The organism is Phyllobacterium sp. NPDC097923, assembly GCF_044760925.1.
Classification (GTDB): Bacteria; Pseudomonadota; Alphaproteobacteria; order Rhizobiales; family Rhizobiaceae; genus Phyllobacterium; species Phyllobacterium calauticae.
In genome coordinates, this window is record NZ_JBIWBL010000001.1 from 1,232,891 (window position 1) to 1,287,958 (window position 55,068).

Sequence of the window (55,068 nt, forward strand, 5' to 3'; positions counted from 1 at the left end):
AGTGCTCGATGGCCTGAAGGTCGCCAATTCCGACGAGGGCAATGCAGCGGTGGAAAAGGCCGTGCAGACCAAGGTGGTCGAGCTGACCGGGCGTTTCCCGCTTTACCCCTACCTCGGACAGTAATTCCGGGAGAAATATTGGAAATGGCGGTGCTTGAGCGCCGCCATTTTTGTTTGCGGGTGCGGGAGGAAGTGCGTGGTTCGACAAGCTCACCATGAGGGAGGCGAGTTGGCTTCAAGCTACTCGCAAAGGTTGTAGGGTATGGCTCTCTGCAATCCTCACTCTCCCTCATGGTGAGCTTGTCGAACCACGCAATGTGACTCTGCCATCCGCCAGCCACAAACAGTCACACCAACCGTTTCTTTGACACATCGTTGCGGCCAGGGTGCTTTTATATCGTACCGAAAGCCACTATCTTCCCCTAGTGGAACGAATTTGACATCCGCACCCCGTTTGACATCACCCGCAACATGCGGATGTCAAATTCAAAGTTCCACTAGTATCATAGACTTGCTAGTGGTCCTTTGATTCTGACATTTGCCTGAATGGCCTGTATCAAAGGGACGCAAATGTCAGAATCGGACCACTACCGATTTCAGAATCATCTCCGGAAAGCCAAACGATGCGTTGTCCCTACTGCCAGTCTGAGGATACTCAGGTGAAAGATTCCCGCCCCGCCGAAGATGGGGCGGTGATCCGCAGACGGCGCATCTGTACCGTGTGCGGCGGGCGCTTCACCACCTTCGAGCGCGTGCAGTTGCGCGATCTCAGCGTGATCAAGAAAAGTGGCCGCAAGGTGGCTTTCGACCGCGACAAGCTGATGCGTTCAGTGGAAGTGGCGCTGCGCAAGCGGCAGGTCGATCCGGAACGGGTGGAGCGCGCGGTGTCGGGCATTGTCCGCCAGCTCGAAAGCTCCGGCGAACCGGAGGTCAGCTCCGACGAAATCGGCCGGCTGGTCATGGATGCGCTGAAAGGCATCGATGACATCGCCTACATCCGCTTCGCCTCGGTCTACCGCAATTTCCGCGAGGCCAAGGATTTCCACAATGTGATCGACGAAATCACCGCTGGCGATGTTGCGTCCGATCCGGTCGAGGATGAGTGAACCACATGAACCCATCGGAGCAGAGTGCGCTTGACCGGCGCTACATGGCTGCGGCCATTCGTCTGTCGCGCAGCCATCAGGGGCTGACGGGCACAAACCCGTCCGTCGCCACGCTGATTGTCGACAAGGATGGTGTCATTGCCGGGCGTGGCGTGACCGCCATCGGCGGGCGGCCGCATGCGGAAACACAAGCCCTGGCCGAGGCTGGCGAGCGGGCGAGGGGCGCCACGGCCTATGTCACGCTCGAACCCTGCGCCCATCACGGCAAGACGCCGCCCTGTGCCGATGCACTGGTCACGGCGGGTGTCAGCCGCGTCGTTGCCGCCGCCAATGACCCGGATGACCGGGTGGCGGGCAGGGGCTATGCCATCCTGCGCAATGGCGGCATCGAGGTGGTGACCGGCGTTCTGGCAGCGGAAGCCGCCGATTATCTCGCCGGCTACCTGATTCGATCATCGAAAAAACGCCCGGAAGTGACTCTGAAACTTGCACTTTCCGCCGATGGCTATATCGGCAGGCACGGGACGGGCCAGATTGCCATCACCGGCCCGATTGCGCGGGCGCAGGTACACCTGATGCGGGCTGAATCCGATGCCATTCTCGTGGGAATCGGCACGGCGCTGGCCGATGACCCCGTCTTGACCTGCCGTCTGCCGGGGCTGGAAAACCGCTCGCCGGTGCGCATCGTGCTCGACAGCCGGCTGCGTCTGCCGCTGGACAGCAAGCTGGTGCAATCGGCGGGTAGCGTTCCCCTTTGGATTGCCGCCAGCGCCCAGGCCGATCCGGCCAAGCGCCAGGCGCTGGTCGCGGCGGGCTGCCGTATGCTCGCGACCGAAACCGATTGCGGCGCGACCGCGCTGCCGGAACTGCTCGACGATCTGGCGGCGCAGGGCATCGCCACGCTGATGGTGGAGGGTGGTGCTGCCGTCGCGTCCGCGCTTCTGCAGGACGATCTCGTTGACCGCATTGCGCTTTTTGAAGGCCCGCTGGCAATCGGATCGGACGGCGGTCTTGCAGTACCGGAACTTTCTTCCCATATCGCTCGTGACTTCACGATGTCGCGGGATGACCGCTTCGGTGACGATCACTATCGCGAATACGTAAGACCCATCTGAGGAACCATGCATGTTTACGGGAATTGTAACGGATATCGGCAAGATAGGTCAGGTCAAGCCGCTCAATGAAGGCGTGCTTCTGCGCGTGGAGACCAATTACGATCCGCAGACGATCGAGATCGGCGCCTCCATCTCCTGTTCAGGCGTGTGCCTGACCGTCGTGACGCTGCCGGAAAAGGGTTCGAATGCCCGCTGGTTCGAGGTGGAAGCCTGGGAAGAGGCTTTGCGCCTGACCAGCATCGCCAACTGGAAGAACGGCACGCGCATCAATCTGGAACGCTCGCTGAAGCTGGGCGACGAGATGGGCGGGCACCTTGTCTCCGGCCATATCGATGCCATGGCCGAGATCGTCAAGCGCGAGGATGAGGGCGATGCCGTCCGCTTCACGCTGCGGGTGCCGGAAGAACTGGCGCGGTTTATCGCGCCGAAAGGCTCCGTGGCGCTCGACGGCACGTCGCTGACGGTCAATGCCGTCAATGGCAATGAATTCGATGTCCTGCTGATCCGCCATTCGCTTGAAGTCACCACCTGGGGTGACCGCAAGGCCGGTGACAAGGTGAATATCGAGATCGATCAGATGGCGAGATACGCTGCACGGCTTGCAGAATATCCGAAATCAGCCTAGGACCACACGCAGAGGCGGAGCATCTTCGCCACCCCCATTGAGTTCTGGAGTTTTCCATGTCCAAAAAAAAGGCGCATGCGCCCCATCTGTTGATCGTGGAAGCGCGATTCTACGACGACCTGTCGGATGCCCTGCTGAACGGTGCCAAGCTGGCGCTCGATGAAGGCAAGGCAACCTATGATGTCGTGACCGTTCCCGGCGCGCTTGAAGTGCCTGCCGCCATTTCCTTTGCCCTCGATGCAGCGGAAGACGGCGGAACGGAGTATGATGGCTTCGTGGCGCTTGGTACGGTCATTCGCGGCGAAACCTATCATTTCGATATCGTTGCCAATGAATCCTGCCGTGCTCTGATGGAGCTTGCGGTGGAAGAAAGCATTGCCATCGGCAATGGCATTCTCACCGTCGAGGACGAAGAGCAGGCCTGGGCCCGTGCCCGCCGCGAGGACAAGGACAAGGGTGGCTTTGCAGCGCGCGCTGCCTTGACCATGATTGCCCTCAAGGAAAAACTCGGAGCCTGACCGGATGCCTGCTTCCAAAGATGGGGAAAGTCCCGCTGTAAAGCCCGCCAACAAGCGCGGCGTTGCCCGCCTGGCGGCGGTGCAGGCCCTGTACCAGATGGATGTTGCCGGAACCGGCGTGATCGAGGTGGTGGCGGAATATGAAGCGCACCGTCTCGGCAAGGAAGTCGATGGTACGCAGTATCTGGATGCCGATCCGCAATGGTTCCGTGCCATTGTCGCTGGTGTGGTTGCCGAGCAGACATCCCTCGACCCGATGATCCGTCAGGCCCTGACCGAAGACTGGCCGCTGTCGCGGCTCGATTCCACGCTGCGGGCGATCCTGCGCGCCGGTATCTGGGAACTGAAGAACCGTCCCGATGTGCCGACGGCGGTTATCGTTTCGGAATATATCGACATCGCCAAGGCCTTCTACACGGAAGACGAACCCAAACTGGTGAATGCAGTGCTCGACCGTCTGGCCTTCGAATTGCGCGGTGAAAGCCGCGGCGCGAAGAACCCGCGCGGCTGACGTCCATTCATTGAAAGTGGCGGACACCCCCCCTCTGTGCGTGGTTCGACAAGCTCACCATGAGGGGCGGCGCAGGCTGCAGGGAGCCATATCCTGCACCGCACCTATGGTTGTGTAGCCAACCACATCCTTCATGGTGAGCTTGTCGAACCACGCACCAGCCGGAACACAATGCGCCAAACCTGCTGAATCAGATCGGTTTATCCCAACCCTGAGCCGCCTCAGCGAAAGGCCTTGACCTTTTCGCATCCGCTTCGTTACTCCTAGTACATACGGTCGCGTTTCTGCCGGCCTGGCAGATTTTGCGTGCCGTACCGAACCTGACCTGGGGAGGGGTATTTTTCGGGTCAAAATCTGAGGGAGTGGCATGACTATACTGTTTCTCGTCATCGCCTGCGGTCTGCTGTCTGTCGTTTACGCTTTCTGGGCTACCCAATCGGTGCTCGCAGCGGACCAGGGCAATGCGCGCATGCAAGAAATCGCCGGTGCAATTCGCGAAGGTGCACAGGCCTATCTCACACGTCAGTATACCACGATCGCCATGGTTGGCGTCGTTGTCTTTCTAGCAGTCTGGTACCTCTTGTCTTCCACCGCGGCAGTCGGCTTCATGATCGGTGCTGTCTTGTCGGGGCTTGCCGGTTTCATCGGCATGCATGTTTCCGTCCGTGCCAATGTGCGCACGGCGCAGGCATCGTCCCGCAGTCTCGCCGCCGGTCTCGAGATCGCCTTCAAATCCGGTGCGATCACCGGCATGCTGGTGGCCGGTCTCGCGCTTTTGGGCGTCTCGGTCTATTATTATATCCTGACAGGCCCGATGGGCCATCTGCCTGCGGACCGTGTTGTCATTGACGCGCTTGTCTCCCTCGGGTTCGGTGCGTCGCTTATTTCCATCTTCGCCCGTCTTGGCGGCGGCATCTTCACCAAGGGTGCCGATGTCGGCGGCGATCTCGTCGGCAAGGTCGAAGCCGGAATTCCCGAAGATGACCCGCGCAACCCGGCAACCATCGCCGACAATGTGGGCGACAATGTCGGCGACTGCGCCGGCATGGCCGCCGACCTTTTCGAAACCTATGCGGTGACCATTGTTGCCACCATGGTTCTGGGTGCCATCTTCTTTGCCGCAACGCCCGTCCTGAGCACGGTCATGCTCTATCCGCTCGCCATCTGCGGCGCCTGCATCATCACCTCGATTGCCGGGACGTTCTTCGTCAAGCTCGGTGCGAACAACTCGATCATGGGTGCGCTCTACAAGGGCCTCATCGTGACGGGTCTTCTGTCGATTGCCGGTCTTGCCCTTGCCACGTCGATGACTGTCGGCTGGGGTGAGGTGGGAACGGTCGCAGGCAAGTCGATCACCGGCATCAACCTCTTCTATTGCGGCCTTGTCGGGCTCGTGGTGACGGGATTGATCGTGGTGATCACCGAATATTATACCGGGACCAACAAGCGTCCGGTCAATTCGATTGCCCAAGCGTCGGTGACCGGCCACGGCACCAACGTCATCCAGGGTCTGGCCGTGTCGCTTGAATCGACGGCGCTGCCCGCCCTGGTCATCGTCGGCGGCATCATCTCGACCTACCAGCTTGCCGGGCTGTTCGGCACCGGCATCGCCGTTACCGCCATGCTCGGCATTGCCGGCATGATCGTTGCGCTCGATGCCTTCGGTCCGGTGACGGACAATGCCGGCGGTATCGCGGAAATGGCCGGGCTTGATCCGGACGTGCGCAAATCCACCGACGCGCTGGATGCCGTTGGCAACACGACGAAAGCCGTGACCAAGGGCTATGCCATCGGTTCGGCCGGTTTGGGCGCGCTGGTGCTGTTTGCCGCCTATTCCAACGACCTGCAGTTCTTCATCAGCGAAGCGAACAAGGATGGTTCGACGGCCTTCTCCTATTTCAAGGGCATAGGCGCCGTATCGTTCGAGCTTTCCAATCCCTACGTTGTCGCCGGTCTGATCTTCGGCGGTCTCATCCCCTACCTCTTCGGCGGTATCGCGATGACGGCCGTTGGCCGTGCGGCGGGTTCCGTGGTGGAAGAAGTGCGCAGGCAGTTCCGTGAAAAGCCGGGCATCATGGCCGGTACGGAGCGTCCGGACTATGCGCGGGCGGTGGATATTCTCACCCGCGCCGCCATCAAAGAAATGGTCGTGCCATCGCTGCTGCCGGTATTGGCGCCGCTCGTCGTCTATTTCGGCGTGCTGCTGATTTCCGGTTCAAAAGCCTCGGCCTTCGCCGCGCTCGGTGCTTCGCTTCTCGGCGTGATCATCAATGGCATTTTCGTTGCCATTTCGATGACATCCGGCGGCGGTGCCTGGGACAATGCCAAAAAGTCCTTCGAAGACGGCTTTGTCGACAAGGATGGAACGCGGCACCTGAAGGGCTCCGAAGCCCACAAGGCTTCCGTGACCGGCGATACGGTTGGCGATCCCTACAAGGACACGGCTGGCCCTGCGGTCAATCCGGCGATCAAGATCACCAACATCGTGGCCTTGCTGCTGCTGGCGGTGCTTGCGCACGGATAAGCGTCCATCACGTCAAAGAAAAACCCGCGAAATCAGGTTTCGCGGGTTTTTTGTTTTCAGCGCAGGGATTACTGACCGGGAGGTCCGCCCGCGCCAATGGAACCGGGTGCCTTGCCAACGCCCGCAAGCAGCTGGCCGAGGAACGACAGGTCCTTGCCGCCGGTCGGCGTGGTGCGGGAGATGAAGTCGAAAACCTTGCCGTCCTGCAATCCGTAATTGGAAATGCTGGCGACCTTGCTTTTCTGGTCGAAATAAACCGCAAGAATGCGACGGTCGGTCACCTTCGGCTGCATGAAGGCGACGCTGCGTTTGCGCTTCTGGGAAATGTAATAGAAGACTTCGTTGTCGAACGTTGCCGTCGAGGACGGGCTGCCAAGCGACAGGATGACCTGCTCGCGGCTGGACCCGACCGGAACGAACGCCAGCGCCTTCTCGTCGAGGATATAACCTTCCGACAATGTTTCGGATGGATTGAGGTTGGCGGTATTACAGCCGGCAAGCCCTACGACAAAAAACAGAGTTCCGGCGAGAAGATATTCCCGGGAACGATCGGCCTTGAAAATCCGCTGCAACAACGACATCTCCATTTCAATAGTGGGGCCACGTCTTTCGCTGCCCGCAGAACTTCGGTAAACCACCTTGAAGTCCGATGCAACCGGCGACTCGTGTTGCGGCCCGACCCAAGTGAAAGCACATATATGATTCTCAATTTATTCAGCCGTAAGGCCAAAGCAAATGAGGCGATTACCACAGCCCTCTACGATGTGATCGTGGCGGCGGCGCGGCAGCCATACCTCTATTCTGACATTGATGTGCCGGATTCGCCGCTCGGACGCTATGAAATGGTATCTTTGCACGTTTTTCTTTTCATGCGCCGGATAAAGGGCAGGACGCCCGCCCTCAAGATGATCGGACAGGAAGTGACGGATGAATTCTTCCGGGACGTGGATCACTCGCTGCGGGAGCTTGGGATCGGCGACTCCGGTATCCCGAAGCGGATGAAGAAACTGGCGCGCATGTTCTATGGCCGGGTGGAGTCCTATGACAAGGCGCTCCAGACCAACGATCATCCGGCCCTGGCGGCCGCACTGGCCCGCAATGTCCGCCCTGACACCAGCGAATGGACAGGCGCCTCCGCGCTGGCCGGATACACCATCCAAGCGGCGTTGTTCCTGGAAAACCAGTCGGATGAAGATATAGCCCGCGGGCAGCTGGCCTTTCCGGACGCCAGCGCCGGTGCAGAAACCCTGCAGAATTAGGAAGGGGAGCAAAATGACAAGAAATATCGATGGCGCACTCAGTTTCCCGATCTCGGTCAAACGGCTTCCGCAGAAGGGACTGACCGTCAAGATCGAAGCGGACGAGCGCGAGCGCATAGCACTGCGGGACTTTCACGAATTGCAGGATGTGACGTCGTTCAAGGCCGATCTGCAGATTGTTCCCTGGAAGAAGGACGGCATACGCGTGCGCGGCGTGGTGAAGGCCCGGATCGTCCAGTCCTGCGTTGTCACGTCGGATCCCGTCGATGCGGTCGTCAATGCGGAAGTGGATACGCTGTTCGTGCCGGAGAACTCCAAGCTGGCGCGCTTGCCGCTCGATGAGAACGGCGAGCTGATCATCAGCGCCGACGGTCCCGATATACCCGAGACATTTTCCGGCGATACGCTGGATGCCGGTGCCATAGCCGAGGAGTTTTTCGAGCTGGCCATTGACCCATACCCCCGCAAGGAGGGCGTATCGGATGCGCCCATCGAGGTTGTCTTCGGTGATGACGAAACAGCGGAGAAGCCTGTCAGTCCGTTTGCCGGCCTCAAGGACTGGAAACAGAAGCCTTGATTGTGACGATTTCCTGAGGCTGACTATCGAAATACTGCCCTGATGGGCTATAACAACGGAAAATACCCAAAAAGGGGCAGTGTTTTTCACAATGATTCCAGTCTATGTGCCGGAGGTCCGGCAGATTCCGGTTGTACAGCGACGGAAATTGACTATTTTCGCCGAGTCTTTGAGCAATTGATAAACCCAGCAAGCATACTCACTGAACAGGACAATCGAGAGTGATCAGAATTTCCATTGATGCCATGGGCGGTGATTTCGGTCCTGAGATCGTCATTCCCGGTCTGGCAACGGCGCTGGAGCGCCATCCTGATATCCGGTTTGTGATCTTCGGTCGTGAGGAAGAGGTAAGGCCGGTTCTCGACCGTTATCCCACGCTTGCGAGCTCGACATTCCACCACTGCGACGTGTCGGTGCGTATGGACGAAAAACCCAGTCAGGCCTTGCGCAACGGCCGCTGGAAGTCATCCATGTGGCGCTCCATCGAGGCGGTGAAAACAGGCGAGGCGGATGTCTGCGTATCGGCGGGCAATACCGGCGCGCTGATGGCCATGTCGAAATTCTGCCTGCGCACCATGGCCAATGTGGAACGCCCGGCCATTGCCGGCATCTGGCCGACATTGCGCGGTGAGAGTATCGTGCTCGATATCGGCGCGACCATCGGTGCCGACGCGCAGCAGCTGGTCGACTATGCCGTCATGGGCGCCGCCATGGCCCGCTCACTATTCGAGATCGAACGCCCGACGATCGGCCTGCTCAATGTCGGGGTGGAAGAAATCAAGGGACAGGACGACGTCAAGGATGCGGCACGCATTTTGCGTGAGATTCCCTTGCCAAGCCTTGAATATTACGGCTTCGTCGAAGGCGACGACATCGGCAAGGGCGCTGTCGACGTGGTGGTCACCGAAGGGTTTACCGGAAACATCGCGCTGAAGACGGCGGAGGGGACGGCCAAGCAGTTCGCGCAGTATCTGCGCGATGCGATGGGCCGCACATGGATGGCCAAGATCGGCTATCTCTTCGCCAAGGGGGCATTTGATCGCCTGCGCGAGAAAATGGACCCGCGCAAGACCAATGGCGGCGTGTTTCTCGGGCTGAACGGCGTTGTCATCAAGAGCCATGGCGGAACCGATGCGCTGGGCTTCGCTTCGGCGGTCGATGTCGGCTATGACATGGCCCGAAACAAGCTTTTGGAAAAGATTGCCTCGGATCTGAGCCATTTTCACAAAAGCCCGGTCGGGGTCGCTTTTCAGGGCGAGGCCGAAAATGATTCAGAAGCTGAAATAGAACCACAGGCGTAGGAAAAATAAATGATCCGGTCCGTTGTTAGAGGTGTAGGGGCGGCCAAACCGGCGCGCCTGGTCAAGAACGCCGATCTGGAAGGCATTGTCGAAACCAGCGACGAGTGGATCGTGCAGCGGACGGGCATCCGTCAGCGCTATATCGCAGGCGAGGGCGAAACAACCGCATCGCTGGGCGAGGCGGCTGCGCGTGCAGCGCTCGACAATGCCGGCATGACACCGGACGACATCGACCTGATCATTCTGGCGACCTCGACGCCCGACAATACGTTCCCGGCCTCCGCCGTCGACATCCAGGCACGCCTCGGCATGACCCATGGCTTTGCCTTCGACATGCAGGCGGTCTGCTCCGGCTTCGTCTATGCCATCAGCACTGCCGACCTCTACATTCGCGGCGGCATGGCCAAGCGCGTTCTGGTCATCGGTTCAGAGACGTTCTCGCGGCTTCTCGACTGGAATGACCGCACGACCTGCGTCCTGTTCGGCGATGGTGCTGGTGCCGTCGTGCTTGAGGGCAATGAGGGACGCGGCCTGACATCCGATCGCGGCATTCTCACCGCCAACCTGCGGTCCGACGGTTCGCACAAGCAGAAGTTGTATGTGGATGGCGGACCATCCAGCACCCAGACGGTCGGTCATCTGCGCATGGAGGGCCGCGAGGTTTTCAAGCACGCGGTCGGCATGATCACCGACGTCATCGAAGCCTCGTTCTCGGAAGCCGGGATCACCGCCGAGGATGTCGACTGGTTCGTTCCGCACCAGGCCAACAAGCGCATCATCGACGCATCAGCCAAGAAATTGAACCTCGCCGAGGAAAAGGTGGTCATTACGGTTGACCAGCACGGCAATACCTCCGCGGCGTCCGTCCCCCTGGCCCTGGCGACGGCGGTTGCCGACGGGCGGATCAAGCAGGGCGATCTTGTCCTTCTTGAAGCCATGGGCGGGGGCTTTACGTGGGGTGCAGTTCTGCTACGGTGGTGATGGTCCGGTTGGGTCAGCAGTTTGTTTTATCAACTGTTTTACCTGCTTGCCCTATCGGATTTGATCCTATAACTTCCGCTTCCACCTTGATAGTTTTGCAACAAACGAGAGCTTAGAGATCGTATGGGGGGTAAGACCATTACGCGCGCTGATCTGGCCGAAGCAGTCTATCGCAAGGTAGGGCTTTCACGCACGGAGTCAGCTTCACTCGTCGAAACCATTCTCGATGAAGTATGTGATGCCATTGTTCGTGGCGAAACGGTCAAATTGTCATCGTTCGCCACGTTTCAGGTCCGGGACAAGAACGAACGCATCGGCCGCAACCCGAAAACGGGTGAGGAGGTGCCCATTTTGCCTCGCCGGGTCATGACGTTCAAGGCGTCCAATGTGCTCAAACAGCGCATTTTGCGCTCGCATCAGGCACGCAAGAAGAAATCTGCATAGCGGATTTATGCAGGGCGCTTCGGCTCCCTGGGCGAGATTGCTGTGGGGCAATCTCGCGTTGTACTTGAAAACCACTTGATAAACCGCTGAAATGGGCGTCGAATCAGATTTTCTCCTGAAAGGGTGAAAACATGGACAAGAGTCCCGACGCTTTTAGAACCATCAGTGAAGTTGCTGAAGATCTCGATCTTCCCCAGCATGTTCTGCGTTTTTGGGAAACGCGTTTTACCCATATCAAACCGATGAAGCGCGGCGGCGGACGACGATACTATCGCCCGCTCGATGTCGATCTGCTCAAGGGCATCCGCCATCTGCTGTATGATCAGGGCTATACGATCAAGGGCGTGCAGCGGCTTTTGCGAGAGAATGGCGCGCAGTTCATCATCGCGCTCGGCAGCGGCGACACCGCTGCCGCCGAAGCCATCAGCCAGCAGAAGCAGGCGGCCGTTCGCGAGGAGGAAGCACATTCCGCCGAGCAGGAACGCGCCGACGCGGCGGAAGAAGCCGCCATCATGGGATCGCCGAAATCATCGTCCCATGGCCGGCGCCTCTTTGGCCTGATCAAGGGCGACGATGACGGGCCGGTGGCTGCCGACGGCAAGCGGTTGTCAAAAGACAACCGGACCCTGCTGCAGGAAACGCTTTTCGACCTCTTGGAATGCAAGCGCCTGCTGGATCAGGTCCGTTAGGTTCACCGCGCAATTCGCTGCTGATTTGCAGGCTGGAATAGGTTGTTCGTGGTTCGACAAGCTCACCATGAGGGCGGTTGAGGATTGCAGGGAGCCATATGCTGCAACCTATCCGATTGGCCTTGCAATCAAATGAATTCCCTCTTGGTGAGCTTGTCGAACCACGCACCACGCTCCCGCCAATAAAAAACCCAGCTTCCACGGGGAGTGAAAGCTGGGATTTGGGGTTGGCTGTGGGGTACAGCCTAGCTGGTTGGGGGACCAGTATTGTGGAAACGCCGCCATCCGCCAAAAGTTCCAAAATATTTTGAAAAAATTTGGGAACTGATTTAACGGGCCAGCATACCGATGACGATGCCGAGGCCTGCAATGACCATCAGCGTCGACACGGAATTCTGCGTCTGGATACCGCCGATTTTGCGGGCCTGATGGCCGACAGCATGTGCTGCCCGCCGTCCGCCGTCCTTGATGGCGTCAAAGGCCGAGGAATCATCGCCTTCGAGATCATCGAGCAGTTGCACGCCTTTGTCGGCGAGCGACTGCGTCAGCGCCGCCAGATCGCGCTTCAGATCTTCGATTTCACGCTGCAAACGGGCGCGATCCTCATCGTTACGGCTTGGTTCAGCACTGTCCATGGCCATCACCCTTCGTTAGCGTCTTGAAACAAGCCCGATGAGCAGGGCTGCACCCGCCACGATGGCAAGGGTTGCCAGCGGGTTTTCCTTGGCCGCATCGGCGGCATAGCGCACCTGGTTGGAGGCAACGCGTTTCACGTCGTCCAGCTTTTCGCCGCCCATGTCGGCGAGATTGGCCGTGAGTTTCGACACTTCCTTGCGCAAGGCTGCAATCTGCGCCTCGACATCGTCCTGGATATCATCGGTGGTTTTGGAAAATATTGCCATTCTTCATATGCTCCTGTGCATGACAAGCCTATAACGGGCAGGGGCCGCTTCGGTTCCCCCGGTTTTTGTCCTGATGTCAGCGCCCGGAAAAATAATTAATGCACCTGCCGGAAACTTTCCCGGTCAAGCCCTCGTTCTTGTTTGCATTCCCCAGGAAGGGGAGGCAAACGCGGAGCAATACAATGGGTAAATTGACTGCAGGTATTTTCGCCGGATTTTTGGCGGTTACAGCACTGAGCGGAGCAGCATTGGCAAAGGACAACCCGATGGTTGGCGGCGCACCGATGTATGCCAACAAGAATATCATCGAGAATGCGGTCAACTCCAAGGACCACACAACACTTGTCGCCGCGGTCAAGGCGGCCGGTCTTGTCGAAACGCTTCAGGGCAAGGGACCGTTTACGGTATTCGCGCCAACCAACGAAGCTTTCGCCAAGCTGCCAAAAGGCACTGTCGAGACGCTGTTGAAACCAGAAAACAAGGCGACGCTCACCAAGGTTCTCACCTGCCATGTGGTGGCTGCTGACGCCATGTCCATGACGATCAAGAAGATGATCAAGGACGATGGCGGCTCGCACAAGGTGAAGACGGTCGGTGGTTGCATTCTGACCGTCAGCGAAAAGGGCGGCAGAATCTCGATCAAGGATGAGAAGGGCAACGTCGCTCACGTCTCGATCGCTGATGTCAAGCAGTCGAACGGCGTCATTCACGTGATCGACAAGGTTCTCCTGCCAAAATAAGACAGCGGCAAACGCTGCTCCGGCGGACACCCCCGCATGCCCGTTATCGGTGTTCCGATAACGGGCTTTTTGTTTCTCCGGTCAAAACCTACTTGGTGTCATGCTTGAAGCGCCGGTGGCTGAATCCGCCTTTGGCCAACCGCAGGATCGAAGAGAGTTTTGTCGGGTCACAGGCAATTTTAGGAATTTGCTTGCTCACCTTTTGCATCGTTTTGGGCGATGCAGGCTGTGCATGGTGCGGCGTGTGAAGAATCGCTTCTCCCATAGTTCATTCGCTCCCTGACGACGTTCCGCTCCCGGCCCATGCCGAAAGCCCAATGCTGTGGTTCGTATACGGATATTCCCGGATCATACGACGGACAGTCGATCCTTGCCTGGATCATTCAATGGAGAGGTCAGTCAACTCTTGCCGTTTACACCCGGTGCGACGGTTTCGCCTGGTACGCCAGCAAGATAATCACAATGACTGCAAGCAAGAAATCAAGATCACGCATATCCGTAACCTCCTGCATTCCAGGGCGGAATATAGCGGGAAACGTGCCGGTTTCCAAATCACAACATGTCGATCCGGCCGGCGTGCAGCGCGCGGAGCGCTGCACATGTAAAAAACGGTGAGCCGTGAAGCCCACCGTTTCAAAAAATGACGTGACTGGAGATCTCATCATCGCAGTTCAGCAATGCAGTCCTTCTCCATTGCCAAACACAATTCATATGTTTGTTGGGCCAAGGCCTGAGTATCCGGGGACGGGCCCCGGATACATCTTCAAATCCTGTTAAGGATTAGAAGTTGCGCTGGAAGCGGATCATGCCGCCGAATGCATCGTCGTTGCCGCCGTTGGCAATCGATACATCCTTACGATGACCGTCGAACTTGGTGTAGCTGACTTCTGGCGTAACTGTGAAGCCAGGAACGAGCTCGTATGCCAGGTTCAAAGTACCAGCAACGGTGCCTTCGGATTCGTATGCAACCTGTGCATTGACAGTTGCCTTATCCGTAACCTTGGCGGACAGACCACCCCAAACAGCCCAGTCGCCTTCCCAGCGGCCGAACCAGTTCAGGCTGCGTGCATGCGCGTAGTTATCGTCGAAGTTCGACTGATAGCCACCCATGACGAATGCCTTGACAGTGTCGGTGAACTTGACGTCCAAACGAACCTTACCGGCCCATTCTTCGATAACCGAGTCATAACCAGCAACAGCCGAGATACCGCCCCAACCCTGCTCGTACTTCACGCCGCCGACTACATGCGGCATGTAATCGTTGATGCGGTAGTCGTGCGAAACGCCGTCGTTGTCGGATTCGGATTCGCCCTGTTCAGCACCGATCATGGCCGAGAAGCCATTGCCAGCTGCGAACGTGTAGCTAACCTGGTTGGAAGTGCCGGACTGATAGTTGATCACGTCGTCGTTGATGACGCTGCCGGCATAACCGGTCCACGAACCGAACAGTTCGTCAGCAACACCGATGCGGAAACCGCCGAGCTCGATGAACGCGTTAGGAATGAGGCCACCGCTGTTGGAACCGTTCGTGTAGTTGAAACGTGTTTCAATGTACGAACGCAGTGTGCCGAGTTCTGTTTCCGAACGAGCGTCGAAACGAACAGTGGCGCGTGTGCGCTTGTAATAGGTGTCTTCGTTCAGGCCGTCGGAGCCCTTGATGCCGCTGACATGGCCGCCGGTGTATACGCTGTCGCCGCCCTTGGCGTCGTAACGGACATAGCCGCCGATCTTCAGGCAGGTCTCGGTGCCAGGAATGTAGAAGAAGCCCTTGCCGTATGCATCGCAAACGCGAACGTATTCGACAGCTTCAGGTTCGGCGACGACAACTGCGTCAGCAGCGCGCGCGCCAGTTACTGCAACCAGAGCTGCAGCGGAGCCGAGTAGCAGGCTCTTAATGTTCATTGTTGCTCTCCATGAGATTGGTAGTGACAATTCGGTATTCTGCGACTTTGGTCGTAGAGTCAAATGTCAAATTACAAATCTTTAATGCCGGGAGCGATGGGATTTTTATTGTTGCGGATTTGCAACTATAAGTTAACGCGGGGTTAATATCAAGTATAATCAGTATGAATACTTTAACGTACAAGCATATCATGCTATTGTAACAAAATTGTGATAGGGTTTGTAAATATTATCAGGTTTTCGCTTGGTATTTCCGTCAGCTGCGTGGCGTCCGGCGGTCTGGTGGATCTGCTGTTCCCCGTGCCTGACCGCGCGGGATGAGTCTGGAGGCGGCCACGTCCGTTCGTGGCAGCGGGTGAGACGTCAATCAGCCCGCCCGACCCTATCCTTAAGTTGATAGCAGTCGCGCCTTGCCCTTGCGGGCAGCTTGGTTGTGGCTGATTCTGGGCGCAATTGATACGCCATTCAACAATGGCTGCAGCCAGCCGCAAGACACGCATGGGTGACATGCCACATCCGAAATCCGGATTATCTGTGCGCAGTCAGAAGTTTAATTCTCGCCTTTCGCCGTATACGCCTGACGAGCGCCGGCACATCGACCGTGCAATCCTGAAAATTCATCTGAGCAGCGCGGCTCTGCTCCTCCGCCTGAACGATGATTTTTTCCTTGCAGCTCTGTCGTCCCAGAAACTTAATTCTTGTTCGCATGTTCCACACCCCCTCATGTCTTATGACTTTTTTTGAGAGACCTCATATATGCAATGATTCCGGATGGTTTGGAATATATCCGGGGTTCAAATGCCGGGCTGGCCATACACGAAACAGTGAATAAACCTCGGCGCGAGACTGTCGTATCGGTTGGCGCTACGGACGGAGGAGGGTGGAGACTTGGCGTTCACGCAAGATGAGATAACGGCCCACGCCCTGGTGATCGTCGATGTGCAAAATGCCTTCATCACGGGAGCCGAAGCCGTTCCGGATTGCGTCCAGCTTCAGGGTGCGGTGAAAAGGCTTCTCGAGAATGCGCGCGCGGCCAAGGTGCCGGTTGTCTTCCTGCAGAATGACGGTCCTGCCGGCGCGGTTGACGCGCCGAATACCGATGGCTGGCAATTGTTCTTTCCGCCCGAGGCGCGCGAGGTGGTGATCCGCAAGTCCAGGGACAACGGCTTCGACGGCACCGGTCTTGAGGGTGTGCTCCGGGCGCATGGGGTCCGGTCAATGGCGATCTGCGGCATGCTGTCGGAAATGTGCCTGGCAGCGACGGCGCGAGCCGCGCTGGAAAAGGGATTTGCGGTGATCCTTTCCCATGATGGCCACGCAACCTACGATGTGCCGGCTGGTCCGGGCAATTCGGAGGCTGTTCCCGCTCGGTTGGCGGCGCGGGCGGCAGAATGGTCGCTGGGCGACGATATTATCCTTTTGGCCGCTGCGGGCGATATCCGCTTCCAGACGGCCCGCCGCAGGTAAAATGCTTCCGGGGCTTGCCGTTGGCAAATGGCGGGGCGAATCCCCTTAGCGCAAAAGGCGCAGGAAGATTGTGCTTGCGGCAACCCCGAAGGCTCCGCCCGCCGCCTTCACTACGGCATCGAGCAGCCGGGCATGCCGGGTGGGGGCAAGCATCTGCGCCAGCTCGAAACCGAAAGCCGCGCCAACCACCAAAACCAGGATGAGCAGCCACCGCCGCGGATAGGCCGCCGCAAAGACGAAGCCAAGCACGGCAAAAGCTGCAAAGCGCTCGACATTGACCGGCAAGCCGCTCTCCGGCCGCAGGCTGATGGGGTCGACAGTGATGAAAAGTATGGCTGCGAACAGCAGCCACGCGGCGATTTGAATGAGCTTCATGCATACCCCATAGCGCATTCAACGCCTGGTTCCAATCCGTCACAATCTGCAATTTAGGGTAAAGCCGGATGTCGGCGTGCGGGCGGCGCAAACTTCACGTTGCGCATTGCCAGTATCCTTCGGGTGAGGCCCGGCAAGGGGCATCGGGGGGTGATGGGATGCCGAGCCTCCGTTGCCCGAAGGTGACAACGTGCGGGTGATAACACGAGAACCTGAGCAGGAGATTATCCGAACCTGAGCCGAAACTGAGATGCAGTCAGGCCTCGGGGACAGCATGTCTGCCGGCGCGCGGATGCGCCTGTGGCGAGGCCCAGTGCAGTGCCGAGCGAAGGCAGGCACGCACTGGACCCCGTGCTTGGGTTGCTCAAGCGAAGCTCACTTGCCAAAGGCATTTGTCACAATCAAGCCGTCACGTTACCCGCGTCGTGCCATGCCGTTCCTTCAACTGCGGTAATGGACCCGGTACCTGTCTTCGACCGGCTGACCGACCGTTGCCTTGACCCCCAGGACGAAATGGATCGAGATGATCTTGTCGGCCTCTACACCCGCTTCAGACAGTGCGGCATTCAGCGCCTTGATCGTGGCCGCGACTTCCATCTCCTTGACCGGTATCTGCTCGTTCGTCGTCATTATTCGTTCCTTTACACAACGGGGAATGCCTTGGCCCTTACCAGGCCTGGCTCGTTTGCCCCGGGCGCTGCTCATGCGCGCCCTGTCAGGCATGTCCGATATACCGCGCTGATATACATTGGCATAATATAAGAATTGTCATATTCTAATAGGCATAAGCTATGAGTAGGTCATGCCGCCATGCGATGGGCCAATCGCGGGAAGGTGACTCAACCATTGGCCTGTATTGAAGGGAGCATAATCGTCATGACGTTGTCCGGCCTGTCGCTTCGCGATCTGGAATATGCCATTGCGGTTGCGGATCTGGGCAGCTTCGGCAAGGCCGCCGAACAGTGCCGGGTTGCACAGCCCTCGCTTTCCGTACAGGTGAGCAAGCTCGAGACGCGGCTGAAGACGGTGATCTTCGAACGCACGACGCGGCGGGTCATCGTCACGCCGCAGGGTCAGGAGCTCCTTGACCAGATGCGCCGTGTGGTGCTGGAGGCGCGCCGGCTGCTGGATCTGTCCGTCCGCTCGTCGGAGGCCTTCGGCGGCACGTTGCGCCTGTCGGCAATCGCCACGCTTGGCCCCTATTATTTCCCGCGCATTCTCCAGAGCTTGCGCGCGCACTATCCGGCGCTTGCCTTCGTGCTGGGTGAAGGGCGCACCGACGACCTCGTCACGGCTTTGCTGCGCGGTGACCTCGATGCCGTGCTCATGTCGACACCGTCCGGAGAGCCGGGCTTGAGCGAAATCCCGCTGTTTCATGAACCGTTCGTGATGGCCTGTCCCGAGGGACATGCGGCAACGCTGGCTGGCGGTGCCGGATGGAAAGATCTGTCCGCCCACGAGCGATTGCTGTTGGAGGAGGGGCATTGCCTGCGGGATCAGGCCATTGCCGCCTGTGCGGAGATCGACACCACCAACCGGCACGCGACCAGCCTGGAGACCCTGAAATATATGGTGGCCGCAGGCGAGGGATGTACCCTGCTGCCCGTTCTTGCGGTGAGTGACGTTCATGGGCTGCACTATCTGCCGCTGCAGGGCAGCGGATATGCCCGCACCATTGTCCTTGCCTGGCGGCGCAGCGATCCTCGGACAGAGGACTTTGAACAGCTCGGCGCCAATCTGCGCCGGTTTCAACATCCCGCGATCCGCACATTTGCCTGAGCAAGGACAAGCGTCATTGGCAATGTACAGTTTTATGCAGGTTTATACTTTTATGTCATGTTGCCATTGGGATTGCGGCTTATGACCAAGGGGAATGAGAGGATATGGGACAGGGGGAGCTCGTTTCGTGAACGCACGTCTTTCGTGGATAGCTTGTGTTTTCTTCAGCCTAAGCTTCATGGTCGTGGGGTCCGCCGCAGCGCAGGAGGCGGTTCCAGCTCTGTCAGGTGACCTTGCCGAGCTGTGCGCTCCCGATCCGCAGCATCCCCCTAGCCTATGGAAGATCAGCAAGAAATTGGATCAGGGGGCATGGCGGTCGCGTCTGTCCTGTGATTCCGGCGCTGCCACTTCGTCCGGGCCCGTGCTGCGCCTCTCTGTGCATCCGGGCGATGCCGTTGAAAAAGAGTCCGACGAAAAATCGACGGAACGCGTGGAAATCCAGATGCGAAAGGAGGTCGTCAAGTTCGATGCGCCGACCTGGTACCGCTTCCGGTTCCGTCTCGAACGTCCCTGGCAGGGCATTGGCAACCGGACCGTCATTCATCAGGTAAAACAGAACATCCAGGCGCGTGACGAGAAGCCGCAAGGGGCGTGTCCCGCCGCCAATCCCCTGTTTAAGGTCGAGGCCCGCCCGTCGGCCACGGGGGCGGATTTCCTGGTCAAGGTGCGCGGAACCAGCGACTGCAATCTCGGGGAATCCAGAATAATATGCGGTCCATGGCACCTGGACCTGGATCACTGGAATGATGTGAAGGTCATGATCAAGCCCAGTCTGAAGGAAGGGGCAAGCCAGGTGCAGGTCTGGCTCAACGGGCGCGGTTGCGATCCCTACACAGGGCTTCTCGGCTATCCCGATCATGGTGCCCGTGATGATTCCGGCCGCCCGTTTATCGACGTCCAGCCGCGCTTTGGCATTTATCGTGATGCCCTGCCGGACAATGTGCAATCGATCGATTTCACGGGTATTCGGTTTTGGTCGGCAAATCCGGCAGGCGATCCCTCGTGGTCGGAAAATCCGTTGCCGATGCGATGATGCCCGGTCATCAGGACCGCTGTTCACATCTTAAGGCATTTCTAACTATCCGGTTCGGATCTGTCACGGGATTCTCTAATTCTTGACGACTCTTCGCTAGGCATCTCGCCGACAACGGAGCAGGTGCCTATGCGCGAGGATATTTCAGGATTCAGTGTACCGAGATGGCGGCTGACACGCTGGTTGGCCGATGCTGGATCCAATGTGCCTGGCTATATTCGATCGGAATTGATTGCGAGCCTGTTCGGAACATTACCGATTTTTGCCGGCGGCGTTATCAATACAATTCTGGTATCGGCGTTCATCGCCTACCGGATACCGCGACCGGAATTCATCTTCTGGCTGGGATGCGAATTGCTGATTTGCGGCACGAGGCTCGTGGTGCTGCTCATCAGCCACAGGAATGCCAAAGCGGGCAAAGCCACGCCTACCGACATTTACATTCTGCTGGCTCTGGCCTGGTCAGGCGCCGTCGGTTACGGCTGTTTCATCAGTATGATGAGCGGGGATTGGGTGGTGGCAACGCTCGCCTGCCTGTCCGCCGGCGCCATGGTGGGGGGCATCTGCTTTCGCAATTTTGGCGCGCCGCGTCTTGCCTCGGTCATGATCATCTTGAGCCTTGGGCCTGCTTGCCTCGGCGGTGCGCTGTCCAGCGAGCCGATCTTATACGTCACGCTTTTGCAAATTCCGCTTTATCTCATCAGCATGGCCATGGCCTCGCACAAGCTCAACGCGATGCTGATTGCGACAAAGCTGGCTGAACGCGAAAACGAGCGCCGGGCAAATGAAGATGCGCTGACCGGCCTGTTGAACCGCACGGGTCTGCTGGCACACATCAATGATCGTTTGTCGGCGCTGCAGCAGGATCAGACAGGCTTTGCCGTGCTTTACCTCGATCTGGATGGCTTCAAACTCGTCAACGATCAATATGGCCATGCAAGCGGCGATGAGGTGCTGTTTGAAGTGTCGAGGCGGATTTTAGCCAATCTCGGGCCCGAAGACGCAGCGGCCCGTATTGGCGGTGATGAGTTTGTTGTTGTGAAAGCGGGCGAGGACGATCAGGACCTTACGGCGTTTGCGGCGTCAATCTCTGAAAACATAGGCGAGCGCATCCGCTTGAACGTCGGCAGCAGCGTGGAAGTGGGGTCCAGCATGGGAATTGCCCTTGCGCCGCGGCACGGAAGTGCGGCCGGCGTTTTATTGGATAAGGCCGACAAGGCTTTGTATCAGGCAAAAGCTGCGGGAAAGAACAGGCACGCCATCGCGCTTTAGATTCAGCCGAATATGGCACAACCCCTGTCCATTTGAGACGGGCGACGACCTTGGCTCGCCCGTCTTTCCGTGGCCCTCCCTCAGGCCTCGGGTTCGTGGCAAACCATTTCGATGTTGTGCCCGTCCGGATCAACGACGAAAGCCGCATAATAGTTCGCATGATAGCGCGGGCGCAGACCCGGCGCGCCATTGTCTTTACCGCCCGCGGCCAGAGCCGCCCGATGGAAAGCCTCGACCTGCAGGCGATTCTCGGCCGTGAACGCCAGATGAAGATGCGCCGGCTTCTCCTCGGTCTGGTACAGGCACAGGGAGGCCTTGCCCTTTGGGCTGAGCTCGGCACCCTGCGCCGGTGTGGTCCCCTCTGCGATGACAGCGATACCGAGCGGTTCGAGTGCCTTGAGATAGAACGCCTTGCTGGCTGCATAGTCGGTTACGCCGAATTTCACATGGTCAAACATGGTTTCTCCTGAAGTGTGTGGGCCTGGACGCGTCCGCCGAACCCGGAGCGGAACAGAGCGTCATGCGCCTCCTGATCGGGATCATAGCAGCAGTCCTCGACCAGGCGCACATCGTAGTCGGCATCGCTGGCCCAGGTGACGCTGGAAAGAACGACGCCGGTGGTGCTTATTCCGGCCATGACAAGGGTGCTTACACCGCGCGTCCGAAGATCGGCGTCGAGCGACGTGCCATGAAAAACGCTGGCTCGCGGACATGCATAGAAAAGGTCACCCGGTTCGATCGCAAGTCCCGCAACGGGGCGGCCGGTACGAAAGTGTCCGGACGATATATAGGGCGAAATCTGGCGGTTGCTCGCCGGCGGTGCGTGTTCATAGGCTTCGCCCAGCGAAAAGTTGGGGAACAGCACCGGCCGGCCGGTGGCGCGCCAGCGCCTGATCAGTGTGTTGCACCGATCCAGCAAGGGCGACGGCTCTTCCCCGAACAGGATTGCAAACACGTCGGCTTGATAGTGCATAATGACGAGGGCCGCTCTCTCGATATAGCTGCCCTGGAAATCGACCAACATCACAATCCTCCAAAATGAAATCCGAATTCGACATTCGAATCATCCCGTTTAGCGCGGCGAGTATGAGGCAAGGCTGGGGAAGGTAAAGAAATCCGTGGGACGGTCCGTGCTGAAAACGCCCAGGCCGTGCATTTGTGTGCAGTTTGTTCTTTTTCTTCCAAATCGGCTATTGCCAAAAAAACCCCAATATTCTAGGGGTTCGGCACCGGCGGAGCGTAGCGCAGCCCGGTAGCGCACTTGACTGGGGGTCAAGGGGTCGTCGGTTCGAATCCGGCCGCTCCGACCATTTATCCCGCCAGATCATTCATTGGTTGGATAGATCGGTTATCAAAAAGCCAGACCTCGCGTCTGGCTTTTTTGCTTGGTAAAGTGCGTCAAAGCTTCTCCGGCGTGGCACCCGTCCGCGATTCCAGCCGGTAGCGATTGCCGGGATAGACCAGATGGACCAGCGAGACCACGGTATCGCCCGACCAGGTGCGGCGGCGGATGGCAAGGCATGGCTCGCTGCGCGCAATGCCGAGCAGCTTGCGGTCGCGTGCCGACGGCATGGCAGCCTCGACGATATGCTCCGACCCGCTGAGGGGGGCAATCGCGCTGAGATAGGCGTTGGGCGTACGCGCCGTAAAATCCTGCGCCAGATAATCGGGAGCGGCGCGCGGATTGACGAAACGATCCTCGATCTGCACGGCGATGCCGTTTTCCCGGTGCACGATCACCGAGTGAAAGACGGGTGCGCCGGATGGCAGTTCAAGCGCATCGGCGACGGCACAGGCGGCGTTCTCCCGATTGAGACGAACCACTGACGCGCTGTGGACATGGCCGCGCTCGATGATTTCATCGGCGATGTTGCGCACTTCGAACAGCGTTGAATGACCCTTGCGCGCCGCGACAAACGAGCCGACGCCGCGGATGCGCACCAGCTCACCCTCATTGGCAAGCTCGCGCAGGGCGCGGTTGGCGGTCATCTTGCTGACGCCCAATCCGGCTACCAGCTCGTTCTCCGAGGGGACGCGATGCTCGGGCGGCCATTCGCCGCTGTGAATGCGGCCGAGGATCATCCGTTTCACATGGGCATAAAGCGGTGCACCATAGCGTGTGGCGGGTTGCTTCTTGAGCATGGCATCGGTCATCGCAGGCCCTTCATTGCCCATTCCTTGTGCAGGATCAGAATTTGCCTCGCTGTGCGACTTTCCCTCTTGCGCGGCACAGGGGATGTCATAAGGTACCATATACAACTTGCCAAAAGACAAAAGCTCAAAAGCCACCGCAGTGTGGCACGGGAACACGGGTTCAACACTTGCCAACCTCAAGAGGAGAAGGCTGATGAAACTACACAAGCTCCTGCTGTCGGGTGCGATGGCGCTTTCCGCGCTGTCCATGTCTGCGGCCCATGCGAAGGACTGGAAGACCGTCACGATCACACTGGAGGGCGCCTATGCGCCCTGGAATGTCACCAATCCGGACGGGACGCTGGGCGGCTTCGAGCCGGAACTGGCCGCACATATGTGCGCCGAGATGAAGATCGAGTGCAAACTGGTGGCTTCCGATTGGGATGGCATGATTCCAGCGCTCAACGCCGGCAAGTTCGATGTTATCATGGATGCGCTGTCGATCACCGACGAGCGCAAGCAGGTCATCGATTTCACGATCCCCTATGCCAATACCCATGCGGGTTTCGCCACCCAGAAGGACAGCCCGCTGGCCAATGCGGCCGGAACCGGTTCTGTTCTCAAGCTCACGCCGGGGCAGACCGGCGTTGCCGAAATTGAGGCGATGAAGACGGCCTTCAAGGGCAAGACCATCGGCATCCAGGCGGCGACCGTCTATGCCAAGTTCATCTATGACAATTTCGGCAGCATCGCCACCGTGCGCGAATACAAGACCGGCGCGGAGCGCGATCTCGATCTGGAGTCCGGCCGTATTGATCTTGCCTTCGACGATGCCGTGTATTTCGGCACGACATTCGAAAAGGCCAACGGCGCGCTGGTTTTCACCGGCCCTGAATTCGGCGGTACGATCTTCGGCATCGGCGAGGGGCTGGGCATCCGCAAGGCCGATACGGATCTGAAGGCCATGTTCGACAAGGCCATCACCGCCGCCCTGGCGGATGGCACAGTCAAGACCCTGTCGATGAAGTGGTTCAAGACCGACGTCAGCCCGTGATGATCGCCGCGAGGCGGTAACGCCCTCTGGATGAATGGGGCATTGTCAGAAAGGCGGGCATTTGCAGCATCTGACAATGCCCGCCTATACTCTGAAAAACCGGATCAACCGGGCGGAGCGGGAACACGGCGCATGTGGATAATCGAGGTGCTCGGATTTGGACAGCAGGGCTGGGGCGGGCTGCTTATCGCCGGTGCGCTGATGACCCTGTGCGTGACCATCGTCGCCCTGCTGCTCGGCGCTGTTCTCGGCACCATGGTCGCCTGGGCGAAACTGTCGGGAAACAGGGGTCTGAGCGCGCTCGGAAACACCTATACGACGGTGTTTCGCGGTGTTCCTGAACTTCTGATCATCTATCTCATCTATTTCGGCGGATCGGGCGCCGTCACCGCCATCGGTCGCTATCTCGGCTATGAAGGCTTTCTCGGACTGCCGTCCTTTGCCGCGGGCGCGCTGGCGGTCGGCATCATCTCCGGCGCCTATCAGGCGGAGGTCTATCGCGGCGCTTTTCTGGCCATTCCCAAGGGGGAACTGGAGGCCGCAGAGGCCATCGGCATGCATCGCGGCCTGCGCTTTCGCCGCATCATCGCGCCGCAGGTGCTGCGTTTCGCCATTCCCGGTATCGGCAATGTCTGGCAGCTGAGCCTGAAGGACTCGGCGCTGGTTTCGGTGACCGGGCTGGCGGATCTGATGCGCACAAGCCAGGTCGCCGCCGGATCGACCCGGCAATATTTCCTGTTCTTCATTGCCGGCGGCTGTCTTTATCTCGTTCTGACCAGCCTGTCGGACCGGCTGTTCAACCGGGCGGAGCGGCGCGCCAACCGCTCCATGCCGTCGTCCCTCGGTCAGGCCTGAGGAGCGGTCATGGATTTTGTCTTCATTTTCCAGACCATGAAAACCCTGCTGGCAGCGGTGCCGATGACGCTGGCGCTGTTTTTCCTCTCGATCTTCTTCGGCGGTCTGCTGGCCCTGCTGATCGTGTGGATGCGTGTCGCCAAAAACCCGATCCTCAGCAATTTTGCCAAGGGTTACATTTTCGTGTTCCGCGGCTCGCCGCTGCTGATCCAGATGTTCCTGGTGTTTTACGGCCTCGGTCAGTTCGGTTTCATCCGCTACAGCTTTCTCTGGCCGTTCCTGCGCGAACCCTTTGTCTGCGCCGTGCTTTCCCTCGCGCTGTGCACGGCGGGTTATACCGCCGAGATATTTCGCGGCGGTCTGCGGGCGGTTTCCGTCAAGGAGATCGAGGCCGCGCGCTCCATCGGCATGTCGGGTTTTCTGCTCGTCCGGCGGATCATCGGACCGATCGCGTTCCGCCATGCGCTTCCGGCTTATTCGACAGAAATCGTTATGATGGTCAAATCGACCGCGCTCGCCAGCCTCGTGACGGTGTGGGAGGTTACGGGCGTGGCACAGCGTCTCATTTCGCAGACCTACCGCACCATGGAAGTGTTTTTGTGCGCGGCGGCGATCTACCTCATCCTCAATTTCCTGATCCTGCAGGCCATGGCGCTGCTGGAACACCGGCTTTCCCACCATCGGCGCGCTGTTCCGCGTTTGCCGTAAGGAACCTTGTATTATGGTGCATGAACATTCCGCCGATCCCGCCGCAGCAACCGTCAACCGGCTTTCCGTGCGCAATATCCGCAAGAAGTTCGGTTCACTGGAAGTCCTGCGCGGGATTTCGCTCGAAGCCCATGACGGCGACGTCATTTCCATTCTCGGGTCGAGCGGTTCGGGCAAATCGACGTTCCTGCGCTGCATCAATCTTCTTGAAATTGCCGATGAAGGCGAGATCTGGGTGGATGGCGAACATATCAACATGGTCAGGAAGCACGGCAGGAATGTCCCGGCGAGTTCGAAGCAGGTGGACCATATCCGCGCGGAACTGGGGATGGTGTTCCAGTCGTTCAATCTGTGGTCGCATATGACCATCCTGCAAAACCTGATTGAAGGCCCCGTTCACGTGCTCAAACGCCCCCGGGCGGAATGTATTGCAGAGGCGGAAGCGCTTCTGGAAAAGGTGGGGATCGCTGAAAAGCGCCATGCCTATCCGGCCCATCTGTCCGGCGGTCAGCAGCAGCGGGCAGCCATTGCCCGCTCCCTGGCGATGAAACCGAAGGTCATGCTGTTTGATGAGCCCACCTCGGCGCTCGATCCCGAACTGGTCGGTGAAGTGCTGCGGGTGATGCGCTCGCTGGCGGAGGAGGGGATGACGATGCTTGTCGTGACCCATGAAATGAATTTTGCGCGGGATGTTTCCAACCGCGTCGTGTTCATGCGCGAAGGGCTGATCGATTGCGACGGTTCGCCAGCGGAGATGTTCAGCGGCGCAACCTCGCCCGCATTCCGGCAGTTTATCGGTAATTTCCGGGGGTAGGGCGGATTCTGCCCTTGGCGGTTTTCCGCCGGACAAGGACAGCATTCACGGCAAATCGGGCTATCGCTTCGGCATCCCGGTTGCCGATAATGAATGCGGCACGGACAAAACGCTCCAGAATTTTCCGTTCCGGATCGTTGTCATCCTCGATCTTCAACGTCCTTGCCGCCCCGTCCAGCGCCTGCTGCATGAGTTCGCCGTCGGCCGTTGAATAATTCGGATTATCGGTATCTAAAAACGTCAATGACCATTTCCACCCATTATTTTATGTGTTGGATGCAACCGGTAGTTTATAAATTCTACTTGTATAAGAAGCTTGATTTAATCGCCTGATGCTGCGTTGAAATTGCGTCTTTCTCAAGGTAACGCACGGAGACGACATTGGAAATCCATTATAAGTGATTATCCGACTGTGGTTCCGAAGTGCCTATTTACGCTAAATATATAACGGGAATTCATAGGAAAAAGTGCTTGGGTAAAGCCTGTCGCCACGGCTTCACCCCCTTGCTTCAGAAGCAGTGGGCGCCGGCGAATATCGGGCTTCCAGCGCGACGCAGCCCCAGATGATACCCACAAGAATGTAGAAATGGCGCCAGTGATCGGTATCGATGACATTACCGATGGCAACGTGCGAGAGATAGGTGAGATAGGCGCATAGCAGGAAGGGCTGCCAGGGCCTGTCGCGAAACAGGATGCGCAGGCCGAGACCCAGCGTCAGCATGGTCAGAGTCAGGTAGCTGACGAAGCCGATCCAGCCATAATCGAGCGCCGCCTTCAGCCAGATATTGTGGGTATCCTCGCCATAGATGGGCCCGAACTCCAGCGGTCCGATGCCGAGGGGATGATCGACCGACATCAGCAGGCCATACCAGTGACGGGCAAAGCGTCCGAACTGGGCATTGTCGTAATCCTGCACCAGTTGGGCGCGCGCAAAGAACAGTTCCGACACGCTCGGAATCTGCAGCGCGATGACGATGGCGACGAGGAGGATCGCGACCGCCAGGCCGGCAAGCAGGATGATTCTGATGCGGAAGAGGCGGCTCGGGCTGCGGATGAACAGCGCCAGGGCAAGGCCCGCAATCACCAGCACGGCCATGCCCCATGCGGCACGGGAAAACGACAGGAAAACGCCGAGGGTGAGGATGAGCGTGGGCACGAGGCGCAGCGGCAGGGTGCGCAGATCGCCCACCAATATGCCATGCACCAGCCAGGCAATCGGCAGGATCAGGAAGGGGCCGAAGACATTGGGATCCTTGAAGGCGCCCATGGCGCGGCCATAGCGCGTAAAAACCTCCGCTCCCGGGAAGGCATCGAAATAGCCGAGAATCCCCAGCATCGTCGTACAGACCGCCGCGATCACATAGCCGTTGAAGATCGCCTGCAGAATGCGGTGGTTGCCTTCGATGATTGCAGCGAAGAACACCGACGTGAGTGCCAGAAACAGCGACACGGCCATATACATCGGTGCTGTCTTCAGATCGGCCATCTGCGCCACCGACAGCCAGCCGCCGAGATTGAACAGCACAAGCGTTGCGAGAAGAACCACCACGCTGCGCGAGAAGCGCAGGCCGAAGAGTGCCCAGCCCACGATCAGGGTGGCCATGTACAATTCGTAGGGCGCGGGTTCGTTGATGACGAACCCGCTGAGGAACACGCCGAATCCGACGGCTGTCATCGAAAACATCCGGATCAGCGCACGGTTGCCGGCGGCCCTGCCGACGCGGGCTGAATCAGTGGGGTCGTCGGCGGCGCTCAATAGGCGTTGTCCGTGTTGAGCAGGCGGACCGGTGTCAGGAACAGGATTTTCAGATCGAACCACAATGACCAGTTTTCAATGTAGTAGAGATCGAACTCCGTCCGCATCTTAATCTTGTCTTCCGTATCGATTTCACCGCGCCAGCCATTGATCTGAGCCCACCCCGTCACACCCGGCTTGACCCGGTGGCGGGCGAAATAGCCGTCCACGACCTCATTGTAGAGCAGATTGTGGGTATGGGCCGATATGGCGTGCGGCCGAGGCCCGACCAGCGAAAGCGTTCCCATCAGGGAATTGAAAAACTGCGGCAATTCGTCGACGGATGTCTTGCGGATGATGCGTCCGACCTTCGTGACGCGCGGGTCGTTCTTGACCACCGCATTGCGCGCCGTCGGATCGCACATTTCCGTATACATGGAACGGAACTTCCAGACCTCGATGATTTCGTTGTTGAAGCCGTGCCGCCGCTGCTTGAAAATGACCGAGCCCTTGCTCTCCAGCCGGATGGCGAGGGCGGTCGCCAGCATGATCGGGCTGAAGACAATGATGCCGAACAGGCTGAAGACGATATCGAATGCCCGTTTCGCCACGGAATCCCAATCATTGATGGGCTTGTCGAACAGATCGATCATGGCGATCGAGCCGATATAGGAATAGGCGCGCGGGCGGAACTGCAGATGATTGTTGTGGGCCGACAACCGGATATCCACCGGCAGGACCCAGAGCTTCTTGAGAAGCGCCAGAACGCGCTCTTCCGCCGTGATCGGCAGGGAGACAATGAGCATGTCGATATGCGCGATGCGCGCAAACTCGATCAGCTCGGAAATATTGCCCAGCTTGGGATAACCCGCGACGACGGGCGGAGAACGCTTGGCATCCCGGTCATCGAAGACGCCGCAGATGCGGATATCGTTGTAGGGCTGCTGCTCGATCGAGCGGATCAGGTCTTCGGCCGGCTTGCCGCCACCGACAATCACGGCGCGGCGTTCCATCTTGCCGTTGCGGGCCCAGCGGCGGATAAGCCGCGACATGATCACGCGAAAGGCAATGAACAGGATCAGCCCGGAGACATACCAGGTGCCCAGCCAGACCCGCGAATAGGCTTCGGAAATCTTGAGGAAAAAGGCAGCCAGCGCCATCAGCGCAAAGGTGCCGGACCACGCCATCAGCAGGCGGCCGAATCGGGTGAACGGATTGCGCATCACCGCAAGCTGGTAACTGTCCGTGAGTTCCAGGACGAGCACGCCGACAATGGCGGTTACAAGAACGGCGGAGAAATAACTGAAGATTGCCCCCCGTTGCAGGCCGACATACATCAGAAAGACCGTCATGCCGGTCAACAGGATAATCAGGAATTCCACGATGCGCATGATGCCGCTGATCATGACGGGCGAATTGCTGTTGCGCGCATATTGCGAGGCAATCTGGTAGGCGACAGGACTGAGTTTGGCCTTTTCCGCCGGTTTGGACGATCCGGCATCGGCCGCAAGATCGCGCACGGCATCCCGCGAGAACCTGTTTTCCCCTTTTCTGTCTTTCATACTGCACCTTGAAGAGTTCGATTGATCCGTCATATCACGGATGAGCTAAGGAATGCTTGCCTGAAAAATGCATGCGGACGGGGTTCGGCCTATTCATTCAGCGCGGCGAAATATTCCGTCTCGAGCTGCGCCGCCATGCTGTCGGCACTGAAGCGTTGCCTGATCTGATCGGGACCGGGAAGGGCAGCCTGATAGGCGGCGGGATCGCCGAGAACGGCCGCCATCTTGCGGGCAAGCTCCTGCGCATCCGGTTGCACCAGGGCGACGGAATTCTCACCCACGATCTCCGGAATGCCGCCGACACGGCTGACGATGACGGGCCGACCGGCGGCCAGCGCCTCCAGGACAATGTAGGGCAGGGCTTCAGCGCGGGAGGGAATGACCACAATCCGGGCAAGACGAAACGCCATGCGCGCCTGCATGGGCGGCAGGAATCTGATGCGCGCGCGCATGCCCGTCGCTTCAGCCTGCCGGACAAGCGGATCGCGCTCGCCGCCATCGCCGACCATGACGGCAGTCGGCGCTTGTCCGCCCATGGTGCTCACACCTGCCAGGGCGTCGATAAAAATATCAGGCCCCTTCAGGCTGCGCAGTTCGCCGATGAACAGGAAATCGGCAGCATCCTTGTCCGGCCGGACAGGTTCAAAATCAGCATCCGCCAGACCGTTGTAGATCAGCGCGGATTTGCAGCGCGGTGCGCCGACCTTGGTGATGTATGTGTCACGCTCGAAAGCGGAGACAAAGATGATCCGGTCGGTCATCCCTTCCATGAACCGCTCGATGCGAAAAATCGCGCGGCCAGCCGTGGTGGCCGGGCTGTAGTGCAGGCTGCCGCCATGCGGGGAGTAAAACCGCGCAACGCGCTTTCCCGAAAGCCGCAGCAGCGAGCCGAACAGTCTGGCATAGGTGCCGCCCTTGGCGCCGTGTCCATGCAGGATATCCGGCTGCATTGCCTTGAGCGTCTTGCGGGTGCGCACCGCCGCCATCACATCGCCGGGGCCGATCTGCCGCTGCATGGCAATGCGTTTCATCCCCAATGCCAGCTTGTCCCGCATCTGTGCCAGCAGGGCCTCTTCGAAATCCCCGCCGGTCGAGGCGTCGCAGACAACGCCGACCTGATGTCCTGCCTTTATCTGTGCATCAATGAGATCGCGCACGTGCCGGAATATTCCCCCGACAGGTGCGCGAAAGCAGTGAACAATACGAAGGGATCGGCTGTCGCTCATCTCCCGCGATCAGAAGAAGCGCTCGCGCACATAGACGGTATCGCCGGGCAGGACGGGATCGGAAATCGTCACGCGGCCGGTGAGGATTTCACCGTTGAGCTGGCGGGTGATGTCGACATCCCCCTGATTGGCCCGGGCGCTGAAACCGCCGGCAGCGGCAATCGCCTTCTGGGCGGTCATTCCCGGCACGTAGGAATACTGACCGGCAGCACCGACCTCGCCCATGACGAAGATCGGCCGGTAGCGATCGACTTCCACGGCGACATCGGGGTCACGCAAATAGCCCTTGCGCAGCTTGGCGGCCACGGCGGCTTCGATCTGCTGGATTGTCTTGCCGCGGGCAGGCACGCTGCCGATGAGCGGCACCGAGATATAACCGGCCTGATCAACGCTGTAGGTATTGGTCAAGCCTTCCTGTTCGAACACGGTCAGGCGCACCCGGTCACCCGCATCGAGCAGGTAGGGCTTGTTGATGGCGTCATGAAATGCCGCAGGGGCAGGGCGATAACTGGCGCAGCCGCCGAGTGTCATCGACACAACGCTGATCGCGACCAGAAAGATTTGCTTGCTGAACACCGTAAATACCCTTGCAACAATGGCGACGAATTCGCTCGACTCTGAGCGGGATTATCAGTTCATTAGGGTTAATGGCTGGTAAACTGCATGTGCACTTTTGTTGCGCAGTCTGCTTTATAGTGCCGGATATTTTAACCCGCTGGTTACCATGGGTCTTTACCATTGCGGCATTCAAAGTGGAGTGGGGAATGCCTCGGGCTGGCTCTGTCGATAGTGACGTGGATATTGACGTTGGTGCGCTGTTTGCCAGTTTATGGCGCAACAGGGTGCGCGTTTTGCTGGGCGCCATTCTGCTGACGCTGGCGGCGTTCCTGGTTCTTTCGCTTATTTCGCCCAAATACCGCGCGGAAACACGCATTCTCATCGAGACGCGCGAATCCGTGTTTACCCGCCCCAGCGGCGAGCAGGGTGACGACCGGCCGATTCTCGATCAGGAGGGAATCAAGAGCCAGGTGGAACTCATCGGTTCGTCCGACCTGTTGAAGCGGGTGATCGCAAAACTCGACCTGGGCAACAATGCTGAACTGGCTGCTGGTGCCGATCCTTCAGCGCTGACGCGTATCCTGGCCAAGCTTGGCCTGGCCGCCGATCCCGATGCCACGGCACGCGATGATTATATCCTGCAGGCCGTGCGCGATCGCCTGGTGGTCTACAGCGTGCAGAATTCGCGCGTCATCGTCATCCAGTTTTCCTCGAAGGACCCGACGCTGTCTGCCGCCGTGCCAAATGCCATCGCGGATGAATATGTGGCAACGCAACAGGCGTCGAAATCCCAGTCGAATGCCGATGCCACCGGCTGGCTCGAACCTGAAATTGCCGATCTGAGCAAGCGGGTAAAGGATGCCGAAGCCAAGGTTGCCGCCTATCGCAGCTCGTCTGACCTGCTGATCGGCCAGAACAATGCGGTTTTGGCCACGCAGCAACTGTCCGAACTGTCATCGGAACTGTCGCGCGTGCGCGCCAGCAAGGCGGCCAGTGAAGCCAAAGCGACGGGTATTCGCACGGCGCTCGCCAAGGGTGCCCCGGTGGAAACCCTGCCTGATGTGATGGCGTCGCCGCTGATCCAGCGGCTGCGCGAACGCCAAGTTCAGCTCAACAACGACATTGCCGATCTGTCCGCATCCCTGCTCAGCGGCCACCCGCGCATCAAGGCCCTGCGGTCGCAGCTGGCCGATCTCGATCAGCAGATCAGGCTGGAGGCGCGCAAGGTGCTTGCCAGCCTTGAAAACGAGGCGGAAACGTCCCGTCTGCGTGAGGCCGAACTGACGCGCACTCTCAACGGTTTGAAGGCGCAATCATCCAAGGCCGGCGAAGAAGAAGTGGAATTGCGCGCGCTGGAGCGCGAGGCGACGGCGCAGCGCCAGCTGCTCGAATCATACCTGACGCGTTACCGCGAGGCTTCCTCACGCACGGATCGCGGCTATCTGCCCGCCGATGTCCGGATTTTCTCCCGTGCGGACAAGCCGGTCGAGCCCTATTTCCCCAAGGTTCTCCCGATGACCGCTGCGGCCTTTGTCGCCTCGCTGCTGATCCTCAGCATCGGCACGCTGCTCAGCGCCTTGTTCAGCGGTCGGGCTCTGCGTCCTGCGCACAGTGCGGCGGCGGCAGGCGCTGACGTAGTGGAACCCAAGGTGGTCACTCCCCCGAAAATCGTGGCAGCGGCTGTGCCTCCGGTTGAAAACAGCAAGCCCCTGCATGCGGAGCCGTTGCCGGTTGCCGCACCGGTATTCACGGCGCCATCCGTTGCAGCCCCGGTTCAGGTGGCAGCGCCATCGGTAGAAAGTCCCGATCACCATGCGGATCATTCGGGTGTTGCCGGCGTTGCCGACCGCCTGATGGCAAGCGGTGCCGCCCGCGCGGTTATCGTGTCGCCGGAAGGGGACGAGGCCTCCGCGCTGACCATATTGCTGGTGCGGGAGCTTGCCGATCGCGGTGTGCGGGTCGTTCTGATCGATATGACCGGATCGGGTGAAATCGGCCGTTCCATGCTGGATGGCCAGAATCTCGCGGGGATGACCGACCTTTTGGCCAATGAGCGGTCATTCAGCGAAGTCATCCACGCTGATCATTACTCGCAGGCGGAACTCATCCCCCTCGGCATCCACGACCCCGTCAAGGCCATGCAGTCCATCGGGCGCCTGCCGATGATTCTCAATGCCTTGCAGTCCGCCTATGATCTGGTGGTCATCGACAGCGGACCGGCCACGGCGGCCGAGCTGAAGCACATTGTCGACGATGGTTCCGAACTTGTGCTGAGCCTGGTCGATCCCGAAGACCGTGACGTCAAGGCCATATCCATGGCGCTGTTTGACGGCGAGTTCATCAAGCCCGAGCTTCTCACCCCGTTCAAGGATGGCTCGCTTGAGCTGGACGACGGGTTGATTGTCCGCGCCGCTGCCACGAGCCATCGCCACTGAGACTGTTCAGGCACGGCCAAAGAGCCGGGACCGCAGTTTTTTCACCGTGGTCCACAGGTGGTCATTTCTCTTGACGGCACGCACGAGATTGCCGCGGGCGGCGCGGTAGACGGCACAGGCGCGGCCCTTGGCCGTCAGGCTGTGCTGCGTGTCATGGAGCAGCGTTTCGACATCGCACCAGTTCCGCTTGTACGGCTCGTCGCCAACCCCGAAACTGTAGGAGGCAAGGTCGGTGTTGCAACTGTCCTGAATGTCTTCGAAAAACAGGAACTCACCCGGACTGGCATTGCTCATGTCATCATCGGCAATACCGATGAAGTCGATGAAGGTCTGCGTTCTCGCCCGGGATTTGCCGAGGACCGCGCGATAGCGCCCGGCGACCTCGACGGCCTTGAGCTGGAACAGGGGCTGTTCCTTCGCCGCGTGCCGGGCAAACAACTGCCGGAAGAAACGCTGGATTTCCACGGGTTCAAACGTGTTTCTGATCCCGGATCGGGCGAACTTTTCCGCCTTGTTTGCAAGATAGTTCTCAAGCATGGCATCGGCCTCGCCTGGCACCGTTGCCGTGACAATGCGGTACCCGCCGGCCTCGGCAAACTTGCCGATGCTGTTGCGGTGCTTTTTCTTCTTGCGCTTGGCATTGTGGCGCTCGAGAACCGTCTGAAAATTGCGGTCCAGCGTGATCGCCAGACTGATATTGGCATTTACCCGGTTCGGTAGTTGCAGCAGCGGGTTGGCGCAACCGTCGAGCAGCGAAAGCTGCCGTTCCAGCGTGACGAGATCGATGTCCGGCCGCAACTGGTGCAGGGCCTCGAAGAGCCGGTTCAGGTCGCCGGGGCTGACGGCATGCGCGGGGGACACAACGGGAAAATTGCAGTTGGCATGCGGCCCGCCGGGGTAGGCTGCGACCCTGAAGGGGCCGGACCGGCTGATCGCCAGCGGCAGAATGAAGACCGGTGTTTCTCCGGCGCAGAGGCAGGCGATCAGGCAATCCGCATTGACAGTCGACTGCCACAGGGAAACCCAATCTTCGGACTGTGCCGGGCCGCAGACATGGTTCTGCGGCAGGGCTCGCCAGATTGTTGCGATTTCACCGGGTGCCGCAATGATTCTTGGATCGAGATGGGCTAAAGGCATGGCGGGTTCCAGTGAAAGCGGTGTTGCGTCAAATACCATGCCGTTGATCAACGATATATAAACACTTAATCTGCATGAAATGACGGTCACGATCCCGTTTCAACATGCCTATTAGCGCGAATTGGTGAAGGAATGGTCCACGCGGCCGACTTGATACGAAAGGCCGTGATGCGACTGGCGTGGCACACCGGTTTTGCGTCGACGGCGCGCGAGCATTTTGGCGGGCTGGGCTCGATCATCATGTTGCATCGCGTCCGTCCGGACTGCGTCAGCCCGCTTGGCGTGACGCGCTCCCTGTCCATCACGCCAGCGTTCCTTGAACAGATCATCGTTTCGCTCAAATCCGAGGGAACCGAGTTCATCTCCATGGACGAGGTGGTCGAACGGGTGAAGAGCGGCAAACGTTCCGACCGGCGTTTCGTCGCGGTGACGCTTGACGATGGCTATGACGATAATTTCCACCACGCCTATCCTGTCTTCCAGAAGCATTCGGTGCCGTTCGTCGTGTACGTCGCGCCGGGTTTCATCGAAGGTGCGGCGGTGCTGTGGTGGGAAGTCGTCGAAAGTCTTGTCGCCAAGGCGGATTTCATCCGAATCCCCGACGGGCCGGAATGGCGATGCGGGACGCTTTCCCAGAAAAGGTCGGCTTTTCATGCCATTATGCGGTATTTCTCATATACGCTGACCGAACTGGAACAGATGCCTGTCCTGCGCGAGATGTGCGCGGCGCAAGATATGGTGTGCAGCGTCGCGCCGGACCGCGATGTCATGAGCTGGAACGAAATCCGCCAGATGAACCGCGATCCGCTGTGCACCATCGGCGGCCATACGGTGCACCACTACAATCTGAAAAAGCTGACGGCGGGCATGGTCGCGCAGGAAATGCATCTGTCGGCAGGCATGATCGAGGACCAGCTCGGGCGGCGGCCGCAGCATTTTGCCTATCCCTACGGCTCGGCCAAGGCTGCCGGGCGGCGGGAAGCCGACATTGCGGCATCGGAAGGTTTTCTGTCGGCGGTCACCACGCGCCACGGCACCATCCATACCGAGCACAGCAACAATCTGCATGCCTTGCCGCGCATTTCGATCAATGGCCGTTTTCAGAAGCTTGTCTATGCGAAGACGATGATGAGTGGTGTGACAACGCCGATTGCCAATGCCGGGCGGCGCGTCATTCAGGCCTGAGTTATGCTTTCTTCTTCGGTGCCTTTTCCATCCAGCTGATGATGAACATGGCGGGAATGACCCAAAGCAGGCCGGTGCCAAGAAAATAGATCAGGTGGATCCACGGGCTGGCATTGGCAAGCAGCGCCACGGCGAAGATCGTGGCGACGATGGTGTAGACGCAAACCAGGGTAACCAGCAGGATGGTTCCGATGAGTTTCTTGAGCCTTACGGGCATGAATCCATTCCAGTTCTGGTCTTTTTCATCTGCAACACGTGCGCAAGGGTCTCATCTAACCGGTTAAGCCGCGGGCGAAAAGCAAAAAAGCCCCCCTTGCGGTAAAAACGCGACGGCTTGTCGCGTAAACCCGGCTTGTCATCCCGGCGCATATGCTGCACCTATCCGGCCAGTTACAGGAGTGTTTTGAATGGCCGCCCACACCCTATCCGAAGGCGCTGTGTCCTCCGCCGGAGATCGCGAAGCGCGCAACCGCAGGCTGATCCGCGTGTGGCTCTATCTGGTGCTGCTTGTGCTTGCCACGATTGTTCTTGTGGGCGGTGCGACGCGCATGACCGGTTCGGGCCTTTCAATCACCGAATGGAAGCCGATCCACGGCATCATCCCGCCCTTGAACCACGCCCAATGGCTGGAAGAGTTCGAGAAATACAAGCTCATTCCCCAGTACGAACAGCTCAACAAGGGCATGAGCCTTGGTGAATTCCAGCGCATTTTCTGGTGGGAGTGGTCGCACCGGTTCCTGGCGCGGGGCGTCGGTTTCCTCGTCGCCATTCCGCTTGCCTTCTTCTGGCTGACCGGCCGGCTTGAACGGCTGCTGAAGCCGCGCATGATCGGCATCCTGGCGCTCGGCGGCCTGCAGGGCGCCGTGGGTTGGTGGATGGTTGCGTCGGGCCTCAGCGGCCGCGTCGACGTCAGCCAGTACCGGCTGGCGACGCACCTGACACTGGCCTGCATCATTTTTGCCGCCGTGATGTATGTGGCACGCGGGCTTGCCGTCTATTCGGAAAGCTCCGCTGGCCGGAGCACCCAGCGTCTGGCCGGATGGTTCGTGGTGTTTGTCTTCATCCAGATTTACCTCGGGGCCCTGGTTGCCGGGCTGGATGCCGGTCTTTCCTACAATACCTGGCCGCTGATGGATGGGGCCGTTGTTCCCGGCGACATGTTCCCGATCCAGCCCATCTGGCACAATTTCTTCGAGAATCCGAAGACCGTGCAGTTCGTTCACCGCTGCTTCGCCTATTTCGTGCTGCTTGCGGCGCTGTGGCAGGCGGTCTCGACGGTGCGGCGTCTGCCGGGTACAACCCATGCGCGGCGTGCGATATTCCTGGTGGTCCTTGTCCTCACGCAGGCAGCCATCGGCATCACCACGCTGCTGATGCAGGTGCCGATGAGCCTGGGCCTCTTGCATCAGGGATTTGCCATCGTCATCCTTGGCTTTGCCGTTGCCCATTGGCGTGCCACCAAGGGCGCCTATCCCTTGCCAACGGAAATCACCACTGCACGCACGTAGCGGCTGTCTTTGCACAAAGACTCGGTGTAGTGATTCGAGAGCTTCGCTGGCTACGGACAGTGGGGCATTCCCGCCGTATCGAAAGCAATCATCATGATTCTTAGCGCAAGACGCTCACTGGCCGCCGTTACAGGTCTGGGTGTCACGCAGATCGTCAGCTACGGCACGCTTTATTACAGTTTCAGCATCCTCGAACCGGCCATGGCGCACGAGTTCGGCCAGTCGCGGCAATGGCTGTTTGCGGCCTTCTCCGGCACGCTTCTGATCGGCGGCATCATCTCGCCATGGTCCGGCCGCTGGGCCGACCGCTTCGGAGCAGGGCGGGTGATGACATTCGGTTCGCTCGCCGCAGCCCTGTCGCTCATCCTCTGCGTCCTGGCGCCAAGCTGGATCTGGTTCGCTCCGGCACTCGTGACAACGGGGATGGCCACACCGTTCATCCTCTACAACACGGCCTTCGCGGTGCTTGTGCAGATCGATCCGCAGACGGCGCCGCGCCGGATCACCTATCTGACGCTGATAGCCGGGTTTTCCTCAACCTTGTTCTGGCCGCTGGCAACACGTCTGCTGACAGTGTTTACATGGCGGGAGATTTACCTGTTCTATGCGGGATTGCAGGTCTTCATCTGTTTTCCCATCCATTTCTGGTTGTCGCAGATGACGCGGCGCTCGCCAAAGCTGCATGAGGAACGCGCGGATGAACCTGCCAGGGGCGTCGGCGGGCAGTTGCCCGCCGAGAACAGGCGTCCGGCGCTGCTGCTGATCATGGCGGGGTTCTCGCTGGCAAGCTTTTCGCTGTCGGCCATGCTCGTGCATCTGGTGCCTGTTCTGGCTGCCGTGGGTGTCGGCACGTCTGCCGTTCTGGTCGGCGCCATCTTCGGGCCATCGCAGTTTGCCGCACGTCTGGTGAACATGGTTTTCGGTACCAGACTGTCGGCGATGTCGATCGCCGTGCTGTCGACAGCCTTGATCCCCCTGTCGTTCCTGATGCTGATCGCGCCGCTGCCGGTGCCGCTGGTGGCAGGCGCCGTGGTCTTCGCCATGCTCTTCGGCATGGGATCAGGGCTCAACAGCATCGTTCAGGGCACCTTGCCGCTGGCACTGTTCGGGCATCAGGGCTATGGCGAAATTCTGGGCAAGATCACCTCGGCGCGGCTGATCGTGTCGTCATCCGCGCCGTTCATTTTCGCCTTCATCATGGAAAAACTCGGGCCGACGCTGGCCTTGTCGGTTGCCGCCACGGTAGGCATTCTCGGCGTCCTGACATTCCTTGCGGTCGCCCGCCTGATCAGGCGTTCAACCCAGTGAGGCCATCACCCGTTGCACTGCCCGTGCGACGCCGAGGCTCCGCTCCGCTTCCTCGAAATTTTTGTCTTCCGTGTGCCATGAGGCCGACAGCGCCGCATGCGACATGGCATAGCCGAGGATGGTGCGGATATCACGGTTGAAGGCGCGGGAGAAGGTGAGGGCCATGGTGGCAACACGCTGGTCGCTGGTGCGCAAATCCTGCCGTTCCAGCGGGTTGTAGAACATGTTGGCGGCATCGTACATCGGATCGCCGAGAAGCCCCTGCGGGTCGATGACAAGCCAGCCCCGATCGCCCAGAAGGATGTTCTCGTGGTGGACGTCGCCATGCAGCGGCTGAACCTCGACCGGGTTGCTGAGCAGCGTGTCGGCAATTCCCGCCGCTGCAACAAAAATACTGGCATCACCGTTGTTCCGGTCGATTCCCGCTTTCTTGAACAGGCTGGCATATTGTTCGCGCAATGGCCGCAGGTCCGGTGCGAAGGATTTGCCCTTGCCATTATTGCCCAGCAGTTTCAGCAGGACATCGACAGCAATCGCAGTGGCCGCATCGTCGCCATGCGCGTTCAGATGGTCCAGCAGCGTGCGGCTGCCGGCATGTTCGAGCAGCAGCAGATTGCCTTTTTCGGCCAGCACGCGGATGGAGCCGTTGCCGTCGTGCCAGTCGAGATAGTGCACGCCGCGCAACTCTTCCCGCATACCGGTTTCGTTGAGTGCCTTCACCACGGCGGGTGTGCCGTCAGCCAGCCGCACCATGATGATGCGGCTGGTATGGGTTTCAACGAACAGTTCCGGAGACGATATCTGCCACTCGGCCGGGAACGTCTCGTGGATGCTGTCAGCCATGGTTCAGCATGAGGTCGAGATTCTGCACGGCCGCGCCGGAAGCGCCCTTGCCGAGATTGTCGAGCAGCGCCACGAGGTTCACCTGTCCCTGACCTTCGGTGCCGAGCACGAACAGCTTCATGATGTCGGTATCGCGCAGTTCCTCCGCATCGATTCTTGCAAGGGATGCGCTCTCCGCCAGCGGCACCACCTGCACGATGTCCTGGCCTGCATAATGGGCAGTCAGGGCGGCATGGATGGATTCCAGCGAGGCATTGCCGTTGAGATCGCCGGTGAACACGGGAACCTGCACGATCATCCCCTGGGCAAAGCGGCCGACGCTGGGACTGAAGATCGGACGCCGGTCGAGATGGCCGTGCGTCTGCAGTTCCGGCACGTGCTTATGCTTGAGCGGCAAGCCGTAGAGGAAATTGTTGGCGCTGATATGGTCCGGATTGGCGGGATCTTCCATCTGCGCGATCATCTGCTTGCCGCCGCCGGTATAGCCGGAAACCGCATTGACGGTGATCGGGTAATCGCCGGGAAGAATGCCGGCATCGCGCAGTGGCCGCACCAGAGAAATCGCGCCGGTCGGATAGCAGCCGGGATTGGCCACCAGCCGGGCATCGGCGATCTTCTGCCGCTGAGCCCGGTCAAGCTCGGCAAAGCCATAAGCCCAATCAGGATGAATCCGGTGTGCCGTCGATGTATCGATGATCCGCGTGGAATTATGGCCCTCAAGGATGGCAACGGCTTCCTTCGACGCATCGTCCGGCAGGCAGAGGATTGCCACGTCGGCGCTCTTCAGGAAGTCGGCGCGCATGTCCTTGTTGCGCCGCTCGGCTTCCGGAATGGAGAGGACGTCCAGATCATGACGGCCGGCCAGCCGTGTCCGGATTTGCAGTCCTGTGGTGCCGTGTTCGCCGTCGATAAAGATTTTCGGTTTCATGGGAAATGCCTTTGAAGCTTGGTATTCAGAGAGTTAGCGAGAAAACCGGATTCGATATGTAAGAACCCTGAATCAGAATGTCAGCTTCGTCGCTTGGCTTTTTTCTCCGCAAGAATACCTAGATAGTACATCGCTATTGTGGCACCGGCGATGGCCGTCACATCCGCATGGTCATAGGCGGGGGCGACCTCCACCACGTCAGCGCCAACAATGTTGAGTTCGGTCAGATGGCGCAGCACCGAAAGGATTTTCGCCGAGGACGGACCGCCGGCAACGGGCGTGCCGGTTCCGGGCGCAAAAGCCGGGTCGAGGCAATCGATGTCGAAGGTGAGATAGACGGGTTTGCCCGCCGTGCGCTTGATGATCGCCTTGGCGATCTCGGCAGCCGACATTTCCTCGACCTCGTAGCCATAGACAATCTGCAGGCCGCAATCATCCGGTGCATGGGTGCGAATACCGACCTGAATGGAATGCGCGGGGTCGATGACGCCGTCGCGCGCTGCCCGGCCGACGAAGGAGCCATGATCGATGCGCTTGCCGTCATCGTACCAGGTGTCCTGATGCGCATCGAACTGCACCAGCGCCACCGGGCCGTGCTTGGCCGCATGCGCCTTCAGGATGGGCCAGGTGACGAAATGATCGCCGCCCATGGAGAGCAGGAACGCGCCCGATTTGACGATCTTGGCTGCTTCACGCTCGATTGTCGCCGGGGTCTTCTGGTGATTGCCGTAGTCGAGCAGGCAATCGCCGTAGTCGATCACGGCGAGGTCTTCGAACAGATCGCGCTGGAAGGGATATTGCGGGTCATTGTCGAAAATGGCCGATGCCCGCCGGATCGCCTGCGGGCCGAACCGCGCACCCGGCCGATTGGAAACCGCCGCGTCGAAGGGAATGCCCCAGACGACCACTTCCGCACCGTTCAGATTCTTCGTATAGCGCCGGCGCATGAAGGACAGCGCCCCCGCATGCGTGGGATCGGTCGCAGCACTCGTCAGGGTCCGTGCGGTGAAGGCGTGATCGATGGTCTTCGATGGCATTGGATTTCTAACTCCGGGATAATGCATCTTCAGCTTGGCGGCGAAGCTACCGCAAACGCATTTATTGGCAACAAAAAAGCGGACCCGAGGGCCCGCTTTCTGTTCTGTCCAATGGAAACGCTGGATTAGCGCTTCGAGAACTGGAAGGAACGACGGGCCTTCGCCTTGCCGTACTTCTTGCGTTCAACAACGCGGCTGTCGCGTGTGAGGAAACCACCCTTCTTCAGAACACCGCGCAGGGCAGGTTCGAAGTAGGTGAGGGCCTTGGAAATGCCGTGACGAACGGCACCGGCCTGACCGGACAGACCACCACCGGCGACGGTCGCGATGATGTCGTACTGGCCGGCGCGGTTGGCGGCAACGATTGGCTGCTGCAGGATCATCTGCAGAACCGGGCGGGCAAAATACTTGCCGTATTCCTTGTCGTTGATGACGATCTTGCCGGAACCTGGCTTGATCCAGACGCGGGCGACCGCATCCTTACGCTTGCCTGTTGCATAGGCACGGCCATTGGCGTCGAGCTTCTGGACATGAACCGGTGCAGCTGCCTGCGTCGATGCGGCGGCAGTACCGAGATCTGCGAGCGAATTGAGCTCAGCCATTCTTATGCGCTCCTTTTGTTCTTGGAATTCAGCGCGCCAACGTCGAGAACGACGGGTGCCTGCGCTTCATGGGGGTGATTGGAACCTGCGTAAACGCGCAGATTCTTCATCTGGCGACGGCCGAGCGGACCACGGGGAACCATGCGCTCAACAGCCTTTTCGACGACGCGTTCCGGGAAACGGCCTTCGAGCAGCTGACGGGCAGTGCGTTCCTTGATGCCACCTGGGTGGCCGGTGTGCCAGTAGTAAACCTTGTCGGTAAACTTCTTACCGGTGAAGGCAACCTTTTCAGCATTGATGATGATGACATTGTCGCCATCGTCAACGTGAGGGGTGAAGGTTGCTTTGTGCTTGCCGCGCAGGATGTTGGCAACGATGGTGGCGAGACGGCCGACGACGAGACCTTCGGCGTCAATCAGGATCCACTTTTTCGTCACATCTGCCGGCTTCTGGGTGAAGGTAGCCATTTGTGTTCGTCCTTGAGATCATCCTTCACATAGGAAGGCTTTTCTTGTTGCTTGCGTTGTGTGAATGGCGAACATCCGCACAACAGTTAAATGCGGCAGGAAGAACCTACCGCAGTCGAGGGGTTCAATACCGGCCCAACAGGATTACGTCAAGCAGATGTTTTTGGCTGTTTTGACAAATATTCTTTATAAAACAACACCTTACGGAAAAGGTATTATATTACCACATGCTTCTTGTCCGGATTTGCCGCGTTTTGCGGGATTTTAAGCCCGCTTGCAGCCCTAGCTGCGCGGCGGAATCGAATAAGTCGCCGTGGCATGGGCCACCAGTTCGTTGTCTTCGCCATTGGTGAGCGCGATATCCATCACCGCGAGTCGTTTGCCCAGCTTGAGCACCTTTGCCGTGGCATCGATGGGCCCGAGTTGCGGTTTGCGCAGGAAGTTGATGTTGAGATTGGTCGTCACCGCCAGGGCGACCGGCCCGATCTGCGCGAGGATCGCCACATAGGCGGCGATATCGGCAAGGGCAAACAGGGTGGGGCCCGATACCGTGCCGCCGGGGCGCAGGTGCCGGTCCGCCGGATCAAGCCGCATCGTGGCATAACCTGGCCCGGCACCGGTAACGGTGTAGGCAACCCCGTCGGCATTCACCTGTGGAAACTCCCGCTCGAGAAAGGCCGTTAACGCTGTTACATCCATTGCCGTTTCCAAAGGGCACTCCATCTGTTCTCTGGCGATGATCGCTGGTATTCCTAATCATCCGTGTCTTCTTTGCAAGGAAGCCAGTTATGACTTTGCTTCGATCCCTATCCGGCTCGCTGATTATCATGGCCGTGCTTGCTGTTGCGGCTGCGGTGCCGTCCTTTGCACAGACCGCGCCGCAGATTGAACCCTTCAGCCTGCCGGTCCGGCCCGTGGTGCTGACCCAGGATATCATCAAGCGCTTTCTCTACAGCTTTGCTCCCGTCGGCGCGCAGATGAAGGAAGAAGCGGCGGGCAACGCCGTCCTTTCACCGGAAGCAACGGCGCGGTTGAACAAGAAGGCCGCGGAATACGGCTTCAAGGATTTCAATGACTGGGGCGAAACCACAAGAACGATCATGGTGACTTATCATTGGGTGACCAATCCGGAACCGCGCGAGGAGGTGGAAAAGGCCATCGCCTCCATTCCGTCCATGCCCAACCTGACCGACAAGCAGAAGGCGGAAATGATCGACGGCCTGAAGAGCGGGTTGGCAACGGTCGAGAAAGCACGCCCGTCGGCGGAGAATCTCGCTATTGTCAAAAAGCACGTGAGTTCGATCAAACCACTCTATAAACAATGGACCAGCCTTTGACCGGGTTGCAAGCGCTGGGGAATGAGGAGCGATATGGGAGAAGTTCACATTATCCGCAAGGATGAACCAATCGTCGGATATGAGCTTGCCTCGGGCGTTCTGCGCCTGACATTGCAGAATCCGCCCGCCAATGCGCTCTCGCTCGCCATGATGCGTCTGCTGCTCGATCATCTGCATGCGGCGCGGGATGACAAGGCGGTGCGCGTGATCATCATCGATTCGGCGCAGAAGCTGTTTTCGGCGGGCCATGACCTGAAGGAGCTGACCGCGCATCGGCAGGACGCCGATCGCGGCCGGGCTTTTTTCGAGAAGACGATGCTGCTCTGTGCTGAATTGATGCAGGCCATCGTGCATCATCCGAGGCCGGTGATTGCCGCCGTCGGCGGTCTTGCGACGGCTGCGGGTTGTCAGCTTGTCGCGTCCTGCGATCTGGCGATCTGCTCGGACAAGGCGACATTCTGCACGCCGGGCGTCAATATCGGCCTGTTCTGCTCGACGCCCATGGTGGCCCTGTCGCGCAATGTCTCGCGCAAGCAGGCCATGGAAATGCTTCTAACCGGCGAGACCATCGATGCCTCGACCGCACGGGAGTTCGGTCTGGTCAACCGCGTCGTGCCGGAGGAGTACCTGAATCCGATTGTCAGGAAATACGCGCAAGCCATTGCGGAGAAATCGACTTTAACTGTCAAAACAGGCAAGGAAGCCTTTTACCGGCAGGCCGAAATGGAACTTTCCGAGGCCTATGCCTATACGGCGCAGGTGATGGTGGAAAACATGCTGGCACGCGATGCGGAGGAAGGCATCAACGCCTTCATCGAAAAGCGCAAGCCGGAATGGACGGGCGAATAAGCGCATGGATCACGATCATTACCCGGACGCCTATATCAGCGGCATTCTTTCATCCGTCAAAACCATTGCCATGGTGGGTGCATCAGCCAATGAGGTGCGGCCAAGTTTCTTTGTCATGAAGTACCTGATCGACAAGGGCTACCGGGTCATACCGGTCAATCCGGGACAGGCGGGCAAGGACATTCTCGGCCAGAAGGTTTTTGCGCGCCTCGCCGATATCCCTGAAGCCATCGACATGGTCGACGTGTTCCGCGCCTCCGAGGCCGTGCCGGCGATTGTCGATGAGGTCTTGACGCTGACGCCGCTGCCGAAGGTCATCTGGACGCAGTTGACGGTTCGCCACGACGAAGCGGCACGCAGGGCGGAAGCTGCGGGTATTCAGGTGGTGATGAATCGCTGCCCGAAGATCGAATATGCGCGGCTGTGCGGCGAGATCGGTTGGAGTGGCGTCAATTCGCGCATCCTGTCGGCGAAAAAACCGCAGATGCGGCAGGGCTTCCAGAGTTTTGGCCTCAGATCGCCAAAATAGGTTGGCGGCAAAGCCGCGATCCCATAGCGTGTAGCAAAATCAGGAATGACAGGGAGATGAACCATGGCGCACCGCGCACCCGGAATTGAAACTCTTGCCGTGCATGCGGGTGCCCAGCCCGATCCGGCAACCGGCGCGCGCGCCACGCCGATCTACCAGACGACGGCCTTTGTTTTCGACGATGCCGACCACGCCGCATCGCTGTTCGGCCTGAAGGCCTTCGGCAACATCTACACCCGCATCACCAACCCGACCAATGCGGTGCTTGAAGAGCGCGTGGCGGCACTGGAAGGCGGCACCGCGGCGCTGGCGGTTGCATCCGGCCATGCGGCACAGTTCCTGGTGTTTCACACTCTCATGCAGCCCGGCGACAATTTCATTGCCTCCAGAAAGCTCTATGGCGGCTCGATCAACCAGTTCGGCCAGTCGTTCAAGTCCTTCGATTGGCATGTGCGCTGGGCGGAACCCGACGATCTCGCCTCGTTCGAATCGCAGATTGATGACCGGACGCGCGCGATCTTCATCGAAAGTTTTGCCAATCCCGGCGGCATCGTCACCGATATCGAGGCCATCGCTGCCGTCGCCCATAAGCATGGCCTGCCGCTGATTGTCGACAACACGCTGGCGTCGCCCTATCTCATCCGTCCCATCGAACACGGTGCCGATATCATCGTGCATTCCATGACCAAATTCCTCGGCGGTCATGGCAATTCCATGGGCGGGGTGATTGTCGATTGCGGCACGTTCGACTGGTCGAAGTCGGGCAATTATCCGCTGCTGTCAGAGCCGCGCAGCGAATATAACGGCATCGTGCTGCACGAAACCTTCGGCAATTTTGCCTTTGCCATTGCCTGCCGCGTCCTCGGCCTGCGCGATCTCGGGCCGGCGCTGTCGCCGTTCAATGCGTTCCAGATCCTGACGGGGATCGAGACCTTGCCGCTGCGCATGCAGCGCCATGCGGACAATGCGCTGAAGGTGGCGCAGTGGCTTTCCAGCCACGCAAAGGTTGCCTGGGTCAGCTATGCCGGGCTACCTGATGATCCCTATCATGCACTGCAGCAGAAATATGCGCCGCGCGGCGCCGGTGCTGTTTTCACTTTCGGGCTGAAGGGTGGCTATGAAGCCGGGGTCAAGCTGGTCGAGCACCTGCAGCTGTTTTCGCATCTGGCCAATATCGGCGATACCAAATCCCTGATCATTCATCCCGCATCGACCACGCACCGGCAATTGAGCGATGCGCAGAAGATCGCCGCAGGTGCGGGACCGGATGTGGTGCGGCTGTCCATCGGTATTGAGACCGTCGAGGATCTGATTTCCGATCTCGACCAGGCACTGACGAAGGCGGGATAGACCCATGGCATCGTCGCATTTTGTCGCCATCGATTTCGGCAGCATCGATCCCGAACACGGCGCCCCGGCGGCAGATCGGGTGATCGCGGGCGATCCGCAGTTCCGCACCTGGAACTGTGACGAGGCCGATGGCGGCCTCTACGCCGGGATATGGGAAGCAACGCCGGGCAAATGGCGCATCGTCTATGATGAGTGGGAGTTCTGCCACATTCTCTCGGGCCGCTCGATCGTCACGGAAGAGGGCGGCAAGGAACGGCATTTGCAGGCCGGGGACAGTTTTGTGCTGCGCCCCGGCTTTCGCGGCACCTGGGAAGTCATCGAAACCACGCGCAAGGAATATGTGATCCGGCTGTAGCGATGCGATTGCATTGGCGTTGTGCGTGGTTCGACAAGCTCACCATGAGGGAAATAAGTGGGTTGCAGGGAGTTTTATTCTGCAAAGCTGCCGTCGGCATTGCAACCAAACCACATCCCTCATGGTGAGCTTGTCGAACCACGCACAGCGCTTTTGCAAAACACCTCACCACACCACGTCCAACCGCTCCAATCCATGGAAATGATAGGTATCCTTGAAGCGCGGGGTTTCCTTGAAATGCAGTCCGGGAAGCCGGTCGAACAGCACTTTGAGCGAGACCTGCAGTTCCAGCCGCGCCAGCGGTGCGCCGATGCAGAAATGGATGCCGGCGCCGAAGGAGAGGTTTTTCTGGTCTGACCGTCCGGGCAGGAAAGCTCCGGCATCGGCAAAGGCGTTGGGATCGCGGTTGCCCGCGCCCAGCATCAGGCCGATCTGGTCGCCGGGCTTGACCGCAATGCCATCGCCAAGATCGATTTCTTCATAGGCATAGCGCGTGAACATGTGCAGCGGCGCGTCGAAACGCAGACATTCCTCGACGGTCTGCGCCGTCGAATCGGCATCACAGAACAGGTCAGCGGCACTGCGTCCGCTTTCCACAATGGTTTTGACCGCATTGCCGGTCTGGTGCACCGTCGCTTCGTGCCCGGCATTGAGCAGCAGGATCGCCGTGGTGATCAGCTCGTCCTCGGACAGTTTTGCTCCGTCCGCCTCGGCCGCCAGCAGCAGGCTGAGAAGATCGTCGGCCGGTTCGCTGCGCCGTCGTCCGGCATAGTCCCTGAGGAAGCCGGAGAACTCGGCGGCGGCGGCGTTGGCGCTGTCCTCGGACTGGCGATTGCGGCCGTGCATGTACATCGCCACCATGCGGTGTGACCAGTCGAGAAGCCGCGGTGCCGCGTCCGTCGGCACCCCGAGCATTTCGGCAATCACGGTGACGGGAATGGGCGTGGCGAAATCGGCGATGAGATCGGCTTTGCCCTTTGCTTCGAAGCGGTCGATCAGCGCGTGCGCCAGCGTCTCGATGCGCGGGCGCAGCCGTTCCACCTGCCGGGAGACGAAGGCCCGGTTCACCAGCGTGCGCAGCCGGGTATGGGTGGGCGGCTCCAGCTCCAGCATCGAGAATTTTTCGACGTGGTCGAAATCCTTCAGATGCGCGCGATCACCGGTATTGCCCTGGGAATCGGCGATGCCATGGCGGTTTTCACGGCCAAAGCGCCGGTCACGCAGCAATTTGTTGACGCCATCATAGCCAATGAAACACCAGAAGCCGTATTCCTCCCAGAAAAACGCCGATGTCTGCGCGTGCAGCGCGGCATAGGTGCCGTAGGGATTCTGTACGAAGACCTGGTCGTGCGGATCGAGCCGCAGATGGCGGGTGGCAGGAGCGAACTGGAATGAGGCGGGCGTGGCAGGGGTCATGATCAGATATACCGTGGGTCAGACGAAGGAAGGACAGGGAACAGGCGGGTCGCCGCCTTGCAGGAGGGAAAGCCGCAGGTCGCGGCAAACACAGGATGAAAGCTTTCCACGTCGAAAATGTTTGAGCAATCGATGCGAATGGTTTCATATTGCATGCGAATCTCCCTCCTTCAGCAGTCATAGCAGGACCCCATCATGAAAATCACCATCGTCGGAGCAGGAATTGCCGGACTGTCCAGCGCCTGGTCGCTGACCAAGGCCGGTCATGCGGTGACGTTGATCGAGCAGGGGCCGATACCAAATCCGCTGGCCGCCTCGGGCGATCATCACCGCATCATCCGCCGCGCCTATGGTGCCGCGGGCGGTTACGCGGATGCGATTTCGGAGGCCTATGTGGCCTGGGACGAGCTGTGGCAGGACATCGGCACGAGCCATCTCGATCCGCGCGGCTTCATCTGCATATCGCGCGACGCGGGCGATGAAGCCGAGGAATACCGCAAGGGGCTCGAGCAGGGCGGCTATCCCCTCGAGCTTTATGAACCCGCCGAGGCCATAAAGCGCTATGGCTATCTGGAAGCGGGCACGTTCCGCTACGCGTTCTTCTCGCCGGAGGGCGGCGCGCTGCATTGCCGCAGGATCGCCGGGGATATGGCGCGCTGGCTGCGCGCGCACGGCGCCACGCTTCTGGAAAACACCGGGGTGACCGCCGTCGACAGCGCCGCCGGTACGGTGACCTTGGCCGATGGTACGGTCATTGCTGCCGACAAGGTGGTTGTGACGGCGGGTGCCTGGGTGACAAAACTGTTCCCCGACCTCGTCTCCTCGCTCACCACCTACCGGACGGCCGTGGTCTATCTCGAACCGCCGGCGGATTTGCAGGCGGCCTGGGAGCATTCTCCCGTCGTGCTCGATGTGGGCGGGCGTACTGACGGTTATATCATTCCGGCCAGCGGCGGCGGCGGCCTGAAATTCGGCTCTGGCCTGCACAAGCGCAAATCGGCGGATGCCGACGCCGCACGCGTTGCGGAACCGGGCGAGGGCGAAGCGATCCGCGATCTCTTCGCCCCGCCGCTGCAGCGGATCGGCGAATACAGGGTGAGCAATGTTGTCACCTGCGCCTATACATTCACCGCCGATGAACGGTTTTTCGCCGTGGAACGGGACAAATGCCTCGTCGTCTCGGCCTGTTCCGGACATGGGTACAAATTCGGCGCGGCAGTCGGGCGGCGGGTCGCGCAAACGCTGGGAACCGGCGATGTGCCGCTGCTGCAGCGCTGGTTGCGGGCGGAAGCCGCTTAAAAAGCGGTTCTGCGCTTGCGCTCCTAGTGGAACGAATTTGACATTCGCACGCCATGTGACATCACGCGCAACAAGCGAATGTCAAATTCAAAGTTCCACTAGAATTATATACTTGCTAGTGGTCCTTTGATTCTGACATTTGCCTGAATGGCTTGTATCCAAGGGTTGCAAATGTCAGAATCGGACCGCTAGCCGGATGGCGGCAGAACATCTTGCGGAACAGGGTGGCAACACCCTATGTATCGAAAGTGAAATCCACGAATCTTGGGGGCGTTCAAACCCCTTGTTCTCCAAAACGCTGAGGCCCACCGATGAGAGATCCAATCGAAACAGCAATGAACCTCGTACCCATGGTCGTCGAGCAGACCAACCGGGGCGAGCGGGCCTATGATATTTTCTCGCGCCTGCTGAAAGAACGCATCATTTTCATTACCGGACCCATCGAGGACGGCATGGCGACGCTGATCTGCGCCCAGCTTCTGTTCCTTGAATCGGAAAATCCGAAGAAAGAGATCAACCTCTACATCAATTCACCCGGCGGCGTCGTCACGTCGGGCATGGCGATCTACGACACCATGCAGTTCATCCGTCCGGCCGTCTCGACCCTGTGCTTCGGTCAGGCCGCGTCGATGGGCTCGCTGCTGCTGACAGCCGGTGAAAAGGACATGCGCTTCGTGCTGCCCAACGCCCGCATCATGCTGCATCAGCCATCCGGCGGTTTCCAGGGCCAGGCATCCGACATCGAGCGTCATGCCCAGGACATCATCAAAATGAAGCGCCGCCTCAACGAGATCTACGTCAAGCACACGGGCCGCGACTACGAGACAATCGAGAAGACTCTCGACCGCGACCACTTCATGACGGCACAGGAATCACTCGAGTTCGGTCTTATCGACAAGGTGCTCGAATCCCGTGCGATCATCGAAGGGGATGCAAAGTAACCGGCTAAATGGCCGCACCGGGTCGAGAATGAACTTTTTTTGACCCGGATGCGGACTTTTTGCCACACATCCGGCTTGCATGCAGGCCAACAGACGCTACGTTAAGTGATTGGTGAGTAGAGGAAGCCTATTCTTCGAATTACTATTCGAATCATTCCCCGCAGGGCAGAGTCCCGAAGGGGGTGAACGGTTCCCGGCCAAACAGGGCGCCGATACTGAAAGGAAACTGCAATGAGCAAAGTCAGCAACGGCGGCGGTGATTCAAAGAATACGCTTTATTGCTCGTTTTGCGGGAAGAGCCAGCACGAAGTTCGCAAGTTGATTGCGGGCCCGACTGTTTTCATCTGCGATGAATGCGTCGAGCTGTGCATGGACATCATCCGCGAGGAAAACAAATCCTCGATGGTGAAATCCCGCGAAGGCGTTCCGACGCCGCAGGAAATCATGGCGGTGCTCGATGATTACGTCATCGGCCAGAACCATGCCAAGCGTGTTCTCTCTGTCGCGGTGCACAACCACTACAAGCGGTTGGCCCACGCATCGAAAAACAATGAAGTCGAACTGGCCAAGTCCAACATCCTTCTCGTTGGTCCTACCGGTTGCGGCAAAACCTATCTGGCGCAATCGCTCGCCCGCATCATCGACGTGCCGTTCACAATGGCAGACGCGACGACGCTGACGGAAGCCGGTTATGTCGGTGAGGATGTCGAGAACATCATTCTCAAGCTGCTCCAGTCGGCCGACTACAATGTCGAGCGGGCCCAGCGCGGCATCGTCTATATCGACGAAGTCGACAAGATCAGCCGCAAGTCCGACAACCCGTCGATCACCCGCGACGTGTCGGGTGAGGGCGTGCAGCAGGCGCTGCTGAAGATCATGGAAGGCACGGTCGCGTCCGTTCCACCGCAGGGCGGGCGCAAGCATCCGCAGCAGGAATTCCTGCAGGTGGACACGACCAACATCCTGTTCATCTGTGGCGGTGCCTTTGCCGGTCTCGACAAGATCATCTCGGCACGTGGCGAGAAGACGTCCATCGGCTTCAGCGCTGCGGTGAAGGCGCCGGATGATCGCCGCGTCGGCGCGATCTTCCGCGAGCTTGAACCGGAAGACCTCCTGAAATTCGGCCTCATCCCCGAATTCGTTGGCCGTCTGCCTGTCATCGCCACGCTCGAGGATCTCGACGAAGCTGCCCTGGTGCAGATTCTGTCGGAACCGAAGAACGCCCTGGTCAAGCAATACCAGCGCCTGTTCGACATGGAGAACGTCGAGCTGACGTTCCATGAAGACGCGCTGAAGGCAATCGCCCTCAAGGCCATTGCCCGCAAGACCGGTGCACGCGGGCTACGTTCGATCATGGAAAAGATCCTGCTCGACACGATGTACGAACTGCCGACGCTGGACGGCGTTCAGGAAGTCGTGATCTCCGGCGATGTGGTCGAGGGCAATTCGCGCCCGCTCTACATCTATGCCGAGCGCAAGGAAGAAAAGGGCAATGTTTCGGCGTAAGGCGCCGAACCAGTGTCTGGAAAGCAGGGCTCCGCGTCAGCGGGGCCTTTTGCATTTTTGCCCTGGCATTTGTTGCGGGTCTTAATTGCGCCACGAAACAATATTTACGGTTGATTAACCATAAGGGGCGCACAATTTTTGCAGAGCAGCGTCGGTAAGACAGTGTAGGCCGGGCAGTATCGCCCCCGTCGACAGATGATTTCCACGAAAATCATCCTCTTCAGCGGTGTGCTGCATCGCAAAAGATTGCGCTTGGAGTTTGGTAGGAGCAGGATAGATTACGATTCTGTGACCGAGCTTGAAACCGGGGCGCTTGAAACCGGAGCCCCGCCACTCCAAGTAAAGGTTAAGCTGCACAGCCGGTCGTATGCCGCTCTTCGCATGATCCCCAAAATGGATCCCGATTTTGGAAAAGATCATGCAACCAAAGGGTACCCGGATGTGGCGATCTAGGCCGATTGGCCTGAGAAAGGACATGAAATGACGGTTGCAAGCAAGAAGACACTGGCGGGTGGAGAAAGCGGGCTTTATGCCGTTTTGCCATTGCGCGATATCGTTGTCTTCCCACACATGATCGTTCCGCTCTTTGTCGGTCGCGAAAAATCCATTCGCGCACTCGAGGAAGTGATGGGCGTCGACAAGCAAATCCTGCTTGCCACACAGAAGAACGCTGCGGATGATGATCCGCAGGCGGATGCCATCTACAACATCGGCACCATTGCCAATGTCCTGCAGTTGCTGAAACTGCCGGATGGTACGGTCAAGGTTCTGGTCGAAGGTATTGCCCGCGCTGAAATCACCAGTTTCAGCGACCGCGAGGATTACCACGAAGCCAATGCCACGACGCTGTCGGAACCCGCCGAAGATGCCGTTGAAATCGAAGCCCTGGCCCGCTCGGTTGTGTCGGACTTTGAAAACTATGTGAAGCTGAACAAGAAGATTTCGCCAGAGGTCGTTGGCGCTGCCGGACAGATCGAGGACTACTCGAAGCTGGCCGATACGGTCGCCTCGCATCTTGCGATCAAGATTCCCGAGAAGCAGGACATGCTGTCGATCCTGTCCGTGCGTGCACGGCTGGAAAAGGCCATGTCGTTCATGGAGTCGGAAATTTCCGTTCTTCAGGTGGAAAAGCGTATCCGTTCGCGCGTCAAACGCCAGATGGAGAAGACCCAGCGCGAGTACTACCTCAATGAACAGATGAAGGCGATCCAGAAGGAACTCGGCGACGGCGAAGACGGCCGCGACGAGGCAGCCGAGCTGGAAGAGCGCATCAAGAAGACGAAGTTCTCCAAGGAAGCGCGCGAAAAGGCCAATCAGGAGCTGAAGAAGCTTCGCCAGATGAGCCCGATGTCCGCCGAAGCGACGGTTGTCCGCAACTATCTCGACTGGCTGCTCACCATTCCGTGGGGCAAGAAGTCGAAGGTGAAGAACGACCTGAACCTCGCCGACGAGATCCTGGATGCCGAACATTACGGCCTCGACAAGGTGAAAGACCGGATCGTGGAGTATCTCGCCGTGCAGTCACGGTCGACCAAGATCAAAGGTCCGATCCTGTGCCTCGTTGGTCCTCCCGGCGTCGGCAAGACCTCGCTGGCACGCTCGATCGCCAAGGCAACCGGCCGTGAATATGTCCGCATGTCGCTCGGCGGCGTGCGTGACGAGGCTGAAATCCGCGGTCACCGCCGCACCTATATCGGTTCGATGCCCGGCAAGGTCATCCAGTCGATGAAGAAGGCAAAGAAGTCCAATCCGCTCTTCCTGCTCGATGAAATCGACAAGATGGGCCAGGATTTCCGCGGTGATCCGTCTTCGGCTCTGCTCGAGGTGCTCGATCCGGAACAGAACTCAACCTTCATGGATCACTATCTCGAGGTTGAATATGACCTCTCGAACGTGATGTTCGTGACGACGGCCAATACGCTGAACATCCCGGGTCCGCTGATGGACCGCATGGAGATCATCCGTATTGCCGGTTACACGGAAGACGAGAAGGTCGAGATTGCCAAGCGGCACCTCCTGCCCAAGGCCATCCGCGATCATGCGTTGCAGCCGAAGGAGTTTTCCGTATCGGAAGGTGCGATCCGTGCCATCGTCCGCGATTACACGCGGGAAGCCGGCGTGCGCAGTCTCGAACGGGAGCTGATGAAGCTTGCCCGCAAGGCAGTGACGGAAATTCTGAAGTCGAAGACCAAGAAGACGGTGAAGGTCACCGAGACCAACATCAACGACTATCTCGGCGTGCAGAAATTCCGCTTCGGCCAGATCGACGGT

At 59.1% G+C, this 55,068-nt stretch carries 60 protein-coding genes and 1 tRNA gene (2 of these 61 only partly in view); 36 read left to right on the forward strand and 25 right to left on the reverse strand.

Translation table 11 applies throughout. The features are described 5' to 3' along the window. The 7 genes from glyA to ACIQWS_RS06270 form a co-directional block, all read left to right on the forward strand. On the forward strand, positions 1 to 124 hold the 3' end of the coding sequence (gene glyA / locus ACIQWS_RS06240) for a serine hydroxymethyltransferase (RefSeq protein ID WP_403172868.1). It extends 1,187 nt beyond the left edge of the window; 124 of the gene's 1,311 nt are visible here — the last part of the coding sequence; its start codon lies off the left edge, out of view; the stop codon is at positions 122 to 124. Positions 125 to 623: 499 nt separating this feature from the next. After that, positions 624 to 1,106: a transcriptional regulator NrdR gene (gene nrdR, locus ACIQWS_RS06245; RefSeq protein ID WP_105735609.1), complete on the forward strand. Its 483-nt coding sequence runs from the start codon at positions 624 to 626 to the stop codon at positions 1,104 to 1,106. Positions 1,107 to 1,111: 5 nt separating this feature from the next. Next, complete coding sequence (gene ribD / locus ACIQWS_RS06250) at positions 1,112 to 2,221, forward strand: bifunctional diaminohydroxyphosphoribosylaminopyrimidine deaminase/5-amino-6-(5-phosphoribosylamino)uracil reductase RibD (protein WP_403172886.1); 1,110 nt, start codon at positions 1,112 to 1,114, stop codon at positions 2,219 to 2,221. Between the two features lie 10 nt (positions 2,222 to 2,231). Then, positions 2,232 to 2,846 (forward strand): riboflavin synthase, encoded by a 615-nt coding sequence (locus ACIQWS_RS06255; protein ID WP_223615720.1) that lies wholly within the window; start codon positions 2,232 to 2,234, stop codon positions 2,844 to 2,846. A 56-nt stretch (positions 2,847 to 2,902) separates the two neighbouring features. Continuing rightward, complete coding sequence (ribH, locus tag ACIQWS_RS06260) at positions 2,903 to 3,364, forward strand: 6,7-dimethyl-8-ribityllumazine synthase (protein ID WP_105735603.1); 462 nt, start codon at positions 2,903 to 2,905, stop codon at positions 3,362 to 3,364. A gap of 4 nt (positions 3,365 to 3,368) precedes the next feature. After that, the gene (gene nusB, locus ACIQWS_RS06265; RefSeq protein WP_223615721.1) at positions 3,369 to 3,875 is read left to right on the forward strand and encodes a transcription antitermination factor NusB; all 507 of its coding nucleotides are present in this window, start codon (positions 3,369 to 3,371) and stop codon (positions 3,873 to 3,875) included. A 367-nt stretch (positions 3,876 to 4,242) separates the two neighbouring features. Then, positions 4,243 to 6,399, forward strand: a complete 2,157-nt coding sequence (locus ACIQWS_RS06270; RefSeq protein ID WP_403172903.1) for a sodium-translocating pyrophosphatase — start codon at positions 4,243 to 4,245, stop codon at positions 6,397 to 6,399. Positions 6,400 to 6,467: 68 nt separating this feature from the next. On the opposite strand, the gene ACIQWS_RS06275 is transcribed toward ACIQWS_RS06270, so the two are convergent. Next, a complete protein-coding gene (locus ACIQWS_RS06275) occupies positions 6,468 to 6,974 on the reverse strand; it encodes an outer membrane protein assembly factor BamE (RefSeq protein WP_346306623.1) in 507 nt (168 codons plus the stop codon). 123 nt (positions 6,975 to 7,097) lie between these two features. Between ACIQWS_RS06275 and ACIQWS_RS06280 the strand changes: the two genes are divergently transcribed. The 6 genes from ACIQWS_RS06280 to ACIQWS_RS06305 all read left to right on the forward strand — a co-directional run bounded on the left by ACIQWS_RS06280 (position 7,098) and on the right by ACIQWS_RS06305 (position 11,650). Beyond that, a complete protein-coding gene (locus ACIQWS_RS06280) occupies positions 7,098 to 7,658 on the forward strand; it encodes a ubiquinol-cytochrome C chaperone family protein (protein WP_288193387.1) in 561 nt (186 codons plus the stop codon). Positions 7,659 to 7,671: 13 nt separating this feature from the next. After that, the gene (locus ACIQWS_RS06285) at positions 7,672 to 8,235 is read left to right on the forward strand and encodes a DUF177 domain-containing protein (protein WP_346306620.1); all 564 of its coding nucleotides are present in this window, start codon (positions 7,672 to 7,674) and stop codon (positions 8,233 to 8,235) included. A gap of 221 nt (positions 8,236 to 8,456) precedes the next feature. Next, the gene (gene plsX, locus ACIQWS_RS06290; RefSeq protein ID WP_403172911.1) at positions 8,457 to 9,536 is read left to right on the forward strand and encodes a phosphate acyltransferase PlsX; all 1,080 of its coding nucleotides are present in this window, start codon (positions 8,457 to 8,459) and stop codon (positions 9,534 to 9,536) included. 9 nt (positions 9,537 to 9,545) lie between these two features. Then, the gene (locus tag ACIQWS_RS06295; protein ID WP_105735591.1) at positions 9,546 to 10,517 is read left to right on the forward strand and encodes a beta-ketoacyl-ACP synthase III; all 972 of its coding nucleotides are present in this window, start codon (positions 9,546 to 9,548) and stop codon (positions 10,515 to 10,517) included. 123 nt (positions 10,518 to 10,640) lie between these two features. After that, positions 10,641 to 10,961 carry an integration host factor subunit alpha gene (locus ACIQWS_RS06300; protein ID WP_091883889.1) on the forward strand — a complete coding sequence of 107 codons (321 nt, stop codon included), beginning with the start codon at positions 10,641 to 10,643 and terminating at the stop codon, positions 10,959 to 10,961. Positions 10,962 to 11,092: 131 nt separating this feature from the next. Beyond that, complete coding sequence (locus tag ACIQWS_RS06305; RefSeq protein ID WP_403172928.1) at positions 11,093 to 11,650, forward strand: MerR family transcriptional regulator; 558 nt, start codon at positions 11,093 to 11,095, stop codon at positions 11,648 to 11,650. 329 nt (positions 11,651 to 11,979) lie between these two features. Here the strand turns inward: ACIQWS_RS06305 and ACIQWS_RS06310 are convergent, their stop codons facing one another. Then, entirely contained in the window at positions 11,980 to 12,285 is a 306-nt protein-coding gene (locus ACIQWS_RS06310) for a hypothetical protein (protein ID WP_288193316.1), read from the reverse strand. Between the two features lie 15 nt (positions 12,286 to 12,300). After that, a complete protein-coding gene (locus ACIQWS_RS06315) occupies positions 12,301 to 12,552 on the reverse strand; it encodes a DUF883 C-terminal domain-containing protein (protein WP_346307114.1) in 252 nt (83 codons plus the stop codon). Positions 12,553 to 12,734: 182 nt separating this feature from the next. On the opposite strand from ACIQWS_RS06315, the gene ACIQWS_RS06320 reads away from it, so the two are divergent. After that, the gene (locus tag ACIQWS_RS06320; RefSeq protein WP_346307113.1) at positions 12,735 to 13,292 is read left to right on the forward strand and encodes a fasciclin domain-containing protein; all 558 of its coding nucleotides are present in this window, start codon (positions 12,735 to 12,737) and stop codon (positions 13,290 to 13,292) included. 88 nt (positions 13,293 to 13,380) lie between these two features. Here ACIQWS_RS06320 and ACIQWS_RS06325 read toward each other — a convergent pair whose 3' ends face one another. Next, positions 13,381 to 13,557: a hypothetical protein gene (locus tag ACIQWS_RS06325; RefSeq protein WP_158531326.1), complete on the reverse strand. Its 177-nt coding sequence runs from the start codon at positions 13,555 to 13,557 to the stop codon at positions 13,381 to 13,383. 515 nt (positions 13,558 to 14,072) lie between these two features. Beyond that, positions 14,073 to 15,194: a porin gene (locus ACIQWS_RS06330; RefSeq protein WP_403172940.1), complete on the reverse strand. Its 1,122-nt coding sequence runs from the start codon at positions 15,192 to 15,194 to the stop codon at positions 14,073 to 14,075. An 888-nt stretch (positions 15,195 to 16,082) separates the two neighbouring features. Between ACIQWS_RS06330 and ACIQWS_RS06335 the strand changes: the two genes are divergently transcribed. Then, entirely contained in the window at positions 16,083 to 16,661 is a 579-nt protein-coding gene (locus ACIQWS_RS06335; RefSeq protein WP_403172947.1) for an isochorismatase family protein, read from the forward strand. A 45-nt stretch (positions 16,662 to 16,706) separates the two neighbouring features. On the opposite strand, the gene ACIQWS_RS06340 is transcribed toward ACIQWS_RS06335, so the two are convergent. Together ACIQWS_RS06340 and ACIQWS_RS06345 are read right to left on the reverse strand one after the other, a co-directional pair. Next, complete coding sequence (locus ACIQWS_RS06340; protein WP_403172953.1) at positions 16,707 to 17,036, reverse strand: VanZ family protein; 330 nt, start codon at positions 17,034 to 17,036, stop codon at positions 16,707 to 16,709. A 441-nt stretch (positions 17,037 to 17,477) separates the two neighbouring features. Continuing rightward, a complete protein-coding gene (locus ACIQWS_RS06345) occupies positions 17,478 to 17,666 on the reverse strand; it encodes a hypothetical protein (RefSeq protein WP_223615732.1) in 189 nt (62 codons plus the stop codon). A 246-nt stretch (positions 17,667 to 17,912) separates the two neighbouring features. Here ACIQWS_RS06345 and ACIQWS_RS06350 point away from each other — a divergent pair, with 246 nt between their 5' ends. The 3 genes from ACIQWS_RS06350 (at position 17,913) to ACIQWS_RS06360 (ending at position 21,120) form a co-directional block, all read left to right on the forward strand. Continuing rightward, on the forward strand, positions 17,913 to 18,815 hold the full coding sequence (locus ACIQWS_RS06350) for a LysR substrate-binding domain-containing protein (RefSeq protein WP_403172958.1): 903 nt from the start codon (positions 17,913 to 17,915) through the stop codon (positions 18,813 to 18,815). 127 nt (positions 18,816 to 18,942) lie between these two features. Continuing rightward, positions 18,943 to 19,848 carry a heparin lyase I family protein gene (locus ACIQWS_RS06355; RefSeq protein WP_403172966.1) on the forward strand — a complete coding sequence of 302 codons (906 nt, stop codon included), beginning with the start codon at positions 18,943 to 18,945 and terminating at the stop codon, positions 19,846 to 19,848. 129 nt (positions 19,849 to 19,977) lie between these two features. Further along, entirely contained in the window at positions 19,978 to 21,120 is a 1,143-nt protein-coding gene (locus tag ACIQWS_RS06360; RefSeq protein WP_403172977.1) for a diguanylate cyclase, read from the forward strand. Positions 21,121 to 21,200: 80 nt separating this feature from the next. Here the strand turns inward: ACIQWS_RS06360 and ACIQWS_RS06365 are convergent, their stop codons facing one another. Continuing rightward, a complete protein-coding gene (locus ACIQWS_RS06365) occupies positions 21,201 to 21,578 on the reverse strand; it encodes a VOC family protein (RefSeq protein ID WP_403172987.1) in 378 nt (125 codons plus the stop codon). After that, a complete protein-coding gene (locus tag ACIQWS_RS06370) occupies positions 21,563 to 22,144 on the reverse strand; it encodes a cysteine hydrolase family protein (protein ID WP_403172991.1) in 582 nt (193 codons plus the stop codon). Before ACIQWS_RS06370 ends, ACIQWS_RS06365 begins: the two co-directional genes overlap by 16 nt. A gap of 209 nt (positions 22,145 to 22,353) precedes the next feature. Between ACIQWS_RS06370 and ACIQWS_RS06375 the strand changes: the two genes are divergently transcribed. Further along, a tRNA-Pro gene (locus ACIQWS_RS06375) sits at positions 22,354 to 22,430 on the forward strand. Positions 22,431 to 22,518: 88 nt separating this feature from the next. Here ACIQWS_RS06375 and hutC read toward each other — a convergent pair. Further along, entirely contained in the window at positions 22,519 to 23,274 is a 756-nt protein-coding gene (hutC, locus tag ACIQWS_RS06380) for a histidine utilization repressor (RefSeq protein ID WP_403172996.1), read from the reverse strand. Positions 23,275 to 23,467: 193 nt separating this feature from the next. On the opposite strand from hutC, the gene ACIQWS_RS06385 reads away from it, so the two are divergent. From ACIQWS_RS06385 to ACIQWS_RS06400, 4 genes are all read left to right on the forward strand, one after another. Further along, entirely contained in the window at positions 23,468 to 24,307 is an 840-nt protein-coding gene (locus ACIQWS_RS06385; protein ID WP_223615739.1) for a transporter substrate-binding domain-containing protein, read from the forward strand. A 132-nt stretch (positions 24,308 to 24,439) separates the two neighbouring features. Continuing rightward, positions 24,440 to 25,162: an ABC transporter permease gene (locus ACIQWS_RS06390; RefSeq protein ID WP_346306001.1), complete on the forward strand. Its 723-nt coding sequence runs from the start codon at positions 24,440 to 24,442 to the stop codon at positions 25,160 to 25,162. Between the two features lie 9 nt (positions 25,163 to 25,171). Then, the gene (locus ACIQWS_RS06395) at positions 25,172 to 25,870 is read left to right on the forward strand and encodes an ABC transporter permease subunit (RefSeq protein ID WP_346306002.1); all 699 of its coding nucleotides are present in this window, start codon (positions 25,172 to 25,174) and stop codon (positions 25,868 to 25,870) included. A 13-nt stretch (positions 25,871 to 25,883) separates the two neighbouring features. Continuing rightward, complete coding sequence (locus ACIQWS_RS06400) at positions 25,884 to 26,684, forward strand: ABC transporter ATP-binding protein (protein WP_223615742.1); 801 nt, start codon at positions 25,884 to 25,886, stop codon at positions 26,682 to 26,684. Here ACIQWS_RS06400 and ACIQWS_RS06405 read toward each other — a convergent pair. The 5 genes from ACIQWS_RS06405 to ACIQWS_RS06425 all read right to left on the reverse strand — a co-directional run bounded on the left by ACIQWS_RS06405 (position 26,662) and on the right by ACIQWS_RS06425 (position 31,738). Further along, positions 26,662 to 26,928 (reverse strand): hypothetical protein, encoded by a 267-nt coding sequence (locus ACIQWS_RS06405; RefSeq protein WP_288193337.1) that lies wholly within the window; start codon positions 26,926 to 26,928, stop codon positions 26,662 to 26,664. The two genes, ACIQWS_RS06400 and ACIQWS_RS06405, sit on opposite strands and share 23 nt — an antisense overlap. A gap of 252 nt (positions 26,929 to 27,180) precedes the next feature. Beyond that, positions 27,181 to 28,359 carry an O-antigen ligase family protein gene (locus ACIQWS_RS06410; RefSeq protein WP_403173010.1) on the reverse strand — a complete coding sequence of 393 codons (1,179 nt, stop codon included), beginning with the start codon at positions 28,357 to 28,359 and terminating at the stop codon, positions 27,181 to 27,183. A 77-nt stretch (positions 28,360 to 28,436) separates the two neighbouring features. Continuing rightward, a complete protein-coding gene (locus tag ACIQWS_RS06415; protein ID WP_346305542.1) occupies positions 28,437 to 29,981 on the reverse strand; it encodes an undecaprenyl-phosphate glucose phosphotransferase in 1,545 nt (514 codons plus the stop codon). 89 nt (positions 29,982 to 30,070) lie between these two features. Continuing rightward, positions 30,071 to 31,207: a glycosyltransferase family 4 protein gene (locus ACIQWS_RS06420; protein WP_403173029.1), complete on the reverse strand. Its 1,137-nt coding sequence runs from the start codon at positions 31,205 to 31,207 to the stop codon at positions 30,071 to 30,073. A 9-nt stretch (positions 31,208 to 31,216) separates the two neighbouring features. After that, positions 31,217 to 31,738, reverse strand: a complete 522-nt coding sequence (locus ACIQWS_RS06425; protein WP_223615777.1) for a polysaccharide biosynthesis/export family protein — start codon at positions 31,736 to 31,738, stop codon at positions 31,217 to 31,219. A gap of 233 nt (positions 31,739 to 31,971) precedes the next feature. On the opposite strand from ACIQWS_RS06425, the gene ACIQWS_RS06430 reads away from it, so the two are divergent. Next, entirely contained in the window at positions 31,972 to 34,200 is a 2,229-nt protein-coding gene (locus ACIQWS_RS06430) for a Wzz/FepE/Etk N-terminal domain-containing protein (RefSeq protein WP_346304986.1), read from the forward strand. A 6-nt stretch (positions 34,201 to 34,206) separates the two neighbouring features. Here the strand turns inward: ACIQWS_RS06430 and ACIQWS_RS06435 are convergent, their stop codons facing one another. Then, complete coding sequence (locus ACIQWS_RS06435; RefSeq protein ID WP_403173036.1) at positions 34,207 to 35,337, reverse strand: GNAT family N-acetyltransferase; 1,131 nt, start codon at positions 35,335 to 35,337, stop codon at positions 34,207 to 34,209. Positions 35,338 to 35,505: 168 nt separating this feature from the next. Here ACIQWS_RS06435 and ACIQWS_RS06440 point away from each other — a divergent pair, with 168 nt between their 5' ends. After that, complete coding sequence (locus ACIQWS_RS06440; RefSeq protein WP_403177542.1) at positions 35,506 to 36,522, forward strand: polysaccharide deacetylase family protein; 1,017 nt, start codon at positions 35,506 to 35,508, stop codon at positions 36,520 to 36,522. A gap of 1 nt (position 36,523) precedes the next feature. On the opposite strand, the gene ACIQWS_RS06445 is transcribed toward ACIQWS_RS06440, so the two are convergent. Continuing rightward, complete coding sequence (locus tag ACIQWS_RS06445) at positions 36,524 to 36,739, reverse strand: DUF2842 domain-containing protein (RefSeq protein ID WP_403173040.1); 216 nt, start codon at positions 36,737 to 36,739, stop codon at positions 36,524 to 36,526. Positions 36,740 to 36,929: 190 nt separating this feature from the next. Here ACIQWS_RS06445 and ACIQWS_RS06450 point away from each other — a divergent pair, with 190 nt between their 5' ends. Beyond that, on the forward strand, positions 36,930 to 38,030 hold the full coding sequence (locus ACIQWS_RS06450; protein WP_403173044.1) for a COX15/CtaA family protein: 1,101 nt from the start codon (positions 36,930 to 36,932) through the stop codon (positions 38,028 to 38,030). Positions 38,031 to 38,123: 93 nt separating this feature from the next. Next, entirely contained in the window at positions 38,124 to 39,338 is a 1,215-nt protein-coding gene (arsK, locus tag ACIQWS_RS06455) for an arsenite efflux MFS transporter ArsK (RefSeq protein WP_403173051.1), read from the forward strand. On the opposite strand, the gene ACIQWS_RS06460 is transcribed toward arsK, so the two are convergent. The 6 genes from ACIQWS_RS06460 to ACIQWS_RS06485 form a co-directional block, all read right to left on the reverse strand. Further along, positions 39,327 to 40,181 carry an aminoglycoside phosphotransferase family protein gene (locus tag ACIQWS_RS06460; RefSeq protein ID WP_403173058.1) on the reverse strand — a complete coding sequence of 285 codons (855 nt, stop codon included), beginning with the start codon at positions 40,179 to 40,181 and terminating at the stop codon, positions 39,327 to 39,329. The two genes, arsK and ACIQWS_RS06460, sit on opposite strands and share 12 nt — an antisense overlap. Beyond that, positions 40,174 to 41,109, reverse strand: a complete 936-nt coding sequence (gene argC, locus ACIQWS_RS06465; RefSeq protein WP_403173064.1) for an N-acetyl-gamma-glutamyl-phosphate reductase — start codon at positions 41,107 to 41,109, stop codon at positions 40,174 to 40,176. Before argC ends, ACIQWS_RS06460 begins: the two co-directional genes overlap by 8 nt. A gap of 80 nt (positions 41,110 to 41,189) precedes the next feature. Further along, complete coding sequence (gene speB / locus ACIQWS_RS06470) at positions 41,190 to 42,146, reverse strand: agmatinase (protein WP_346304980.1); 957 nt, start codon at positions 42,144 to 42,146, stop codon at positions 41,190 to 41,192. Positions 42,147 to 42,271: 125 nt separating this feature from the next. Continuing rightward, positions 42,272 to 42,748, reverse strand: coding sequence for a 30S ribosomal protein S9 (gene rpsI, locus ACIQWS_RS06475; RefSeq protein WP_105735530.1), 477 nt, complete (start codon positions 42,746 to 42,748; stop codon positions 42,272 to 42,274). Positions 42,749 to 42,750: 2 nt separating this feature from the next. Continuing rightward, the gene (rplM, locus tag ACIQWS_RS06480) at positions 42,751 to 43,215 is read right to left on the reverse strand and encodes a 50S ribosomal protein L13 (protein ID WP_105735528.1); all 465 of its coding nucleotides are present in this window, start codon (positions 43,213 to 43,215) and stop codon (positions 42,751 to 42,753) included. Positions 43,216 to 43,497: 282 nt separating this feature from the next. Continuing rightward, positions 43,498 to 43,914, reverse strand: a complete 417-nt coding sequence (locus ACIQWS_RS06485; protein WP_288193347.1) for a PaaI family thioesterase — start codon at positions 43,912 to 43,914, stop codon at positions 43,498 to 43,500. An 89-nt stretch (positions 43,915 to 44,003) separates the two neighbouring features. Between ACIQWS_RS06485 and ACIQWS_RS06490 the strand changes: the two genes are divergently transcribed. From ACIQWS_RS06490 to ACIQWS_RS06510, 5 genes are all read left to right on the forward strand, one after another. Next, complete coding sequence (locus tag ACIQWS_RS06490) at positions 44,004 to 44,552, forward strand: hypothetical protein (RefSeq protein ID WP_403173097.1); 549 nt, start codon at positions 44,004 to 44,006, stop codon at positions 44,550 to 44,552. Positions 44,553 to 44,585: 33 nt separating this feature from the next. Continuing rightward, positions 44,586 to 45,401 (forward strand): enoyl-CoA hydratase, encoded by an 816-nt coding sequence (locus tag ACIQWS_RS06495; RefSeq protein ID WP_403173102.1) that lies wholly within the window; start codon positions 44,586 to 44,588, stop codon positions 45,399 to 45,401. A 4-nt stretch (positions 45,402 to 45,405) separates the two neighbouring features. After that, positions 45,406 to 45,930 (forward strand): CoA-binding protein, encoded by a 525-nt coding sequence (locus tag ACIQWS_RS06500; protein ID WP_403173106.1) that lies wholly within the window; start codon positions 45,406 to 45,408, stop codon positions 45,928 to 45,930. A gap of 63 nt (positions 45,931 to 45,993) precedes the next feature. After that, entirely contained in the window at positions 45,994 to 47,280 is a 1,287-nt protein-coding gene (locus ACIQWS_RS06505; protein ID WP_403173111.1) for an O-acetylhomoserine aminocarboxypropyltransferase, read from the forward strand. A 4-nt stretch (positions 47,281 to 47,284) separates the two neighbouring features. Next, on the forward strand, positions 47,285 to 47,635 hold the full coding sequence (locus ACIQWS_RS06510) for a cupin domain-containing protein (protein WP_403173116.1): 351 nt from the start codon (positions 47,285 to 47,287) through the stop codon (positions 47,633 to 47,635). Between the two features lie 165 nt (positions 47,636 to 47,800). Here the strand turns inward: ACIQWS_RS06510 and ACIQWS_RS06515 are convergent, their stop codons facing one another. Continuing rightward, a complete protein-coding gene (locus ACIQWS_RS06515) occupies positions 47,801 to 49,051 on the reverse strand; it encodes a cytochrome P450 (protein WP_403173120.1) in 1,251 nt (416 codons plus the stop codon). A gap of 2 nt (positions 49,052 to 49,053) precedes the next feature. Next, entirely contained in the window at positions 49,054 to 49,206 is a 153-nt protein-coding gene (locus tag ACIQWS_RS06520) for a hypothetical protein (protein ID WP_403173123.1), read from the reverse strand. A gap of 40 nt (positions 49,207 to 49,246) precedes the next feature. Between ACIQWS_RS06520 and ACIQWS_RS06525 the strand changes: the two genes are divergently transcribed. The 4 genes from ACIQWS_RS06525 to lon all read left to right on the forward strand — a co-directional run. Beyond that, positions 49,247 to 50,350: an NAD(P)/FAD-dependent oxidoreductase gene (locus tag ACIQWS_RS06525; RefSeq protein WP_403173127.1), complete on the forward strand. Its 1,104-nt coding sequence runs from the start codon at positions 49,247 to 49,249 to the stop codon at positions 50,348 to 50,350. A gap of 311 nt (positions 50,351 to 50,661) precedes the next feature. After that, positions 50,662 to 51,291, forward strand: a complete 630-nt coding sequence (locus ACIQWS_RS06530; RefSeq protein ID WP_091883799.1) for an ATP-dependent Clp protease proteolytic subunit — start codon at positions 50,662 to 50,664, stop codon at positions 51,289 to 51,291. Between the two features lie 231 nt (positions 51,292 to 51,522). Beyond that, on the forward strand, positions 51,523 to 52,797 hold the full coding sequence (clpX, locus tag ACIQWS_RS06535) for an ATP-dependent Clp protease ATP-binding subunit ClpX (protein ID WP_105735507.1): 1,275 nt from the start codon (positions 51,523 to 51,525) through the stop codon (positions 52,795 to 52,797). A gap of 480 nt (positions 52,798 to 53,277) precedes the next feature. Beyond that, positions 53,278 to 55,068, forward strand: the 5' portion of a protein-coding gene (gene lon / locus ACIQWS_RS06540; protein ID WP_346307361.1) for an endopeptidase La. 636 nt of this gene lie beyond the right edge of the window; 1,791 of the gene's 2,427 nt are visible here — the first part of the coding sequence; its start codon is at positions 53,278 to 53,280; its stop codon lies beyond the right edge, outside the window.

Coding starts and splice junctions, on each gene's coding strand:
- ribH (WP_105735603.1), top strand. CDS start 2,903: ATGTCCAAAAAAAAGGCGCATGCGCCCCATCTGTTGATCGTGGAAGCG.
- ACIQWS_RS06495 (WP_403173102.1), top strand. CDS start 44,586: ATGGGAGAAGTTCACATTATCCGCAAGGATGAACCAATCGTCGGATAT.
- ACIQWS_RS06490 (WP_403173097.1), top strand. CDS start 44,004: ATGACTTTGCTTCGATCCCTATCCGGCTCGCTGATTATCATGGCCGTG.
- ACIQWS_RS06365 (WP_403172987.1), bottom strand. CDS start 21,578: ATGTTTGACCATGTGAAATTCGGCGTAACCGACTATGCAGCCAGCAAG.
- nrdR (WP_105735609.1), top strand. CDS start 624: ATGCGTTGTCCCTACTGCCAGTCTGAGGATACTCAGGTGAAAGATTCC.
- ACIQWS_RS06520 (WP_403173123.1), bottom strand. CDS start 49,206: ATGCAATATGAAACCATTCGCATCGATTGCTCAAACATTTTCGACGTG.
- ACIQWS_RS06485 (WP_288193347.1), bottom strand. CDS start 43,914: ATGGATGTAACAGCGTTAACGGCCTTTCTCGAGCGGGAGTTTCCACAG.
- ACIQWS_RS06500 (WP_403173106.1), top strand. CDS start 45,406: ATGGATCACGATCATTACCCGGACGCCTATATCAGCGGCATTCTTTCA.
- ACIQWS_RS06530 (WP_091883799.1), top strand. CDS start 50,662: ATGAGAGATCCAATCGAAACAGCAATGAACCTCGTACCCATGGTCGTC.
- ACIQWS_RS06360 (WP_403172977.1), top strand. CDS start 19,978: ATGCGCGAGGATATTTCAGGATTCAGTGTACCGAGATGGCGGCTGACA.
- ACIQWS_RS06525 (WP_403173127.1), top strand. CDS start 49,247: ATGAAAATCACCATCGTCGGAGCAGGAATTGCCGGACTGTCCAGCGCC.
- speB (WP_346304980.1), bottom strand. CDS start 42,146: ATGCCATCGAAGACCATCGATCACGCCTTCACCGCACGGACCCTGACG.
- ACIQWS_RS06515 (WP_403173120.1), bottom strand. CDS start 49,051: ATGACCCCTGCCACGCCCGCCTCATTCCAGTTCGCTCCTGCCACCCGC.
- ACIQWS_RS06420 (WP_403173029.1), bottom strand. CDS start 31,207: ATGAGCGACAGCCGATCCCTTCGTATTGTTCACTGCTTTCGCGCACCT.
- ACIQWS_RS06300 (WP_091883889.1), top strand. CDS start 10,641: ATGGGGGGTAAGACCATTACGCGCGCTGATCTGGCCGAAGCAGTCTAT.
- ribD (WP_403172886.1), top strand. CDS start 1,112: ATGAACCCATCGGAGCAGAGTGCGCTTGACCGGCGCTACATGGCTGCG.
- ACIQWS_RS06345 (WP_223615732.1), bottom strand. CDS start 17,666: ATGACGACGAACGAGCAGATACCGGTCAAGGAGATGGAAGTCGCGGCC.
- ACIQWS_RS06400 (WP_223615742.1), top strand. CDS start 25,884: ATGGTGCATGAACATTCCGCCGATCCCGCCGCAGCAACCGTCAACCGG.
- ACIQWS_RS06320 (WP_346307113.1), top strand. CDS start 12,735: ATGGGTAAATTGACTGCAGGTATTTTCGCCGGATTTTTGGCGGTTACA.
- ACIQWS_RS06325 (WP_158531326.1), bottom strand. CDS start 13,557: ATGGGAGAAGCGATTCTTCACACGCCGCACCATGCACAGCCTGCATCG.
- ACIQWS_RS06270 (WP_403172903.1), top strand. CDS start 4,243: ATGACTATACTGTTTCTCGTCATCGCCTGCGGTCTGCTGTCTGTCGTT.
- rpsI (WP_105735530.1), bottom strand. CDS start 42,748: ATGGCTGAGCTCAATTCGCTCGCAGATCTCGGTACTGCCGCCGCATCG.
- ACIQWS_RS06390 (WP_346306001.1), top strand. CDS start 24,440: ATGTGGATAATCGAGGTGCTCGGATTTGGACAGCAGGGCTGGGGCGGG.
- ACIQWS_RS06440 (WP_403177542.1), top strand. CDS start 35,506: ATGCGACTGGCGTGGCACACCGGTTTTGCGTCGACGGCGCGCGAGCAT.
- ACIQWS_RS06385 (WP_223615739.1), top strand. CDS start 23,468: ATGAAACTACACAAGCTCCTGCTGTCGGGTGCGATGGCGCTTTCCGCG.
- ACIQWS_RS06370 (WP_403172991.1), bottom strand. CDS start 22,144: ATGTTGGTCGATTTCCAGGGCAGCTATATCGAGAGAGCGGCCCTCGTC.
- ACIQWS_RS06285 (WP_346306620.1), top strand. CDS start 7,672: ATGACAAGAAATATCGATGGCGCACTCAGTTTCCCGATCTCGGTCAAA.
- ACIQWS_RS06450 (WP_403173044.1), top strand. CDS start 36,930: ATGGCCGCCCACACCCTATCCGAAGGCGCTGTGTCCTCCGCCGGAGAT.
- ACIQWS_RS06435 (WP_403173036.1), bottom strand. CDS start 35,337: ATGCCTTTAGCCCATCTCGATCCAAGAATCATTGCGGCACCCGGTGAA.
- rplM (WP_105735528.1), bottom strand. CDS start 43,215: ATGGCTACCTTCACCCAGAAGCCGGCAGATGTGACGAAAAAGTGGATC.
- ACIQWS_RS06340 (WP_403172953.1), bottom strand. CDS start 17,036: ATGAAGCTCATTCAAATCGCCGCGTGGCTGCTGTTCGCAGCCATACTT.
- ACIQWS_RS06255 (WP_223615720.1), top strand. CDS start 2,232: ATGTTTACGGGAATTGTAACGGATATCGGCAAGATAGGTCAGGTCAAG.
- ACIQWS_RS06425 (WP_223615777.1), bottom strand. CDS start 31,738: ATGACACTCGGCGGCTGCGCCAGTTATCGCCCTGCCCCTGCGGCATTT.
- clpX (WP_105735507.1), top strand. CDS start 51,523: ATGAGCAAAGTCAGCAACGGCGGCGGTGATTCAAAGAATACGCTTTAT.
- ACIQWS_RS06510 (WP_403173116.1), top strand. CDS start 47,285: ATGGCATCGTCGCATTTTGTCGCCATCGATTTCGGCAGCATCGATCCC.
- ACIQWS_RS06310 (WP_288193316.1), bottom strand. CDS start 12,285: ATGGACAGTGCTGAACCAAGCCGTAACGATGAGGATCGCGCCCGTTTG.
- ACIQWS_RS06410 (WP_403173010.1), bottom strand. CDS start 28,359: ATGACAGCCGTCGGATTCGGCGTGTTCCTCAGCGGGTTCGTCATCAAC.
- hutC (WP_403172996.1), bottom strand. CDS start 23,274: ATGACCGATGCCATGCTCAAGAAGCAACCCGCCACACGCTATGGTGCA.
- ACIQWS_RS06395 (WP_346306002.1), top strand. CDS start 25,172: ATGGATTTTGTCTTCATTTTCCAGACCATGAAAACCCTGCTGGCAGCG.
- ACIQWS_RS06350 (WP_403172958.1), top strand. CDS start 17,913: ATGACGTTGTCCGGCCTGTCGCTTCGCGATCTGGAATATGCCATTGCG.
- argC (WP_403173064.1), bottom strand. CDS start 41,109: ATGAAACCGAAAATCTTTATCGACGGCGAACACGGCACCACAGGACTG.
- ACIQWS_RS06505 (WP_403173111.1), top strand. CDS start 45,994: ATGGCGCACCGCGCACCCGGAATTGAAACTCTTGCCGTGCATGCGGGT.
- ACIQWS_RS06445 (WP_403173040.1), bottom strand. CDS start 36,739: ATGCCCGTAAGGCTCAAGAAACTCATCGGAACCATCCTGCTGGTTACC.
- ACIQWS_RS06305 (WP_403172928.1), top strand. CDS start 11,093: ATGGACAAGAGTCCCGACGCTTTTAGAACCATCAGTGAAGTTGCTGAA.
- ACIQWS_RS06280 (WP_288193387.1), top strand. CDS start 7,098: ATGATTCTCAATTTATTCAGCCGTAAGGCCAAAGCAAATGAGGCGATT.
- ACIQWS_RS06315 (WP_346307114.1), bottom strand. CDS start 12,552: ATGGCAATATTTTCCAAAACCACCGATGATATCCAGGACGATGTCGAG.
- ACIQWS_RS06415 (WP_346305542.1), bottom strand. CDS start 29,981: ATGAAAGACAGAAAAGGGGAAAACAGGTTCTCGCGGGATGCCGTGCGC.
- nusB (WP_223615721.1), top strand. CDS start 3,369: ATGCCTGCTTCCAAAGATGGGGAAAGTCCCGCTGTAAAGCCCGCCAAC.
- arsK (WP_403173051.1), top strand. CDS start 38,124: ATGATTCTTAGCGCAAGACGCTCACTGGCCGCCGTTACAGGTCTGGGT.
- ACIQWS_RS06295 (WP_105735591.1), top strand. CDS start 9,546: ATGATCCGGTCCGTTGTTAGAGGTGTAGGGGCGGCCAAACCGGCGCGC.
- ACIQWS_RS06460 (WP_403173058.1), bottom strand. CDS start 40,181: ATGGCTGACAGCATCCACGAGACGTTCCCGGCCGAGTGGCAGATATCG.
- ACIQWS_RS06430 (WP_346304986.1), top strand. CDS start 31,972: ATGCCTCGGGCTGGCTCTGTCGATAGTGACGTGGATATTGACGTTGGT.
- ACIQWS_RS06330 (WP_403172940.1), bottom strand. CDS start 15,194: ATGAACATTAAGAGCCTGCTACTCGGCTCCGCTGCAGCTCTGGTTGCA.